The 55375-nt window shown below is 61.1% G+C and carries 61 protein-coding genes and 1 pseudogene (2 of these 62 only partly in view); 31 read left to right on the forward strand and 31 right to left on the reverse strand.

The genetic code is table 11. The features are described 5' to 3' along the window. From F8N96_RS01345 to F8N96_RS01355, 3 genes are all read right to left on the reverse strand, one after another. On the reverse strand, positions 1–150 hold the 5' portion of the coding sequence (locus F8N96_RS01345; RefSeq protein WP_150796242.1) for a DUF2789 domain-containing protein. Its footprint begins 90 nt before the window's first position; 150 of the gene's 240 nt are visible here — the first part of the coding sequence; its start codon is at positions 148–150; its stop codon lies off the left edge, out of view. Positions 151–280: 130 nt separating this feature from the next. Next, on the reverse strand, positions 281–511 hold the full coding sequence (locus F8N96_RS01350; protein ID WP_149630429.1) for a hypothetical protein: 231 nt from the start codon (positions 509–511) through the stop codon (positions 281–283). A 148-nt stretch (positions 512–659) separates the two neighbouring features. Continuing rightward, positions 660–908, reverse strand: coding sequence for a hypothetical protein (locus F8N96_RS01355; RefSeq protein ID WP_150796243.1), 249 nt, complete (start codon positions 906–908; stop codon positions 660–662). Between the two features lie 411 nt (positions 909–1319). Here F8N96_RS01355 and F8N96_RS01360 point away from each other — a divergent pair, with 411 nt between their 5' ends. Next, entirely contained in the window at positions 1320–1790 is a 471-nt protein-coding gene (locus F8N96_RS01360) for a hypothetical protein (RefSeq protein WP_150762613.1), read from the forward strand. Between the two features lie 113 nt (positions 1791–1903). After that, on the forward strand, positions 1904–2920 hold the full coding sequence (locus F8N96_RS01365) for an ABC transporter substrate-binding protein (RefSeq protein WP_150796244.1): 1017 nt from the start codon (positions 1904–1906) through the stop codon (positions 2918–2920). 123 nt (positions 2921–3043) lie between these two features. Here F8N96_RS01365 and F8N96_RS01370 read toward each other — a convergent pair whose 3' ends face one another. Together F8N96_RS01370 and F8N96_RS01375 are read right to left on the reverse strand one after the other, a co-directional pair. Continuing rightward, a complete protein-coding gene (locus F8N96_RS01370) occupies positions 3044–5176 on the reverse strand; it encodes a TonB-dependent receptor (protein ID WP_150796245.1) in 2133 nt (710 codons plus the stop codon). 89 nt (positions 5177–5265) lie between these two features. Continuing rightward, positions 5266–5652: a DUF2946 domain-containing protein gene (locus F8N96_RS01375; RefSeq protein WP_150796246.1), complete on the reverse strand. Its 387-nt coding sequence runs from the start codon at positions 5650–5652 to the stop codon at positions 5266–5268. Between the two features lie 94 nt (positions 5653–5746). Here F8N96_RS01375 and F8N96_RS01380 point away from each other — a divergent pair, with 94 nt between their 5' ends. Next, positions 5747–6184, forward strand: a complete 438-nt coding sequence (locus tag F8N96_RS01380) for a DUF3995 domain-containing protein (protein WP_150796247.1) — start codon at positions 5747–5749, stop codon at positions 6182–6184. A 105-nt stretch (positions 6185–6289) separates the two neighbouring features. Here F8N96_RS01380 and F8N96_RS01385 read toward each other — a convergent pair whose 3' ends face one another. From F8N96_RS01385 to F8N96_RS01415, 7 genes are all read right to left on the reverse strand, one after another. Beyond that, positions 6290–6658: a Na+/H+ antiporter subunit G gene (locus tag F8N96_RS01385; RefSeq protein ID WP_150796248.1), complete on the reverse strand. Its 369-nt coding sequence runs from the start codon at positions 6656–6658 to the stop codon at positions 6290–6292. Then, positions 6655–6933, reverse strand: a complete 279-nt coding sequence (locus F8N96_RS01390; RefSeq protein WP_150796249.1) for a K+/H+ antiporter subunit F — start codon at positions 6931–6933, stop codon at positions 6655–6657. The genes F8N96_RS01385 and F8N96_RS01390 overlap by 4 nt, the downstream gene beginning before the upstream one ends. Beyond that, complete coding sequence (locus F8N96_RS01395) at positions 6930–7418, reverse strand: Na+/H+ antiporter subunit E (protein ID WP_150796250.1); 489 nt, start codon at positions 7416–7418, stop codon at positions 6930–6932. Before F8N96_RS01395 ends, F8N96_RS01390 begins: the two co-directional genes overlap by 4 nt. Continuing rightward, a complete protein-coding gene (locus F8N96_RS01400; protein ID WP_150796251.1) occupies positions 7415–9100 on the reverse strand; it encodes a monovalent cation/H+ antiporter subunit D in 1686 nt (561 codons plus the stop codon). Before F8N96_RS01400 ends, F8N96_RS01395 begins: the two co-directional genes overlap by 4 nt. Next, positions 9097–9441 (reverse strand): Na+/H+ antiporter subunit C, encoded by a 345-nt coding sequence (locus F8N96_RS01405; RefSeq protein ID WP_150796252.1) that lies wholly within the window; start codon positions 9439–9441, stop codon positions 9097–9099. Before F8N96_RS01405 ends, F8N96_RS01400 begins: the two co-directional genes overlap by 4 nt. Then, entirely contained in the window at positions 9441–12359 is a 2919-nt protein-coding gene (locus F8N96_RS01410) for a monovalent cation/H+ antiporter subunit A (protein WP_150796253.1), read from the reverse strand. The genes F8N96_RS01405 and F8N96_RS01410 overlap by 1 nt, the downstream gene beginning before the upstream one ends. Positions 12360–12605: 246 nt before the next feature. After that, positions 12606–13637, reverse strand: coding sequence for a DMT family transporter (locus tag F8N96_RS01415; RefSeq protein WP_150796254.1), 1032 nt, complete (start codon positions 13635–13637; stop codon positions 12606–12608). Between F8N96_RS01415 and F8N96_RS01420 the strand changes: the two genes are divergently transcribed. From F8N96_RS01420 to F8N96_RS01425, 3 genes and pseudogenes are all read left to right on the forward strand, one after another. Beyond that, positions 13632–14195 (forward strand): helix-turn-helix domain-containing protein, encoded by a 564-nt coding sequence (locus F8N96_RS01420; protein ID WP_150762602.1) that lies wholly within the window; start codon positions 13632–13634, stop codon positions 14193–14195. The genes F8N96_RS01415 and F8N96_RS01420 overlap by 6 nt on opposite strands. 182 nt (positions 14196–14377) lie before the next feature. Then, positions 14378–14506, forward strand: a pseudogene (locus F8N96_RS35225) (ABC transporter ATP-binding protein); the annotation flags it as partial. Positions 14507–14531: 25 nt separating this feature from the next. After that, positions 14532–15965: an FAD/NAD(P)-binding protein gene (locus F8N96_RS01425; RefSeq protein WP_150796255.1), complete on the forward strand. Its 1434-nt coding sequence runs from the start codon at positions 14532–14534 to the stop codon at positions 15963–15965. A 207-nt stretch (positions 15966–16172) separates the two neighbouring features. Here F8N96_RS01425 and F8N96_RS01430 read toward each other — a convergent pair whose 3' ends face one another. From F8N96_RS01430 to ppnN, 3 genes are all read right to left on the reverse strand, one after another. After that, a complete protein-coding gene (locus tag F8N96_RS01430; RefSeq protein ID WP_150796256.1) occupies positions 16173–16397 on the reverse strand; it encodes a hypothetical protein in 225 nt (74 codons plus the stop codon). Positions 16398–16515: 118 nt separating this feature from the next. Beyond that, positions 16516–17256 (reverse strand): response regulator, encoded by a 741-nt coding sequence (locus F8N96_RS01435; protein WP_150796257.1) that lies wholly within the window; start codon positions 17254–17256, stop codon positions 16516–16518. Positions 17257–17352: 96 nt separating this feature from the next. Beyond that, positions 17353–18726: a nucleotide 5'-monophosphate nucleosidase PpnN gene (gene ppnN / locus F8N96_RS01440; protein ID WP_150796258.1), complete on the reverse strand. Its 1374-nt coding sequence runs from the start codon at positions 18724–18726 to the stop codon at positions 17353–17355. Between the two features lie 215 nt (positions 18727–18941). On the opposite strand from ppnN, the gene F8N96_RS01445 reads away from it, so the two are divergent. Beyond that, the gene (locus tag F8N96_RS01445; protein ID WP_150796259.1) at positions 18942–19469 is read left to right on the forward strand and encodes a DUF3087 domain-containing protein; all 528 of its coding nucleotides are present in this window, start codon (positions 18942–18944) and stop codon (positions 19467–19469) included. 141 nt (positions 19470–19610) lie between these two features. Next, positions 19611–21188, forward strand: coding sequence for a sensor domain-containing diguanylate cyclase (locus F8N96_RS01450; protein ID WP_150796260.1), 1578 nt, complete (start codon positions 19611–19613; stop codon positions 21186–21188). 29 nt (positions 21189–21217) lie between these two features. On the opposite strand, the gene F8N96_RS01455 is transcribed toward F8N96_RS01450, so the two are convergent. After that, positions 21218–21589, reverse strand: coding sequence for a DUF2784 domain-containing protein (locus tag F8N96_RS01455; RefSeq protein WP_150796261.1), 372 nt, complete (start codon positions 21587–21589; stop codon positions 21218–21220). Between the two features lie 159 nt (positions 21590–21748). Between F8N96_RS01455 and F8N96_RS01460 the strand changes: the two genes are divergently transcribed. The 4 genes from F8N96_RS01460 to F8N96_RS01470 all read left to right on the forward strand — a co-directional run bounded on the left by F8N96_RS01460 (position 21749) and on the right by F8N96_RS01470 (position 24155). Then, positions 21749–22447, forward strand: coding sequence for an AzlC family ABC transporter permease (locus F8N96_RS01460; RefSeq protein WP_150796262.1), 699 nt, complete (start codon positions 21749–21751; stop codon positions 22445–22447). Then, entirely contained in the window at positions 22447–22758 is a 312-nt protein-coding gene (locus F8N96_RS01465; protein WP_167355130.1) for an AzlD domain-containing protein, read from the forward strand. The genes F8N96_RS01460 and F8N96_RS01465 overlap by 1 nt, the downstream gene beginning before the upstream one ends. A gap of 66 nt (positions 22759–22824) precedes the next feature. Next, complete coding sequence (locus tag F8N96_RS34965; protein WP_191635321.1) at positions 22825–22983, forward strand: hypothetical protein; 159 nt, start codon at positions 22825–22827, stop codon at positions 22981–22983. Between the two features lie 272 nt (positions 22984–23255). After that, complete coding sequence (locus F8N96_RS01470; RefSeq protein ID WP_150796263.1) at positions 23256–24155, forward strand: polysaccharide deacetylase family protein; 900 nt, start codon at positions 23256–23258, stop codon at positions 24153–24155. A gap of 222 nt (positions 24156–24377) precedes the next feature. Here F8N96_RS01470 and F8N96_RS01475 read toward each other — a convergent pair whose 3' ends face one another. Further along, positions 24378–25262, reverse strand: coding sequence for a LysR family transcriptional regulator (locus F8N96_RS01475; protein ID WP_150796264.1), 885 nt, complete (start codon positions 25260–25262; stop codon positions 24378–24380). A gap of 127 nt (positions 25263–25389) precedes the next feature. Between F8N96_RS01475 and F8N96_RS01480 the strand changes: the two genes are divergently transcribed. The 8 genes from F8N96_RS01480 (at position 25390) to F8N96_RS01520 (ending at position 32810) form a co-directional block, all read left to right on the forward strand. Next, positions 25390–26538: a muconate cycloisomerase family protein gene (locus F8N96_RS01480; protein ID WP_191635322.1), complete on the forward strand. Its 1149-nt coding sequence runs from the start codon at positions 25390–25392 to the stop codon at positions 26536–26538. Between the two features lie 10 nt (positions 26539–26548). After that, a complete protein-coding gene (gene catC / locus F8N96_RS01485; RefSeq protein WP_064677162.1) occupies positions 26549–26839 on the forward strand; it encodes a muconolactone Delta-isomerase in 291 nt (96 codons plus the stop codon). A gap of 55 nt (positions 26840–26894) precedes the next feature. Further along, complete coding sequence (gene catA / locus F8N96_RS01490; protein WP_150796265.1) at positions 26895–27824, forward strand: catechol 1,2-dioxygenase; 930 nt, start codon at positions 26895–26897, stop codon at positions 27822–27824. Positions 27825–27943: 119 nt separating this feature from the next. After that, on the forward strand, positions 27944–28903 hold the full coding sequence (locus tag F8N96_RS01495; protein ID WP_150796266.1) for an AraC family transcriptional regulator: 960 nt from the start codon (positions 27944–27946) through the stop codon (positions 28901–28903). Between the two features lie 252 nt (positions 28904–29155). After that, positions 29156–30520, forward strand: a complete 1365-nt coding sequence (benA, locus tag F8N96_RS01505; RefSeq protein ID WP_064677166.1) for a benzoate 1,2-dioxygenase large subunit — start codon at positions 29156–29158, stop codon at positions 30518–30520. Continuing rightward, on the forward strand, positions 30517–31005 hold the full coding sequence (gene benB, locus F8N96_RS01510; protein WP_128872102.1) for a benzoate 1,2-dioxygenase small subunit: 489 nt from the start codon (positions 30517–30519) through the stop codon (positions 31003–31005). Before benA ends, benB begins: the two co-directional genes overlap by 4 nt. A gap of 10 nt (positions 31006–31015) precedes the next feature. Continuing rightward, positions 31016–32029 (forward strand): benzoate 1,2-dioxygenase electron transfer component BenC, encoded by a 1014-nt coding sequence (gene benC, locus F8N96_RS01515; RefSeq protein ID WP_150796267.1) that lies wholly within the window; start codon positions 31016–31018, stop codon positions 32027–32029. A 7-nt stretch (positions 32030–32036) separates the two neighbouring features. Then, positions 32037–32810, forward strand: coding sequence for a 1,6-dihydroxycyclohexa-2,4-diene-1-carboxylate dehydrogenase (locus F8N96_RS01520; protein ID WP_150796268.1), 774 nt, complete (start codon positions 32037–32039; stop codon positions 32808–32810). 13 nt (positions 32811–32823) lie between these two features. On the opposite strand, the gene F8N96_RS01525 is transcribed toward F8N96_RS01520, so the two are convergent. Then, a complete protein-coding gene (locus tag F8N96_RS01525) occupies positions 32824–33186 on the reverse strand; it encodes an NUDIX hydrolase (RefSeq protein WP_150796269.1) in 363 nt (120 codons plus the stop codon). Between the two features lie 211 nt (positions 33187–33397). On the opposite strand from F8N96_RS01525, the gene F8N96_RS01530 reads away from it, so the two are divergent. Continuing rightward, positions 33398–33601, forward strand: coding sequence for an SPOR domain-containing protein (locus tag F8N96_RS01530; RefSeq protein ID WP_150796270.1), 204 nt, complete (start codon positions 33398–33400; stop codon positions 33599–33601). A gap of 6 nt (positions 33602–33607) precedes the next feature. Here the strand turns inward: F8N96_RS01530 and F8N96_RS01535 are convergent, their stop codons facing one another. Next, on the reverse strand, positions 33608–33883 hold the full coding sequence (locus tag F8N96_RS01535; protein ID WP_150796271.1) for a hypothetical protein: 276 nt from the start codon (positions 33881–33883) through the stop codon (positions 33608–33610). A 91-nt stretch (positions 33884–33974) separates the two neighbouring features. Between F8N96_RS01535 and F8N96_RS01540 the strand changes: the two genes are divergently transcribed. The 3 genes from F8N96_RS01540 to F8N96_RS01550 all read left to right on the forward strand — a co-directional run bounded on the left by F8N96_RS01540 (position 33975) and on the right by F8N96_RS01550 (position 35927). Beyond that, positions 33975–35201, forward strand: a complete 1227-nt coding sequence (locus F8N96_RS01540; protein ID WP_150796272.1) for an RtcB family protein — start codon at positions 33975–33977, stop codon at positions 35199–35201. A 100-nt stretch (positions 35202–35301) separates the two neighbouring features. Then, positions 35302–35520, forward strand: a complete 219-nt coding sequence (locus F8N96_RS01545; RefSeq protein ID WP_150796273.1) for a hypothetical protein — start codon at positions 35302–35304, stop codon at positions 35518–35520. A 71-nt stretch (positions 35521–35591) separates the two neighbouring features. Beyond that, positions 35592–35927, forward strand: coding sequence for a hypothetical protein (locus F8N96_RS01550; RefSeq protein ID WP_150796274.1), 336 nt, complete (start codon positions 35592–35594; stop codon positions 35925–35927). A gap of 3 nt (positions 35928–35930) precedes the next feature. Here the strand turns inward: F8N96_RS01550 and F8N96_RS01555 are convergent, their stop codons facing one another. Then, positions 35931–36500, reverse strand: a complete 570-nt coding sequence (locus F8N96_RS01555; protein WP_150796275.1) for an RrF2 family transcriptional regulator — start codon at positions 36498–36500, stop codon at positions 35931–35933. A gap of 255 nt (positions 36501–36755) precedes the next feature. On the opposite strand from F8N96_RS01555, the gene F8N96_RS01560 reads away from it, so the two are divergent. From F8N96_RS01560 to F8N96_RS01575, 5 genes are all read left to right on the forward strand, one after another. After that, positions 36756–37958 (forward strand): NAD(P)/FAD-dependent oxidoreductase, encoded by a 1203-nt coding sequence (locus tag F8N96_RS01560; protein ID WP_150796276.1) that lies wholly within the window; start codon positions 36756–36758, stop codon positions 37956–37958. A 426-nt stretch (positions 37959–38384) separates the two neighbouring features. Next, a complete protein-coding gene (locus tag F8N96_RS34970; RefSeq protein ID WP_191630693.1) occupies positions 38385–38534 on the forward strand; it encodes a hypothetical protein in 150 nt (49 codons plus the stop codon). 55 nt (positions 38535–38589) lie between these two features. Then, positions 38590–39879, forward strand: coding sequence for an NAD(P)/FAD-dependent oxidoreductase (locus F8N96_RS01565; RefSeq protein ID WP_150796277.1), 1290 nt, complete (start codon positions 38590–38592; stop codon positions 39877–39879). Positions 39880–39905: 26 nt separating this feature from the next. Then, a complete protein-coding gene (locus F8N96_RS01570) occupies positions 39906–40460 on the forward strand; it encodes a helix-turn-helix domain-containing protein (protein WP_150796278.1) in 555 nt (184 codons plus the stop codon). A 23-nt stretch (positions 40461–40483) separates the two neighbouring features. Next, positions 40484–41830, forward strand: coding sequence for a glutamine synthetase family protein (locus tag F8N96_RS01575; protein WP_150796279.1), 1347 nt, complete (start codon positions 40484–40486; stop codon positions 41828–41830). A 353-nt stretch (positions 41831–42183) separates the two neighbouring features. Here F8N96_RS01575 and F8N96_RS01580 read toward each other — a convergent pair whose 3' ends face one another. From F8N96_RS01580 to F8N96_RS01600, 6 genes are all read right to left on the reverse strand, one after another. Next, complete coding sequence (locus tag F8N96_RS01580; RefSeq protein WP_150796280.1) at positions 42184–43116, reverse strand: bifunctional 5,10-methylenetetrahydrofolate dehydrogenase/5,10-methenyltetrahydrofolate cyclohydrolase; 933 nt, start codon at positions 43114–43116, stop codon at positions 42184–42186. Between the two features lie 199 nt (positions 43117–43315). Continuing rightward, positions 43316–44677: a purine-cytosine permease family protein gene (locus F8N96_RS01585; RefSeq protein ID WP_150796281.1), complete on the reverse strand. Its 1362-nt coding sequence runs from the start codon at positions 44675–44677 to the stop codon at positions 43316–43318. A gap of 5 nt (positions 44678–44682) precedes the next feature. Further along, the gene (locus tag F8N96_RS01590) at positions 44683–45360 is read right to left on the reverse strand and encodes an isochorismatase family cysteine hydrolase (protein ID WP_150796282.1); all 678 of its coding nucleotides are present in this window, start codon (positions 45358–45360) and stop codon (positions 44683–44685) included. A 91-nt stretch (positions 45361–45451) separates the two neighbouring features. Continuing rightward, positions 45452–45604 (reverse strand): hypothetical protein, encoded by a 153-nt coding sequence (locus F8N96_RS34975; protein WP_167355118.1) that lies wholly within the window; start codon positions 45602–45604, stop codon positions 45452–45454. 63 nt (positions 45605–45667) lie between these two features. Further along, positions 45668–46711: an LLM class flavin-dependent oxidoreductase gene (locus F8N96_RS01595; protein ID WP_150796283.1), complete on the reverse strand. Its 1044-nt coding sequence runs from the start codon at positions 46709–46711 to the stop codon at positions 45668–45670. A 244-nt stretch (positions 46712–46955) separates the two neighbouring features. Beyond that, positions 46956–47441: a flavin reductase family protein gene (locus tag F8N96_RS01600; RefSeq protein ID WP_128872071.1), complete on the reverse strand. Its 486-nt coding sequence runs from the start codon at positions 47439–47441 to the stop codon at positions 46956–46958. A 325-nt stretch (positions 47442–47766) separates the two neighbouring features. Here F8N96_RS01600 and F8N96_RS01605 point away from each other — a divergent pair, with 325 nt between their 5' ends. Both F8N96_RS01605 and F8N96_RS01610 read left to right on the forward strand, forming a co-directional pair. Then, positions 47767–49173: a purine-cytosine permease family protein gene (locus F8N96_RS01605; protein WP_150796284.1), complete on the forward strand. Its 1407-nt coding sequence runs from the start codon at positions 47767–47769 to the stop codon at positions 49171–49173. Between the two features lie 430 nt (positions 49174–49603). Further along, entirely contained in the window at positions 49604–50521 is a 918-nt protein-coding gene (locus tag F8N96_RS01610) for a hypothetical protein (RefSeq protein ID WP_150796285.1), read from the forward strand. Between the two features lie 565 nt (positions 50522–51086). Here F8N96_RS01610 and F8N96_RS01615 read toward each other — a convergent pair. The 5 genes from F8N96_RS01615 to ribBA all read right to left on the reverse strand — a co-directional run. Then, positions 51087–52241: an ABC transporter ATP-binding protein gene (locus F8N96_RS01615; RefSeq protein WP_150796286.1), complete on the reverse strand. Its 1155-nt coding sequence runs from the start codon at positions 52239–52241 to the stop codon at positions 51087–51089. Between the two features lie 17 nt (positions 52242–52258). Continuing rightward, positions 52259–53068 carry an ABC transporter permease gene (locus tag F8N96_RS01620; protein WP_150796287.1) on the reverse strand — a complete coding sequence of 270 codons (810 nt, stop codon included), beginning with the start codon at positions 53066–53068 and terminating at the stop codon, positions 52259–52261. A 6-nt stretch (positions 53069–53074) separates the two neighbouring features. After that, on the reverse strand, positions 53075–54019 hold the full coding sequence (locus tag F8N96_RS01625; protein WP_191630705.1) for an ABC transporter permease: 945 nt from the start codon (positions 54017–54019) through the stop codon (positions 53075–53077). Beyond that, positions 54016–55041, reverse strand: coding sequence for an ABC transporter substrate-binding protein (locus tag F8N96_RS01630; RefSeq protein ID WP_150796289.1), 1026 nt, complete (start codon positions 55039–55041; stop codon positions 54016–54018). Before F8N96_RS01630 ends, F8N96_RS01625 begins: the two co-directional genes overlap by 4 nt. Positions 55042–55340: 299 nt before the next feature. Beyond that, positions 55341–55375, reverse strand: the 3' end of a protein-coding gene (gene ribBA / locus F8N96_RS01635; protein ID WP_150796290.1) for a bifunctional 3,4-dihydroxy-2-butanone-4-phosphate synthase/GTP cyclohydrolase II. 1105 nt of this gene lie beyond the right edge of the window; 35 of the gene's 1140 nt are visible here — the last part of the coding sequence; its start codon lies off the right edge, out of view — the gene reads right to left on this strand; it ends in the stop codon at positions 55341–55343.

A 55375-nucleotide genomic window follows, 5' to 3' on the forward strand; every position in this document is an offset into this window, starting at 1 on the left:
TTGCTGCGGCGTCCAGAACTCGGCATCGATGAGTTTCTTGTCATCGGGCAGCGGGGAATGGCTGGCGATGAAATCGTCGATGGCTTTCTCTTCGGAATCCAGGCCGAGCTGGTCGAACAAGCCTTTCAAGTCGTGTGTAGGTGAATCCATCTTCATCTCCTTGCTGGTCACGCGGATGCGAGATCTGAGGTGCGGCTTCATTGCATCTGAGGGAGTCGCGCTTCAGGAGTTCGATAGCGATGTTCTAAAGCAGGAATGAGCATAGACTGCAAACCGGTGATCAGGCTTTCAATGCGCCTTCATCGACAGCAACCTTCAGGGCCTTGGCGGCCTCCTGGGCGGCGATGGCGGCGACGTCGGAAGTCTTGAACCAGCGATCCTTCTCGACCTGGTGATAGGTCACGGTGGTCAGCGGGGGTTTGGCACGCATGATAATGACTGCCTGGAATTCGCCTTCGACCTCTCTGGCTTCGCCCCGGATAAAAAATTCACCGATATCAAATTCCGTCACGTAGCCGCCTTCCCTTGGAAATATTATGGTGTGTCGAACGCCGCCCGCCCTGGGGATGCGGTTCGTTTGGTCGGCCAGTATGGCAGCAGTTGCCTGCCGGCGGCTGAGTTAAGTCGCCGGCATGACGAAACGTCTATGGGGATGAAGGTCAAATACGCGACTCGAGGGAGCGGGCGAGGGCGCAGGCTTCGTTATGGTCGCCGCGGAAACCTCTTACATGGCCCGTGGAGATTTCCTTGATATGGAAGAAGGCATTGCCCGCCAGGACCACCTGGAACCGCGGTGCGGCAAGGCCTGGCGCGTGAAAGTCATGGGGCTGCAACACCGTCGGGTGCCGGGGCGCCAGGCCGCTGGTGCGCGATGGCTGAGGTTGAGCGAAGTGGGTCAGTGTGCACATGGGAAGTCCTTTTCGTAGTTTTGCCGACGCGTGTACTTCGTTTTGGCTAGTCTCGGTGAGCATCGCTGCTCTAGAATCACCACCACTGGTTGGCGATTGATGTTTATCTAAAGCAATTTTTTGCTGGCGATATGTCAGAAAAGTGCTTTTTTTTTAGCGTTTTTTCCCTAAAGTTAGTAATCCGTTTTTTCTGGCCGTTAGCAGGGCGTTTTCCTTCAACCTCTGACGAACACCAGGCAAGACGACGCGAGTGATCTTCCAGTAGTCTTTTCACGCCTCGCGGTGGATGAGCGCTCTGCTCGTCCTCAGGATTTCAACCGGGTCATTTGGCTAAACCCTCGGCATTGCCGCTTTTTTCTGCTGTGCGCTTTTTCTGTGTGCGGCATCATTTTCAGATGTGGGGATGTTTCCTTGGCAGTAAGTAATCTCGATATGCATGCCTTGTTCGTGTTGGGTGATTTGCGCGCAAAGCTGGTCAAACAGTTTCAGTCACGTTTCGTTTACATCACCGAACAGAACGCTGAAGGCATTTACATTGCCGAAATCGATACCGAGTCAGCGCTGGTGGTAGACGACAAGCCAGGGCTCAAGCTCAAGGTCGGCGATCATTTCAGCGCCTCCGTATTGCCCAGTCGCGAAGGCGGCAAGCTGGACATCAAGTTCCGCGAAATCAAGTTGACGGTCTACGGGCTGGGGGATTACGCGTTCGTGACCACTGCCGACGGCCACGCAATCCTGTTCAAGGAAGGGCATAGCGTGGTGATGGTATTTGCTGCTCACCAGCAGCTGCAGGAGGGCCTGACCAAAACCCTCAAGGCCGTTACCGCCAAGGCTGCCAAGTGGCGCAAGGGCGAACTGGTGACCTTCAAGGCCAGCGAGTAATGCCTTCGAAAGCAGGAACCTCTACTACAGTCAGTTGACTGAGTATTCAGAGGCTTTGCGGTCTTCTGCCAGGCCATCCTGCCATTGCTGTTTACAGCACGAGGTGCAAAACCATGAACGGATTTCGACGGCTGCTGGCCGCTACCCTGGCCACGTTCGGGTTGTTGGCTTCACCCGTTCCGGTATTCGCTGCCCAGGCGCCGATCCACTTTGCCGACCTGAACTGGGAAAGCGGCAGCCTGATCACCGACATCCTGCGGATCATTGTCGAGAAGGGCTACGATTTGCCGACCGATACCTTGCCGGGGACGACCATCACCCTGGAAACCGCCCTGGCCAATAACGATATCCAGGTCATTGGCGAGGAATGGGCCGGTCGCAGTCCCGTGTGGGTCAAGGCCGAGGCCGAAGGCAAAGTGGTGAGTCTGGGCGACACGGTCAAGGGCGCCACCGAAGGCTGGTGGGTTCCGGAGTATGTGATCAAGGGCGACCCGGCCAAGGGCATCAAACCGCTGGCACCGGACCTGCGCAGTGTCAGCGACCTGCCCCGATACAAGGGCGTGTTCAGCGACCCGGAAACCCCGGGCAAGGGGCGCTTCCTCAACAGCCCGATCGGCTGGACCTCGGAAGTGGTCAACAAGCAGAAGCTCAAGGCGTACGGCCTGGACGACAGCTATGTGAATTTTCGCAGCGGCTCGGGGGCGGCACTGGATGCGGAGATCAGTTCGTCGATTCGCCGCGGCAAGCCGGTGCTGTTCTATTACTGGTCGCCGACGCCATTGCTCGGCCGCTTCAAGCTGATTCAGCTGCAAGAGCCGCCGTTCGATGCCGAAGCCTGGAAAACCCTGACCGACGCCGATAACCCGAATCCGAAACCGACGCGCTCGCTGGCCTCGAAGCTGTCCATTGGCGTGTCCACGCCTTTCCAGAAACAGTACCCGCAGATTGCCGAGTTTTTCAGCAAGGTCGATTTTCCGATCGACCCGTTGAACAAGGCCCTGGCCGAGATGAGTGAAAAGCACACGCCGCCACGGCAGGCGGCGGAGGCGTTCATGAAGGCGCACCCGGAGGTGTGGCGGGCTTGGGTGCCCAAGGATGTGGCGGACAAAGTGGCTGCCGAACTGAAGTGATGCAGTGAGCTGATGCCGCCTTCGCGAGCAGGCTCGCTCCCACAAATGATCTCGATTGTTTGCAGAGTTTGCCTGCAAAACAGATCCAATGTGGGAGCGAGCCTGCTCGCGAAGCTGTTGCTTTTAAAACCGGGTCTGCACCGCCAACTCGAAGGTGCGCGGTGTCCCGAGGTAATACGCCGGCGACACATGGGCGAACTCGGCATACACCTCGTTGGTCAGGTTGCGCACCCGACCGGTGACGGTGGTGTGCTGATCGACCTTATAGCTGAGGAAGGTGCCAAACAGCGTGTACGACGGCACAGTCAGGGTATTGGCGCTGTCGGCAAACACCGAGGCCACGTACCGCGCATCGACGCCGCCTTGCCATTGCGGCGCGAAGTCATAGGTCAGCCACAGATTGCCGACCCGGTCCGGCACATTGGTCGGTGTATTGCCCTTGCGTGAAATCACCACGCCTGCAGCGTTCTTCTCGGTGAATTCGTCGTACCGGGCCTCGACCCAGGCGAAGTTGCCTTCGGCCAGCAACTTGTCGGTGATCCGCAACGAACTGGCCAGCTCGATGCCCCTGGAGGTCTGCTGTCCCACTGGAATGCTGAGGGTCGGGTCCAGCGGATCGGTCACCGCGAAATCTTTGCGCTCGATCGTATACGCCGCCACCGTCGCCGACCCGCGCCCGTCCAGATAATCGAACTTGCTGCCCACTTCCCATTGCTTGCCGGTGGATACGTCAAAGTCCTGGGTACCGTTGGGCTGTTCGGCGGCGGTGCTGTATTGCACGTAGACGTTGGCGGCGGGAATGAACTGGTAGGTCAGGCCGACCCGACCGGTCACCGGCTCCCAGCTGCGTTTCATATGCCGGGGATTGCTGGCGGTGACTGCCCGATGATTGGTCACGTCCAGGTCGATGTCGTCGTAACGCAGCCCGGTCAGCAATGCCAGCTTGTCGGTCAGCGCCAGGCGGTTTTCGACGAACAAGGCCCTGGTGGTGACTTGGTTGGTCTTGTCGCTGACGAAACCCGGTCGGGTGTCCGGTATGTCGTAGAAATGTCCCGGCTGCAAGTTGTCCGGATCGACAGTGCTTGCGCCTTTGACGTTCAGCGGCGAGTTGGTGGTCTGGTTGACCTTGTACTCGAAACCGCCGGACCAGGTGGTGTCCAGACCGAACAGGTGGTTGTCGTGGCGCAGCTCGAACTGGTTGCCGTTCTGTTCGCCCTGGTGTCGCACCTGATACGCCGTGGAGCGGTTCACCGCGCTGTTGTCGGCGTTGTACTGGTAGGTTTCCAGGTTGCGGTAGTCACGCTGGCTGTCGAGGTGATAGAGGGTATTGCGCAGGCTGGTGCTGTCGTTGATCCGGTAGTCGATGATCGAGCGGACCCAGATCGTCCGTTGTTCGTAGCGGCCGTCCTCGACGTTGTAGTTGTTGAATCGGTTGTGCTTGTCGATTTTCAGTTCGCCGGCCTTGGGATTGAGTACCGGTGTGCCCCAGTAAGGACTGTCTTCGTGCTCGTCCTGATATTCCAGGGCCAGGGTGTGGGACAGGTTCGGTGTCAGGTCGCTGAGCAAGGAGAACGCCACGCTCCACGCATCGCGCTCCTGCCGGTCGATGTAGCCGTTGCCGGTGTTATGGCTGACGTCGAGGCGGGCATAGTGCTGCACGTCCGAACGGGCATCGCTCAGGGCATGATTGAGGCCGAACGCGGTCTCGGTGGTGTCATAAGTGCCGTAGCTGGCCCGGCCTTCGATGGCTTGCTCTTCACGGGTGGCCAGTTTGGTCACGTAATTGAGCGAACCGCCCACGGAGCCGGCGCCATTGATCAATGACGATGGGCCACCGACCAGTTCCACCCGGTCATAGATCCAGGCATCCACCGGCCGGGCGAGACCGCCTGAGACGTTGATGCCGTTGAACATCTGGGTGATCTGGCTGCTGGTGAACCCCCGATACGAGACGAATCCGCCGAAGCCCGGCGGCGCACTGGCATTGACGCCGGGCAAAGTGTTGGCGGCGTCCTGAAAACTCTGCGCACCGTGACGCTCGATGTCGTTGCGGTTGGCGATCGCCACCGAAGCCGGGGTGTCACGCAGGCTCAGGCCCAGGCGCGAGGCCATGCCGCTGGATTGATCGAGGCTCAGGCCCGGCTCAGTGGTCGTTTCACCCTCGACAGTGATGGGCGCAAGGTCGAGCGTGTGTTGCGCCCAGGCATTAACGGACAGGCAGCCGAACAGGCTTGCCAGCAAAGGAATGGTTTTCATCGATGAATCCTGAATACTTGGCTAGGGGTCAGCGCACAGGCACACGCCACGCGTGGGCGCAGTGGGCTGATCGGAAAAGGCAAGGACACTCAGGCGAAAGGTGGGGCGCGAGGATTGGCCGAGGGCCAGGTGAGGCGGGCAGGGAGGTCGGCGCTGGCGATGACGGCCAGTGGCGGACTGTGCTGCTCGGGCAGGATCGCCAGGGTCAGGCTGGAATTGAACGCCGGCCCCATGCCGCCGGTGGAGCACAGCGGACAGCCGAAAGCCTTGGACAGGGTCGGCAGTTTGTCTTCGGCAGGGTTCGACGATGCCGGGGCTTGGGTGGCCGGGTCGACCGTACAGAACTGGCCTCCGATGCCGTTAAGCTGCGCCCCGACCATTTGCCCGTGACCGATGCTGCAGGCGAACACATTGAACAGGACGCAGCAATAAAGCATCCAGGCAATGAGTGAGCGGTCGGTTCGCGCAAGTTTCATGGGGCGGCACTTTACACCGTCGATCACCAATACCCTTACAAAAACGTTCAAGGAAGTTCATCCTGCTGCGACATTTTACGCTGGACGTCTGAACATGAGCCTGATTATTGCGCAATGGATGGCTGCCATCTTCCTGTTGATCAGCCTGATCCACTTGTACTGGGCGGCGGGTGGCAAGCTCGGGAGTGAGGCCGCAGTGCCGCGTGTGCCCGCAGAGAGCGGCGCGCAGTCCAGGCCGGCGTTCAAGCCTTCGGGCTTTGTGACCCTGCTGGTAGCGGTCGGCTTGCTGCTGATCGCGATGCTGGTGTGCCTGCGGGTCGGGCTGTATTTGCCCAGGGTGCATCACTGGTCGCTGCAATGGGTGATCAGCGCCATTGCGATGCTGATGTTTGCCCGGGCGATCGGCGATTCGAATCTGCTGGGGTTCTTCAAGCAGGTCAAGGATTCGCGGTTTGCCCGGTTGGATACCTGGGCTTATTCGCCGTTGTGCGTGGTGTTGGGGGCGGGGCTGTTGGCCGTTGCCTGGATCTGAAAAGCTTCGCCGGCAAGCCGGCTCCTACAAGGGATCCGTGCCCAACCCCAATCCCTGTAGGAGCTGGCTTGCCAGCGAAGAGGCCCTGTGAATCAATACACCTCTTTAAATCTGACTCTCGCTTTTCGTTCGCCGACTGCTCACCTCAGCCGGCACATCATCCCCCGCCATGCGCTTGCGGAACAACGCCGCCCGGGCCAGCAGCAAGGTGGTCACCGGCACGGTGATCGCCAGCAGAATCGGAATCAGCCAGGCATGCAGCACTGGCGCGAACTTGAGCGCGGAAAAGTAAATGATCGAGGCCAATGCCGCGCACCACGCGCCGAGTGTCGAGGCCAGGGCCGGCGGGTGCATGCGCTGGAAGTAATCCTTCATCCGCAGCAGCCCGACGGCGCCGATCAGCGCAAACAGGCTGGCGAGCACCAGCAGGATCGCCACCGGAATCTCCACCCACAGCGATAGCTCCATATTCATTCGATCACCTCGCCACGCAGCAGGAATTTGGCCAGGGCAAACGAGCCGACGAAGCCGAACAGGGCGATCAGCAGCGCCGCCTCGAAGTAGGTGTCGCTGGCATAACGAATGCCCAGGGCCAGCATCATCAGCATGGCGACGAGGTACAGATAATCCAGGGCCAGGACCCGGTCCTGGGCCGACGGCCCCTTGAACAGCCGGATCAGGGTCAGCACCATCGCCAGGGAAAAGATGAACAGGCTGAGCAGGATCGCGTTCGACAGCAGCGGGCTCATTCGAAGATCTCCATCAAGGGGCGCTCGTAGGTCGCCTTGAAGTGCTGGATGAACAGCGCTTCGTCGTCCAGATCGAACACGTGCAGCAACAGGATGCTGCGATCCAGCGCCAGTTCCGACCAGACGGTGCCGGGGACCACGGTGCAGATCATCGACAGGGCCGCCAGGCCGTTGGCATCGCGCAGGTCCAGCGGCACCTTGATGAAGCGCGAGCGCGGTGGGCGACGCCCGGCGTTGAGCACGCCCCAGGCCACCGTGAGGTTGGACACCAGCACATCGCGCCCGACCAGCAGGAACAAGCGCAGGATCACGCCGGGGCGGCGAATGCGGATCGGCAGCGGACGCAGTTTGCGCATCATCAACGGCGCGCAGAACCCCAGTACCGCGCCCAGCAGCAGATTGCCGGGACTCATCGACAGGTTCAGCACCAACCACAACACCCACAGGGCCAGGGACAACCACGGCGCGGGAAACAGTCGCTTCATGGTTGCACCTCGGCGAGCGCGGCCTTGGCGTCGGGGCCTGGAATCGCGCGGGTACCGAGCACGGCCATCACGTATTGCTGCGGGTTGTTCAAGGCGTCGGCGGCGGCCTGGGTATAGCGCAGCAGTGGCTCGGCCTTGAACGTGAGCGCGATGCTCAATCCCAGCAGGGCGATGATCGGCACACATTCGAAGCGACGCAGCAAGGGCGATGGCCGTTCCTCCGGGGTCCAGAACCGCTGGATGCCCAGGCGCGAGAAGGCAATCAAGGAGGCCAGCCCGGAAATAATCAGCAGCGCCAGCAAGCCCCACGCCGCGTTCGACACCGGTACATCGCCGGAATGACCGAGGCCCAGCGGGTTGAGCAGGGCGCTGAGCAGGCCGAGTTTGCCGATGAAACCGGAGAGCGGCGGCATGCCGATGATCAACAGCGAGCAGGCAATGAAACTCAAGCCCAGGAACGCCATGGTCCAGGGAATCACCTGGCCGACCACGGCTTTCTGTTCGTCGTCGAGGTTGATGCCTTTGGGCGGCTGCAGGGATTCCAGCGGCCGTGGCAGCAGGTCGCCGTCATCGAACAGCGGCATTTCATTGGCCGAACGCGAACGCTCGATCAACTCGGCCAGCAGGAACAGCGCGCTCAAGGCCAGGGTCGAGCTGACCAGATAGAACAGTGCCGCGCCGATCAGGTTGGGTTGGGCGAAACCGATGGCCGACAGCAGAATCCCCGCCGACGCCAGGATGCTCAGGCTCGCCAGGCGCTCCAGGCGTTGCGCGGCGAGGATCGCCACCGCCGCACAGACGATGGTCGCCATGCCGCCATAGATCAGCCAGTCGCCGCCAAAGTACGCCGACGCGCCGGCCTGGCCGGAGAACAGCAGGGTCCACAGGCGCAGCAGGGTATACACGCCGACCTTGGTCATGATCGCGAACATCGCCGCCACGGGGGCGCTGGCGGCGGAGTAGGCCGGCACCAGCCAGAAGTTCAGTGGCCACATCCCGGCCTTGGCCAGGAACGCCACGGCGAGAATCGCCGCGCCGGCGTGCAGCAGGCCGCGATCGGCTTCAGGCACCAGGGGGATCTTCAGCGCCAGGTCGGCCATGTTCAGGGTGCCGGTGACGCCGTAGATCAGGGCCGCGCCAATCAGGAACAGCGACGACGCCAGCAGGTTGATCGAGATGTAATGCAGCCCCGCCGATACCCGCGAGCGGCCCGAACCGTGGAGCATCAGGCCGTAGGAGGCGGCCAGCAGCACTTCGAAGAACACGAACAGGTTGAACAGGTCCGCCGTCAGGAACGCGCCATAGAGGCCCATCATCTGGATCTGGAACAGCGCGTGGAAACTCGAACCGGCGCCATCCCAGCGGGCCATCGCGAACAGCAGGGCGCTGACGCCGATGATCCCGGTCAGCACCAGCATCAGCGCCGACAGGCGATCGACCACCAGCACGATGCCGAACGGCGCTTGCCAGTTGCCCGGCAGGTACACGCCTATGGAGCCGGGCACACCGGTGTCCTGGGTCCATTGCAGCAACAGCACGGCGATGCCCAGGCCCACCAGGCTGGAGAGCAGGTTGATCTTGGCCTTCAGCGGCCGGTGTTTCTCGCCCAGCATCAGCATCACCGCGGCGGTCAGCAGCGGCAGCAGAATCGGGGCGGCGATCAGGTGCGGCATCAGGTTCATTCTTTAGGCTCCCGGCCATCCACATGGTCGGTACCGGTCAGGCCTCGGGACGCGAGCAGTACCACCAGGAACAGCGCGGTCATGGCGAAGCTGATGACGATCGCCGTCAGCACCAGCGCTTGCGGCAGCGGGTCGGTGTAGTGCAGCAAATCCTGCGGCACGCCGTCCTTGATGATCGGCTCCTTGCCGATGAACAAGCTGCCCATGCTGAAGATGAACAGGTTGACGCCGTAGGACAGCAGGCACAGGCCCATGACCACCTGGAACGTGCGCGGGCGCAGGATCAGCCAGACGCCGGACGCGGCCAGTACGCCGATGGCGGTTGCGATGACTTCTTCCATCAGACGGCTCCTTCGGTGGCGACGGCTCTGGGCAGGGCAGCGGTCTTGTGACCCCGTACCGATTGGTGGGCGAGGGCGGTGAGGATCAACAGGGTCGAACCGACCACCACGGCGTACACGCCAATATCGAAGAACAGCGCGCTGGCGATGTGAATGTCGCCGAACACCGGCAAAGCGAAATGCCAGGTGTGGGTGGTCAGGAACGGATAGCCGGCCGCCATCGCCCCGAGCCCGGTCACGGTGGCAAACAGCAGCCCGGTGCCCATCCAGCGCAGTGGACGCAGGCTCATTTGCGCCTCGACCCACTGGGTGCCGGCGACCATGTATTGCAGGATGAACGCCACCGACATCACCAGGCCCGCGACAAAGCCGCCGCCCGGTTGATTGTGCCCGCGCATGAACAGGTAGACCGACACCACGAAGGCAATCGGCAGCAGCAGGCGCACGAGCACCGCCGGCACCATCATGAAGCCTAGCGCGGTGTCGCTGGCGTGACGCGGGTTGACCAGGTCGGTGACGACGTCGGGCGCGAGCAGGCGCTGCTGGGCCGGCAACTGCAGGCTTTCTTTCGGTGGGCGGAAGCGGCGCAGCAGGGCGAACACGGTCAGGGCCACGGCCGCCAGCACGGTGATTTCGCCAAGGGTGTCGAAGCCGCGGAAGTCCACCAGCATCACGTTGACCACGTTGCTGCCGCCGCCTTCGGGCAGGGCGCGACTGAGGTAGAACGAAGAAATATCGTTCGGGGTCTGGCGCGTCAGCATGGCGTAGGACAGCAGCGCCATGCCGCCACCGACGGCGATCGACAGCAGCAAGTCGCGCAAACGGCGAATGCGTGCCTTGCGCAGCGTGCTCGGCAGCGGTGACACCTCTTCGATCCGCCGTGGCAGCCAGCGCAGGCCCAGCAGGATCAGCACTGTGGTCACCACTTCGACCACCAGTTGCGTCAGCGCCAGGTCCGGCGCCGAGAACCAGACGAACGTGATGCACGTCATCAGGCCGCAGACGCTGACCATGGTCAGGGCCGCGAGCCGGTGATACTTGGCCTGCCACGCCGCGCCGAGGGCGCAGGCAATCGCCAGCAGCCACAGGGTCACGAACACGATCGAACCCGCAATCTTCGGGCGGTCGCCCCAGCTCAGGCTGCTGTGGAGCATCGGGATCAACCCGGCCAGCACGGCGGCGAGCACCATCAGGAACAGTTGGGTTTGCAGGCGCTTGGTGCTGATCCGCCGCTCCAGACGCCGGGCCAGGCGCATCTTGATCACCAGGCTGCGCTCGAACAATCGCTTGCCGTTGAACCGGCCGATCAGTGGCGGGTACTTGAAGCGCCCGCGCTTGAGCTGGTTGCGCAGCAGCAGGTAGAGCACGATACCGCCGGACATGGCGACCAGGCTCATGATCATCGGCGCGTTCCAGCCGTGCCAGATCGCCAGGCTGTATTCCGGCAGGACGCCGCCCACGACGGGCTGTGCCGCGGCGGCCAGCAACGGGCCGACCACCTGCGCCGGGAAAATCCCCACGATCAGGCAGGCGAACACCAGCAACTCCACCGGCGCGCGCATCCAGCGTGGCGGTTCATGCGGGGTGTGCGGCAGGTCGGTGGCGGTCGGGCCGAAGAACACATCGACCGTGAAGCGCAGGGAGTAGGCGACGCTGAAAGTCCCGGCGATGGTCGCGACGATCGGCAGGGTCATCTCGATCCAGGCCGTGGCGTTGATGAACACGGTTTCGGCGAAGAACATCTCTTTGGAGAGGAAGCCGTTGAGCAACGGCACCCCGGCCATCGAGGCACTGGCGACCATGGCCAGGGTGGCGGTGTACGGAATCAGCTTGATCAGGCCGCTGAGCTTGCGGATGTCGCGGGTGCCGCTTTCGTGGTCGATGATCCCCGCGGCCATGAACAGCGAGGCCTTGAACGTGGCATGGTTGAAAATGTGGAACACCGCGGCCACGGCGGCCAGCGGACTGTTCAGCCCCAGCAGCAGGGTAATCAGGCCCAGGTGGCTGATGGTCGAATAGGCCAGCAGGCCCTTGAGGTCGTTCTGGAACATCGCGCAGTACGCGCCGAGCAGCAGGGTGCAGGCGCCGGCGCCGCTGACGATGTAGAACCATTCTTCGCTGCCGGACAGTGACGGCCATAGCCGTGCGAGCAGAAACACCCCGGCCTTGACCATGGTCGCCGAGTGCAGATAGGCCGAGACCGGTGTCGGCGCCGCCATGGCGTGGGGCAGCCAGAAGTGGAAGGGGAATTGTGCGCTTTTGCTTAAGGCGCCGATCAGGATCAGGGGTAGCAGGACAGGGTAGAGGGCATGTGCGCGAATCAGCTCGCCGGCGGCCAGGACCTTGTCCAGGTCATAGCTGCCGACCACATGGCCAAGCAGCATGACCCCCGCCAGCAGGCACAACCCGCCGGCACCGGTGACCATCAGCGCCATGTAGGCACCGCGCCGAGCATCGGCGCGGTGGTGCCAGTAACCGATCAACAGGAACGAGAAGAGGCTGGTCAGCTCCCAGAAAAACACGATCTGGATCAGGTTGCCGGAGATCACCAGGCCGAGCATGGCGCCCATGAACGCCAGGAAAAACGCGAAGAAGCGTGGCACCGGATCGTCCGGCGACATGTAATAGCGGGCGTACAGTGAAACCAGGGTGCCGATGCCCAGCACCAGCATCGAGAACAGCCAGGCGAAGCCGTCCATGCGCAGCACGAAGTTCAGGCCCAGGCTGGGCAGCCAGGAGAATTCTTCGCGAATCACACCGCCATCGGCGATTTGCGGGAACAGCAACGCCACCTGGATGGTGCCGATCAGGGCAACCAGGCCAGCCAGCAAGGATTCGGTGTTACGCGCGTTGTGTGGCAGCACGGCCGCCAAACAGCTGCCGACAAAGGGCAGAAGCAGTAGAACTATCAGGGACATAGGCTTCTAATCTGCGGAAGTTTGTGAAGCATCATACGTGCCAGTCGCCGGATCGCCAAACGCCAAGCTGTCGCAGAATCCTACAAGGTAGACGGAAAAAACCTGATTCACATTGTTTCCAGGACCGTATTCGGCAGGCCTTGATCGTTCCCACGCTCTGCGTGGGAATGCCTCATGGACGCTCTGCGTCCGCTCTTGAGACGCGGAGCGTCCCGGGCTGCATTCCCACGCAGAGCGTGGGAACGATCAATGCTCGGCTTCGCCTTCCGGGTCGCCCTCGGCCTCAGGCGCAACAACCTTCCCCTTGGTCTTCAACTCACTGACAATCACCGCCGCCACAATCAGCCCCGCCCCCAGCAAAGCAATCGCCGGCAACCGCTCCCCGGCAATCCGCCCGACAATCCCGGCCCACACCGGCTCACCGGCATAGATCAAGGTCGCCCGGGTCGGCGAAACGCTTTTCTGCGCCCAGTTCATCGCCACCTGGATCGCCGCACTGGCCGCACCCAAACCCAGCGCGCTGCACAACAGCAACCAGGAAAAATCCGGAATTGTTTCCTGCGTCGGCACCACCATCAGGAACGCCAGTACCGACGTCACCGCCAGTTGCACCACCGTCACCCTACGTACATCGACCTGGCCGGCATAGGTACTGATCAAGATGATCTCCGCCGCAATCGCCACGGCGCTGATCAGGGTGGCGATTTCACCGGGGCTGAAATTGAAGGCAGCCCCGGCAGGCCCGGACAGCAGCATCAACCCGGTAAACGCCAGCATGATCCCGATGCTCGGCATCAAGCCCGGACGCCGCCCCAGCACCAGCCATTGCAGTAACGGCACGAAGGGCACGTACAGCGCGGTAATGAAGGCCGACTGACTGCTGGGAATGCTCTGCAAACCCACGGTCTGCAAGCCGTAACCGAGCATGATCGCCACACCGATAAAGGCCCCGGCCTTGAGCTCGAACAAGGTCAGCTGCCGCAAGTGCCGCCAGGAGAACACCGCGACAATGATCGCCGCCGCGGCGAAGCGCAGGCCGACGAAAAACATCGGCCCGCTGACGGTCATCGCATGCTGGACCAGCAAAAAGGTACCGCCCCAGACCATGGTGATCAGCACCAGCACGCACTCGGCCTTGCTGAACCGTGAGAAACGGGAAGAAGCCTGGGAGGAATTCACCGACGTCATGACCTTGCGCGCTACCTGAGGGCGACGCACAATGCGTCGAATGTTGCGCAGTATACTGCCCAACCCTGCCGAGTGAGCAATATAGTGCACAAAGATTTAACGCAGCGGGCTTCGGTCCTTCAGCATGTCAGCCAGAATGTTCGGCGTCTGCGCCATGCCGCCGACATGAGCCAGACTGCGCTGGCCGAAAAATCCGGGGTCAGCCGGCGGATGCTGGTGGCCATCGAGGCTGGCGAGAAAAACGTCAGCCTGACCACCCTCGACCGCGTGGCCGAAGCCCTGGACGTTGCCTTCAGCGACCTGATCCAGGCCCCGGACGCCCGCGACCCCAGTCGCATCAACGAAGTGGCCTGGGCCGGGACGATTCCCGGCAGCAAAGCCGTTTTACTGTCCAAGGCCACCGCTACTCGCGAAGTAGAGCAATGGGAATGGTGCCTGCAACCGGGCGAAATCTATCCGTCGCAACCGGATGCCGAGGGCTGGAGCGAACAGATCTACGTGTTCGAAGGCTGCCTGACGCTGATGCTCGGCGACACGCCACACGAGATTGCCGCCGGTGAGTTCTATATGTTTGCCAGCAACCAGCCCCATGCCTATCGCAACGACGGGGCGGTGGCCGCGCGGTTCGTCAGAAACGTGGTGATCTGACTGTTTGCCGATCAACACCGGGTAGACACTTCGCCAACACAACACACATCCCCTGTAGGAGCTGGCTTGTCGGATCGCCGCACCGCAGCGAAGGCGTTGTGTCATTCAGCATTTGTGTCGACTGATGCACCGCCGTCGTCGGAACGCCGCCCGGAGCCAGCCCACAGGAAATCGGCGTCAAACGTCCTACTTTGGTATTGCTCGACGAACCTGCCACGGGTTTGGCGCCTATTATCGTCCAGGAGATCGTTGCCCGGTCCGGCAGCAGCAAGGCATTGTTGACTCAGGGCGACCTGCACTATTTCCATTAGGCAAACACTGACCAGCGAGAACGGCATGAGCGAAATCCCAAGCGGACCGGTTACCGACGCCCTGCGCAATGCAGACATCCTGATCGTCGGCGGCGGCCTCAGCGGCACTATGCTGGCGGCGCAGCTGTTGCGCCTGCCCGGCAAGCGTTCGGTGCTGGTGATCGAGCCCCGTTCCGAGCTGGGCCGGGGCGAGGCGTATAGCGCGGTTGAGTTGGGCCATACCCTCAACGGCAACGCGGCGCGCATGAGCGTCGACCCGGACAACGTCGACGACCTGACCCAATGGCTGACCGAGTTCATCGCGGCGGGTGGCTGGCCCGAGTCCGATGAGCAGCATGTGCCAGTCAGTGAATTGTTCCCGCCACGGGGGATTTTCGGGTTGTACGTGCAGCAGCGACTGGCCGAGGCGCAAGCCATTGGCGCGTTGAATGGTTCAACGGTCGAGCATGTGCGGGCCGAGGTGGTTGACTTGCAAACGCTGGACGATTCGGTGCGGCTGACCCTGAGTGACGGGCAGCGATTGCAGGGTGCTTATGCGGTGCTGGCGACCGGCATGTTCCCCGCCGCACGTACACCGCAGACCGAATCCAGCGGGTTGAACGCTGCGGCACTCGACCCGTGGGATGTCGTTGCCATGCGTCAGCTAGATCCGCAGTCGACCGTGCTGATCATCGGCTCGGGCCTGACCATGGTCGATGCCGTGGTGTCGCTGGAACAGGCCGGGCATCGCGGGCCGATCGAAGTGTTTTCGCGCCATGGGCTGCTGCCGCATGTGCGTCGACAGCCGCCGGCCTGGGCGGATTTTCTGGCCGAGGCCCCGAGCATTCGCACGCCGCGACAGCTGGTGCGCGAATTGCGCCGGCATTGCCGGGACGCCATCGCCCAGGGCATCGACTGGCAGGCGCCGCTGGATACGGTGCGGGCGCACATCGGCCGGCTGTGGAATCAGGCGACGGACGTGCAGCGTCGGCAGTTTGTGCGGCATGTGCGGCCGTGGTGGGAGAGCCATCACCATCGTTCGCCCCCCTTGAGTGCTGAACTGGTGGAACGGCTGCATGGGCAAGGGCGGTTACGGATTCAGGCGGCGTCGTTCAAGGGGCTGGAGCCGTCTTCGGGCGGTGAAGTGAGCATTCGTATTCGTCGACGCGGGGAAGCTGGAACCGTTGTTGTCAGTGGTGCGGCATTGATCAACTCCAGCGGGATCGAGTACGACTGGCGGCGGGTGGCGCTGCCGTTGCCCCAGCAGTTGCTGGCTCGCGGGCTGGTACGGCCGGGGCCGTTGGCGTTGGGGATTGCGGCCGAGGTTGATGGGGCGGTGGTGGGCGTTGATGGTCAGGTTGCCAGTCGACTGTTTGCCATGGGGCCGCCGTTGCGTGGGATGTGGTGGGAGAGTACGGCGGTGACGGATGTGGCGAGTCAGGCCAAGGCGCTTGCCGCTCGACTGGTTACTGGCGGATAGCGGGCCTGGTTTTTGGGCATGAACACCGATCAACGTTTTCGGGCATGACACCGATCTCCCTTTTCGGGCATGACACCGATCCCTTGTAGGAGCTGGCTTGCCAGCGAAAGCGGTGGGTCAATCGATACATTCATTGACTGAATGGACGCCTTCGCTGGCAAGCCAGCTCCTACAGGGGGGCTGTATCAGGCAGCACAACGCCGTTGATCAATAACGCTGATATTTCGAACCAAACTCGGGACGGTTTTCCGCGACGTAGAGTTTGCCCTGTTGGCTGTCTTTACGGTCAATACCAACGGTGTTCACATTCAACAATGCCGGCTGGCTGACTTTAGCCGCCGCAGCGACAGTTGAAGCGGCGTGCGGAGCCGCAATGGCGGATGTAGCACCCAGAACCGACAGGGCGAAACCAAGGCCGATGATGCTTTTCATGATGTGCTCCAGAAGTGTGGGAAGAAGATGTCGCCACTGTAGAGCTGGAGCATTGCGATGAAAAAACACCCTGACGCATAGTCTTTATCGAGCGCGTTGATCCATCGTCAGCCAGGCATCATGACTCTGCGCCGAGCAATTCCACCGGGTAAGAGAACACATAGCCTTCGCTGCGTACTGTCTTGATGTAGGTCGATTCCCGGGAGTCATCCTTGAGCCGCTGGCGCAAACGGCTGACCAGCAAATCGATGGAACGGTCGAACAGGTCGGCGTCGCGGCCCTGGGTCAGGTTGAGCAGTTGATCGCGGCTGAGGACCCGTTGCGGGTGATCGAGGAACACCCGCAACAGGCGGTATTCGGCACCGCTGAGGGCGACCATGGTGCCGTCTTCGTCCAGCAGGTGGCGGGCGGTGGTGTCCAGGCGCCAGCGGCCGAAGCCCAGCTGCCGGCCGCTTTCGGTGATCAGCAGGTTGGGTGGCAGCATCCACGTGCGGCGCAGCACGGCATTGATCCGCGCCAGCAGTTCGCGGGCGGCGAAGGGTTTGGTCAGGTAGTCGTCGGCGCCCATCTCCAGGCCGAGGATCCGGTCGGTTTCATCATTACGGGCGGTGAGCATCAGGATCGGCGTGGCCTTGTGCTTGCCCGAGCGCAACTCGCGACACAGCAGCAGGCCGTCATCGCCGGGCATCATGATGTCGAGCACGATCAGGTCCACGGTGTTGGCTTCGAGAAAGCTGCGCATCTGCCGGCCATCGGCGACCATGGTGGTGCGCAGGCCGTTTTTCTTCAGGTAATTGCCAACCAGTTCGCGGATCTCGCGATCGTCGTCGACGATCAGGATGTGGTTCACATGTTCCATCGCTCAACCCTCTTGTCATTCGCACGTTGCGCACTCCAAGGAGGTACTTGTGGCGGGGGGAAACAACCCTCACCACAAGTATTTACTTGAGCAATGTCACGCAACCACTTGATAACACGGAACATACGCCGCGCCACCGGGCAATTTCATCCGGTGCTGGGCGACAAAGGCCTTGAGCAGTTGATCCAGCGGCTGCATGACCGCCGCATCGCCACGGATCTGGTACGGCCCGTGATCTTCGATCAGGCGGATGCCCTTGTCCTTGACGTTGCCGGCGACGATGCCGGAGAACGCGCGGCGCAGGTTGGCGGCCAGTTCGTGGGCCGGCAGGTCGCGGCTCAGTTGCAGGTTGGCCATGTTTTCGTGGGTCGGATCGAACGGTCGCTGGAAGCCTTCGTCGATCTTCAGCAGCCAGTTGAAATGAAAGGCGTCGTTGCGTTCGCGGCGGAACTGCTTCACCGCCTTGAGGCCCTGGGTCATCTGGCGCGCCACTTCGGCCGGGTCGTCGATGATGATCTCGTAATGTTGCTTGGCGCCTTCACCCAGCGTAGCGCCAACAAACGCATCAAGCTGTTCCAGGTACGGCGCCGCGTGTTTCGGCCCGGTGAGGATGACCGGGAAGGGCAGGCCCGCGTTGTCCGGGTGCATCAGGATGCCCAGCAGGTACAGGAACTCTTCGGCGGTGCCCGCGCCGCCGGGGAAGATGATGATGCCGTGGCCGACACGGACGAAGGCTTCCAGGCGTTTTTCGATGTCCGGCAGGATCACCAGTTCGTTGACGATCGGGTTCGGTGCTTCCGCGGCGATGATGCCGGGTTCGGTCAGGCCGAGGTAACGTCCGCCATGGATGCGTTGCTTGGCGTGGGCGATGGTCGCGCCTTTCATCGGGCCTTTCATCACGCCGGGGCCGCAACCGGTGCAGATGTCCAGGCTGCGCAGGCCCAGTTCGTGGCCGACTTCCTTGGTGTATTTGTATTCTTCGGTATTGATCGAGTGGCCGCCCCAGCACACCACGATCTTCGGTTCGATGCCGGGGCGCAGGGTGCGGGCGTTGCGCAGCAGGTGGAATACGTAGTCGCTGATGCCCTGGGAGGTACTCAGGTCGATGCGCTGGGCGTCGAGTTCATTTTCGGTGTAGACGATGTCGCGTAGGGCGCTGAACAGCATTTCCCGGGTGCTGGCTATCATTTCGCCATCGACGAAGGCGTTGGCAGGTGCGTTCAGCAGTTCGAGGCGAACGCCCCGGTCCTGCTGGTGTATGCGGATTTCGAAGTCCTTGTAGGCTTCAAGGATGGTCTTGGCGTTATCAACATGGGCGCCGGTATTGAGGATGGCCAGGGCGCACTGGCGGAAGAGGGTGTAGGTGCTGCCGGATCCGGCTTCGCTCAGTTGCTGTACTTCACGTTGAGAGAGGGTTTCCAGGCTGCCTTTGGGGCTGACCGAGGCGTTGATTACATGTCGTTGGGTCATTCAATGATCCTTAAAACGATGTCATTGCCCCGCAAAGGGCCGATGGCATCCGAATAGTATGCATCCATGAAAGAAGATGGCACGAACTGCGCTGGATCGCCATTTTCCCGTGTGACGATAAATAGATGAAAAGAAGCCCCAGCATAGCTAAATCCCCCGCAGAGGCGATAATGCCCCGCACACTTTTTGCCCCTGTCCGAAGGAAACCCGACGCAATGTTCGAAATCCAGCCGAAGAATGCCGCCACCTATCGACAGCAGACACGTCGCAGCACGGTGATCATCGCCCTGATTTTCCTGGCGCTGGCGATGGTGTTGTCCACCGCTGCGGTGACGCTGTTCGGCGAGCCTGGCGGGGACAATCTGCGTTTCAATGTCGGTGGCGTGTTTGTGGCGGTGCTGCTGATGGTCGCGTTGATGCGCAGCACCTTCTGGACCCAGGAATGGATGGCGCCGGCCGTCTATGGCTGGCAGCTCAAGCGCAGCCTGATGAGCATCACCAACGTCATGCACCAGGTCACGGCAGCCGTGGAACAGGGGGACCCGAGCGCGATGAAGCTGTTGCGCTTCTACCATCTCGGGCTGAGCCAGATGCATGAACTGGACGGCAATTCCAGTGATCACAGCCAGTTGACGCGCGAGATGGATCAACACAAGGCGCGGATGGAAGCCCTGGGCATCGACACCGAACAGACCCGGTTGAATCCGGCCTTGATCGAGGCGCTGAAGCAGACGTCGCGGTAGACGCCAGGGTGTGCAATGGCAGCCAGGGGTGCGGGCAGATGAGGACCAGGCTGAGCCGATCAGGCATAGTGAACGCTACAATGGGTAGACAACAACGGCGACCGGGATGGGTCGCCGGTTCATCGGGATTCAGGGAGCGTCATGGGGCATCCGTCCGTTAAAGATCGAATCGAACAATCGCGCCACGGCGTGGCGCTTATCGCCGAACAATCAGTGACCCGCCTCAAGGTTCGCTCGGTGGTGTTCCTGCTGCTCGCGGTGTGCCTGTCCATGACCGCGATCGTGATCTGGGAAACCTGGAACTCGCGCCAGTACCATCTGCATGACAAGGAAGTGGCGATGTCCAACCTTGCGCAGACCCTGGCCTCCCAGGCACAGGCGTCGATCAAGCAGGCCGATACCCTGTTGTTCACGCTGGTCGACCGCCTTGAAAACGACGGCATCACCCAGGGCCAGGTGCCAAGGCTTGAGCGTTTGCTCGCGGCCCAGCGCAGTGAGTTGAGCCAGATTCATGGTTTGTTCGTTTATGACGAGCAAGGGCGCTGGATTGCCAACTCCAACGGCGCCGTCATGCCCGGCGCGAACAATGCCGACCGCGAGTATTTCATCTTCCATCGTGATCATCCCGACCGTGGACCGCACATTGGCCCCTCGATCAAGAGTCGTTCCACCCGTGAATGGATCATGACGGTGTCGCGCCGCGTCAATCATCCCGATGGCAGCTTCGCCGGCGTGGCGCTGGCAACCCTCTACCTCAGTCATTTCCTTACGCTCTACGACAGTATCGACATGGGCAATAACGGCGTGATCAACCTGATCGCCGACGACGCCAGCATCGTCGTTCGCCGGCCGTTCAAGGAGGCTGAAGTCGGCACCAGCGTCGCCAAGGGGCCGCTGTTCACGCAATTGCTGCCCAAGGGCGATTCAGGCACTGCAACGGTCACCTCCTATGTGGATGGCACCGAGCGGGTAGTCGGATTTCGCAGGATCGACGGTTATCCGCTGATCATCTTTGCCGCGCTGGATAAACAGGAAGTGTTGGCCGGCTGGCGTGAGCAGGCGCTGCTGAGCGCGGGCATCGTTTCGTTGTTTCTCGGGTTTCTGGCGGTTTTCGGTTATCGCCTCATTCGCCTCATGAAGCAGCAGAATCACGTACAGAACGTGTTGCTCGATGCCCAGGAAAAGCTGATCGAGGTCAACCGCAGCCTGGAGTTGCTGGCGCTGGAGGATGCATTGACCGGGTTGTCCAACCGGCGTGAATTCGATTTGTTCATTCTGGCCGAAATGGGCCGGGCCCGGCGCAGCCAGACCCACCTCGCACTGCTGATGATAGATGTCGACCACTTCAAGAGCTTCAATGACCTTTACGGTCATGTGGCGGGCGATGAGAGTTTGCGCAGCATCAGCACGATCATCAGCGATCACATCAAGCGCCCCGGTGACCTGGCCGCGCGTTATGGCGGTGAAGAGTTCACGGTGGTGTTGCCCGGCACCGACTATGTGGGCGCGTTCCTGGTGGCGGAAAAAATCCGGCGCGCGGTGCAGCAGGCCGGCATCGCCCACAGCGAGGGCGTTGAGGGCACGGTCACCGTCAGCCTGGGGGTTTGCGCCTACAACCCGGCCTCTCAGGATCAGCCCAACGATCTGGTCAGCGCGGCGGACAAGGCGCTCTATGTCGCCAAGGCCAGTGGCCGGAACATGAGCGTGATTGCCAATTGAGTGTCATCACGCCGGGCGATCTTTTGATCTTAGCGGCAGGATGCCCGACGTAACCTGATCAGCCGAACATAGACCAGCCCATTGATCACCAGCACCACGCTACCCAGCCCCAGCTGAATGTCCGGCGTCAGGCCGGCCGGGTAAATGACCGGCAACAGGTAATGTTCGATGAAGCCGCCACCGTAGCCGGTTTGCCCGGCCCCGTGGCGCATGAGGTTTTCCCAGTCAGTCAGCGGGCAGGGCAAGTGGAAGACTTCCACCGAAACACCCCACACGGCCGCAGGCAGATGCCACCAGATCAAAAGGCGCCATTTGAGCACCAGCAGGCCGCCGAACAACACGAACAGAATGAACAGCAGGTGAAACAGCACCAGCCCGTCGGCGGCGATTCGGTACAGCATGTCGACACCCAGAAGTGTTATGCCAATGGCTCCATGGTACTCGGGCGGGTGACGGAGGCGAACAATCGACGCCGGTTGCGTGCAAGTGCGCAAGATTGTTCAAGCCATCAGGGGCGGGTGCTGGCACAGTCTGGAGACTTTCCCTGGTTGTAGAGCGTTATGTCCAACTCACTCATGCCGCGCAGCGCCTTTCTTCGCGGCGCCGTGGCGATCATGCCGTTGTCACTGGCGACCGCGCCTTGGGGGCTGCTGGCCGGTTCCATGGCCATCGAAGCCAATCTCACGCCCTTGCAAGGCCAGGGCTTGTCGAGCATCGTGTTTGCCGGAGCGGCGCAACTGGTGGCCATCGGCATGCTCAAGGGCGGTGCCGGGATCTTTTCGATTCTGCTGACCACTGTGCTATTGACGTCCCAGCATCTGCTGTACGGGATGAGTCTGCGTTCGGTGATTTCGCCGCTGCCGGGTCGCTGGCGGGCGGGGCTGGGCTTTTTGCTCACCGACGAACTGTTCGCCCTGACCAGTGCCCATGACAAACAGCAGTTCAACCGCTGGTACGCCCTGGGCGTCGGCCTGACGTTTTACATCGCCTGGAACCTCTTCACCCTGGCCGGCATCGTGCTGGGCAGCAGCATTCCGGGCCTGGAGCATCTGGGACTGGACTTCTCCATCGCGGCGACCTTTATCGCCCTGATTACCCCGGTGGTGCGCAACGTGCCGACCGTGGTGTGCGTGGCGGTTTCGCTGTTCTGCTCGGTGCTGTTCAGCTATTGGCAATGGGGTTCGGCGCTGGTGCTGGCGGGGTTGGCGGGCATGGCGGCCGGCTTTGTCTGCAACAAAATTTATGGTGGTCGCACATGATGGTCTGGGCGGTGATTGTCGGGATGGGGATTCTGGTATTCCTCAATCGCTACGTGTTTCTCGAACCCCGGTTGCCGCTGCGCCTGAGCAGCAATGCCCGGCAATTCCTCGGTTTTGCGGTACCGGGCATGCTGACTGCGATCTGCGGGCCGATCGTGTTCATGCCGGACAAACAGTTGAACCTGCAGTGGGACAATCCCTACCTGATCAGCTCGCTGGTGGCGGTGGGGCTGGTGCTCTACACCCGCAACACCTTGCTCAGCATGCTGTTGAGCATGGGCTTTTTCTTTTTGCTGCGCGGGTGGCTCTGAGTCGGGTACTCGAAACTGTTCTACGCTTAAAGTTGATGACCGATCCCTTCAGGTAGAGAGGTGAGCATGGCAACTGACCAAAAGCGTCCGGAACCGGATGATGAAGAGATGGATGAACCGACGGAAGAAGAACTCGAACAGCAGCGGCGTTCGTCCCAGACCTGGAAGCATGATGACAGCAGAGAGTTGTCAGATCGCGATGTGGAGATTCCGTTGAAACCCTGATCGATTTGCACTGATGCCATTGCAGGAGCAAGCTTGCTTCGGGCGGCGTTCCGACGATGGACCCGGGAGCGCCGCGTTTCGCCAGGAAGCACGCGTTATCGTTGTCGACCTTCGCTAGCAAGCTAGCTCCTACAATGAATGCTGCCTTAGCCCTTCATGCATTTGCGGTTGAGCGTCAGGTTCTATAAGCCTCGGAACCAAACCCGGTGTACCTTGTTCCAACCTGCGCCCGCACACATGTCTGGGCGCAACAGTCTGGCCCAAGGCAAAACATGAAACAGCTGGTCAAGGTTTTATCGGCGTTCGCCATCGCAGTCGGTCTGCTGGGGTGCATCGCTTCTCCCATCGACATGACGCCGCAGACCGAGCAACGTCTGCGTGCGCAAGCTCCGATCCGTTTTCTGCTGACCTTCGATGACGGCCCCAGTGCATCCAGCTTCTGGAACCCGACCGTGACCGTGCTCGACAGCCTGGCGCGCAATCCGCTGCAAGCGGACATCAAGGCGGTGTTCTTCGTCCAGACCCGGGCCTCACGGGCCGGGGGCAGCGAGTTGGGGCGTGAAATCATGCATCGCGAACAAGCCGAAGGTCACGTTCTGGGCTTTCACACCGCCACGCCGGGGCACAGCAATCATCGCGCCCTGGACACGGAAAAACTGGAGCAGTCGCTGAGCAACGGCAGCGCCGATATTGCAGCGATCACCGGCGTACCACCGACCTTGTTACGTCCGCCATTCTGGAGCTACGACACACGCACCTTTGCCGCATATCAGCGACACGGTCTGCATCTGCTGCTCACCGACCTGAGCGCCAATGACGGCAAGATCTGGGGTTTCAACGCCAGCCCCCGTCGAAGAGCGCATATGCTGCGGCAACTTTCCGAAATCCGCGAACGTATCGCGCGGGGCGAGCTGCCGTCGGTGGATGGCGTGATTCCGGTGGTGGTGACCTTTCACGATCTCAATCGTTACACGGCGCGACATACCCGGGAGTACCTGCAGATCCTTGTCGACAGCGCCCGTGCGACCGGAGTGAAAGTGGCGCAAAAGCCGTTTTATGACGATACGGCAGCGCTGCAACGCGCCGCCATGGCACGCACCGTTCAAGACAGTTCACAGGCGGTCAAACTGCCGGGTATCTGGAACTGGCTCTGGAACGGCAACCCCCGTTGAAGCACGCTGCGCGCTTCCAATGTAGGAGCTGGCTTGCCAGCGAAGCACTCAAGGACCCCGCGTAGATTCAGGAAGACACGCGTTATCGTTGACGTCCTTCGCTGCGGTGCGGCGATCCGACAAGCCAGCTCCTACATGGGCGATGGCGACCTGACGACCGAACCATCCATTTCGACCCTACTGGATTCCTCTTAAGACGCATGCGCCTGTCGCATCGCCGCTTCATGCCGTCGGCAACAGCTCATCGATCATCCGCAAGCAATGATTCAACCCCGGCGATACATCACCCACTCGCCGGCTGAGAATAATCGGCGAGGTGGCGTTGTCTTCCAGCAGCGGGGTGAAGCCGATGTCGTCGCGGTGCAGCAATTGCACCGAAGCCGGCACCAGCGTGACCCCGATGCCTGCGCCCACCAGGCCGATGGCGGTTTGCAGTTCATTGGTCCATTGCGCCACATGGATGCTCACGCCATAGGATTCGAACAAGGCAATCACATGGTCGGCATAGCTCGGCCGCGGGTTGCCGGGGTACAGCACAAAGGGTTCCTTCGCCAGTTCGCGCAAGCTGATCGGCCCGGCCAGCAACGGGTGACCGGCGGGCAGGGCGGCGACCAGCCGGTCTTCGGTCAACACGGTCTGGATAATGGCCGGGTCGTCGATACGGATCCGCCCGAAGCCGATATCGATGCGCCCGGCCTTGAGCGCCTGCACCTGTTGCAGCGTGGTCATTTCCGACAGTCCCAGTTCAAGTTCCAGGGGCTCACCGCTGCGCAAGCGGCGAATCAGCTCGGGCAGGACGCCGTAGAGGGTCGATGGCGCAAAGCCGATGCCCAGCCAGGTCTTTTCGCCCAGACCGATGCGCCGCGTGTTGTCGCACACCTTGGCCAGCTGTTCGAGCAGGGCGCTGGAGTGCTCATGGAAAAACCGCCCGGCGTCGGTCAGCTTCAGCGGCCGCCCGCGCTCCAGCAACATGACCCCCAGCTCGTCTTCCAGTTGCTGGATCTGTCGACTCAGCGGTGGCTGGGCGATGTGCAGCAGCTCGGCGGCACGGGTGAAATTGAGGGTTTTGGCCAATACCTGAAAGTAACGCAGGTGACGCAGTTCCATGGAGCCTCCCGATGGGCAGTGGTTGAATACCTTTAAGGTATCAAGCCAGACCAATTCTATATTGGCCGCCCGGAAAAAGCCGTACGAGAATCCATATCAGAACTTCAAGAACCTGACGGGTATCGACATGCTTGCAACAGCCATTGAATCGATCGAGACGATCATCGTCGATCTGCCGACCATCCGCCCGCACAAGCTGGCGATGCACACCATGCAGAACCAGACCCTGGTGATCATTCGTGTGCGTTGCGCCGACGGCATGGAAGGCATCGGCGAATCCACCACCATCGGCGGCCTGGCCTACGGCAACGAAAGCCCTGAAAGCATCAAGACCAATATCGATAAACATTTCGCGCCGCTGCTGCTGGGCCAGGACGCCAGCAACGTGAACGCCGCGATGTTGCGTCTGGAGCGCAGCATCCGTGGCAACACGTTCGCCAAATCCGGCATCGAGACCGCGTTGCTCGACGCCCAGGGCAAGCGCCTCGGCTTGCCGGTCAGCGAATTGCTCGGCGGCCGCGTGCGTGATGCCCTGCCAGTGGCCTGGACCCTGGCCAGTGGCGACACCGCCAAGGACATCGCCGAAGCCGAACAAATGCTCGACCTGCGCCGTCACCGGATCTTCAAGCTGAAAATCGGCGCCGGTGAAGTCAACCGCGACCTGGCCCACGTCATTGCGATCAAGAAAGCCCTGGGTGATCGCGCCAGCGTGCGGGTCGATGTCAATCAGGCCTGGGATGAGGCAGTCGCCTTGCGTGCCTGCCGGATCCTGGGCACCAACGGCATCGATCTGATCGAACAACCGATCTCGCGCAACAACCGCTCCGGCATGGCGCGTCTGAACGCCATGAGCCCGGCGCCGATCATGGCCGATGAGTCCATCGAATGCGTGGAGGATGCCTTCAACCTGGCGCGGGAAGGCGCGGCGTCGGTGTTTGCGTTGAAAATCGCCAAGAATGGCGGCCCTCGTGCCGTGTTGCGCACTGCGGCCATCGCCGAAGCGGCCGGTATTGCCCTGTACGGCGGCACGATGCTTGAAGGTGGCGTCGGCACCCTGGCCTCGGCCCATGCCTTTGTCACCCTGAACAAACTGGCCTGGGACACCGAGCTGTTCGGTCCTTTGCTGCTGACCGAGGACATTCTCGGCGAGCCGCTGGTCTATCGCGACTTCGAACTGCACGTGCCGAAAACACCGGGCCTGGGCCTGAGCCTGGATGAAGAGCGCCTGGCGTTTTTCCGTCGCGACAAATCTTCCACTGTCCTTCATCACGCCTGAGGAGTGCATCATGCTGTTCCACGTAAAAATGACCGTGAACCTGCCGGTCGACATGAATCCCGAAGTCGCCGCCAGGCTCAAGGCTGACGAAAAAGCCCTGGCCCAGCGCCTGCAAGAGCAGGGCAAGTGGCGTCATCTGTGGCGCATCGCCGGGCTGTATGCCAATTACAGCGTATTCGATGTCGATAGCGTCCAGGAATTGCACGATCTGCTGATGCAGCTGCCGTTGTACCCGTATATGGCGATCGAAGTCACCGCGATGTGCCGGCATCCTTCGTCGATTCGCGAAGATGACCGCTGAACCCAGCCTGTTCAGTTCGCTACGCTAATAATTACAAGATGAGGAACCCACCAAAATGAACGTCAAGATTTCCCATACTGCCGAAGTACAAAAGTTTCTCGAAGAGGCCAGCGGCCTGCTCAACGATGCAGGCAACCCGCGCACCAAGGCCCTGGTCTACCGCATCCTGCGTGACTCGGTGAATATCATCGAAGACCTGGCCGTGACTCCGGAAGAGTTCTGGAAAGCCGTCAACTACCTCAACGTGCTGGGTGCGCGCCAGGAGGCAGGGTTGCTGGTGGCCGGTATTGGTCTGGAGCATTATCTCGACCTGTTGATGGACGCCGAAGACGAGCAGGCCGGCAAGGCTGGCGGCACGCCGCGGACCATCGAAGGCCCGCTGTACGTGGCCGGGGCGCCGCTGTCGGAAGGCCAGGCACGTCTGGACGACGGCGTCGATCCGGGTGTGGTGCTGTTTATGCAAGGCCAGGTCAAGAACACCGACGGCGAACCCCTGGCCGGTGCGGTGGTGGATGTCTGGCACGCCAACACCGGCGGCACCTACTCCTACTTCGATACCACACAATCGGAATTCAACCTGCGTCGGCGCATCGTCACCGATGCCGAAGGTCGCTATCGCTTGCGCAGCATCGTGCCGTCCGGCTACGGTTGCCCGCCGGACGGTCCGACCCAGCAGCTGCTCGATCAACTGGGCCGTCATGGCCAGCGTCCGGCGCATATCCACTTCTTCATCTCGGCGCCGGATCATCGCCACCTGACCACCCAGATCAACCTCGATGGCGATCAATACCTGCACGACGATTTTGCCTATGCCACCCGTGACGAGCTGATCGCCAAGATCACCTTCAGCGACGATCAGGCGCGGGCAGCGGCCCATGGGGTGAGCGGTCGTTTTGCCGAAATCGACTTCGATTTCACCTTGCAGGCCTCTGCACAACCCGATGAACAGCAGCGTCACGAGCGGGTTCGCGCGCTCGAGGACTGATATCCTCAAGCAATGGTCCCGGGCCACGAGATAACCAACCGTTTATCTCGTGGCTTTGCTTGTTACGAGCTCTGCCCCGCAAGACCGCAGCACCCTACAACAACAACGAGAGTGACCCGATGATGCAAGCGCAATTGTTGAGTCAGCGCAGCACCGTATTCGACCACGCCGATCCTTACGCGGTGTCGGGCTACGTCAATCAGCATGTCGGTAACCATTGCATCCTGATGCCTCGGGCCGGGCGACCGTTGGCCAGTCTCAATCACCGCAAGTTTGCCAGCCTCGACCTCTGTCGCATCAGCTATGGCGGTAGCGTACGGGTCACCTCCGGTGCCCTGGAAAGCATCTATCACCTGCAAGTGTTGCTGCAAGGCAACTGCCTGTGGCGTGGCCACGGCCAGGAACACTACTTTGCCCCCGGCGAATTGCTGTTGATCAACCCCGACGATCCGGTGGACCTGACTTACTCCGACGATTGCGAGAAATTCATCCTCAAGGTCCCCACGCCGTTGCTCCAGTCCGTGTGCGATGAACAGCGCTGGCGGTACCCGGGGCAGGGCGTGCGGTTCCTGGAGAACCGCTATCAGCTCGACGAGCTTGAAGGTTTCGTCGGACTGCTGGCCATGATTTGCCAGGAAGCCGAGGCCACCGAGCACAATCCCAAGGTGCAGGAGTACTACGCGCAGATCATCGTCAACAAGATGCTCAGCCTGATGAAGACCAATGTCAGCCGCATCAGTCTCGGCTCACAGACCGCCACCTTCGAGGTGATCGCCGACTACATCGAGCGTAACCTCAAGCAGGACATCGACAGCGAAGAGCTGGCCCGCCAGGCGCGGATGAGCCTGCGCTCGCTCTATGGCTTGTTCGAACGCAACGCCGGCACCACGCCGAAGAACTACATCCGGCACAAGCGCCTCGAGCGCATCAATGCCTGCCTGAGCGACCCGACCTGCAACGTGCGCAATGTCACGGAGGTGGCGATGGATTACGGCTTCCTGCACCTGGGGCGGTTTTCGGACAACTACCGCAAGCAGTTCGGTGAGTTGCCCTCCGATACCCTCAAGCGCCGGCATTGATCTCGTAAACGCCACTTCCTGTGTTGATCATTCCCACGCTCCCGCGTGGGAATGCCTCAACGGACGCTCCGCGTCCGCTCTTGGGACGCAGAGCGTCCCGGGCTGCATTCCCACGCAGAGCGTGGGAACGATCCAACAGCCACCAGACTCCCTTTGCACAAAACGGATACAGGTCTGCACCCAGCGGATAGTCCGCCCCATCCCCCCGTCCTAGCATGGCCCTGCCTGACAATAACAATGGAGGCGGTGGCCATGACCCTGCGACCCGAATACCTGCATTCCCTGCTTGAAGACGATCCAGAGCAGGGCATCTATCGCTGCAAACGCGAGATGTTCACCGATCCACGGCTGTTCGACCTGGAGATGAAACACATCTTCGAAGGCAACTGGCTGTACCTCGCCCACGAAAGCCAGATCCCCAACAAAAACGATTTCTACACCACCACCATGGGGCGCCAGTCGATCTTCATCGCGCGCAACAAGGACGGTGTGCTCAATGCATTCCTCAACGCCTGCAGTCACCGCGGCGCGACGCTGTGCCGCCATAAGTCCGGCAACAAGAGCTCCTACACCTGCCCGTTCCACGGCTGGACCTTCAACAACTCCGGCAAGCTGCTCAAGGTCAAGGATCCGGCCGAAGCGGGTTACCCGGCCAGCTTCAACTGCGAAGGCTCCCACGACCTGACCAAGGTGGCGCGCTTCGAATCCTATCGCGGCTTCCTGTTCGGCAGCCTCAACGCTGATGTGCTGCCGCTGGTCGAGCACCTGGGTGAGTCGGCGAAGATCATCGACATGATCGTCGATCAGTCCGCCGATGGCCTGGAAGTGCTGCGCGGATCCTCCAGCTACATCTACGAAGGCAACTGGAAACTCACCGCCGAAAACGGCGCCGACGGCTATCACGTCAGCTCCGTGCACTGGAACTACGCCGCGACCCAGAACCAGCGCAAGCAACGCGAAGCCGGCGATGACAATCCGACCATGAGCGCCGGCAGCTGGGCCAAGCAGGGCGGGGGATTCTACTCCTTCGACAAGGGCCACATGCTGCTCTGGACCCGCTGGGCCAACCCCGAGGACCGCCCGCTGTACGAGCGCCGCGACGAGCTGGCCCAGGACTTTGGCAAGGCCCGGGCTGACTGGATGATCGAGAACTCGCGCAACCTGTGCCTGTACCCGAACGTGTACCTGATGGACCAGTTCAGCTCGCAGATCCGCATCGCCCGGCCGATCTCGGTCAACCGTACGGAAATCACCATTTACTGCATCGCCCCCAAAGGCGAAAGCGACCACGCCCGTTCGAGCCGGATTCGCCAGTACGAGGATTTCTTCAACGTCAGCGGCATGGCCACCCCGGACGACCTGGAAGAGTTCCGCTCCTGCCAGACCAGTTACGAAGGCAGCGCGACGGCCTGGAACGACATGTCCCGTGGTGCCGAGCACTGGGTCGAAGGCGCCGATGAGGCCGCGAAGGAAATCGATCTGCATCCGCTGCTCAGCGGCGTACGCACCGAAGACGAAGGCCTGTTCGTGCTGCAGCACAAATATTGGCAGCAGACCATGCTCAAGGCCTTGGCCGCCGAGCAGTCCGACCTGATTGCAGTGGAGGCCGTGCAATGACTATCACCTATGAAGCCGTGCGCGACTTTCTCTATCGCGAAGCCCGCTACCTCGACGACCGGCAATGGGATGAGTGGCTGGAATTGTATGCAGCGGACGCCACGTACTGGATGCCCTCCTGGGACGACAACGACGAGCTGACCGAAGACCCGCAGCGGGAAATCTCGTTGATCTGGTACGGCAACCGCACCGGCCTGGAAGACCGCGTGTTCCGGATCAAGACCGAGCGCTCCAGCGCCACCATGCCGGACACCCGTACCTCCCACAACATCAGCAACATCGAGCTGCTCGAACAAGCCGACGGATTGTGCAAGGTGCGCTTCAACTGGCACACCCTGAGCTTTCGCTACAAGACCGTCGACAGCTATTTCGGCAGCAGTTTCTACACCCTCGATGTGCGCGGGGAAAACCCGCTGATCAAGGCCAAGAAAGTGATCCTGAAGAACGACTACGTTCGCCAGGTCATCGATGTTTACCATTTGTGAGGCTGCCGTCATGACCCATTCCATTGCGTTCAACTTCGAAGACGGCGTCACCCGCTTTATCGACGCCAATGCCGGTGAAACCGTGGCCGATGCCGCGTACCGCCAGGGTATCAACATTCCGCTGGACTGCCGTGACGGCGCCTGCGGCACTTGTAAATGTTTTGCCGAAGCCGGTCGCTATGACCTGGGCGAGGAATACATCGAAGACGCCCTCAGCAGCGATGAGGCCGAGCAAGGTTTTGTCCTCACCTGCCAGATGCGCGCCCTGAGCGATTGCGTGGTCCGCGTGCCAACCTCCTCGGAAGTCTGCCGCACCCGCCAGTCCAGCTACGACGCCACCATCAGCGCCGTGCGCCAGTTGTCCGACAGCACCATCGCGCTGTCGATCAAGGGCGAGGCCCTGAGCAAACTGGCGTTCCTGCCGGGGCAGTACGTGAACCTGGGGATTCCCGGCAGCGAGCAGACCCGCGCTTACTCGTTCAGCTCGTTGCAGCGTGACGGCGAGGTCAGCTTCCTGATTCGCAACGTGCCTGGCGGCCTGATGAGCAGCTTCCTCACCGGCATGGCAAAGGCGGGCGACAGCATGAGCCTGGCCGGGCCGTTGGGCAGTTTTTACCTGCGCGACATCCGCCGTCCGTTGTTGCTGCTGGCGGGCGGCACCGGCCTGGCGCCGTTTACCGCGATGCTGGAGAAAATCGCCGAGCAGGGCAGTGAGCATCCGTTGCACCTGATCTACGGCGTAACGAACGATTTCGACTTGGTGGAAATGGATCGACTGGAAGCCTTCGCCGCCCGCATCCCGAACTTCAGCTTCAGCGCCTGCGTGGCCAGCCCCGACAGCCGGCACCCGCTCAAGGGCTACGTGACCCAGCACATCGAGCCCAAGCATTTGAACGATGGCGACGTCGACGTCTACCTGTGCGGCCCGCCGCCGATGGTCGAGGCCGTCAGCCAGTTCATTCGCGAACAAGGCATCGCCCCGGCGAATTTCTACTACGAAAAATTTGCCGCCAGCGCAGCGTGAGGTACACATGAACAGATTTCACGAAAAAGTCGCGTTGATTACCGGTGCCGCCCAGGGGATCGGTCGCCGGGTGGCCGAACGAATGGCGGCGGAAGGGGCGCAGTTGATCCTGGTCGACCGCTCGGAGCTGGTGTTCGAGGTGCAGAAGGAATTGGCGCAGGGTAGCCAGGTGCTCGCCCTGACCGCCGATCTTGAGCAATACGACGAATGCAGCCGGGTGATGCAAGCCGCCGTGGAGCGCTTCGGTCGCCTGGATATACTGATCAACAACGTCGGCGGCACGATCTGGACCAAACCTTTCGAACACTACGAAGCACAGCAGATTGAAGCCGAAGTGCGTCGTTCGCTGTTCCCGACCCTGTGGTGCTGCCATGCCGCGCTGCCGTTCATGCTGGAACAGGGCAGTGGCGCCATCGTCAACGTGTCGTCCATCGCCACCCGCAGTGTCAATCGCGTGCCCTACGGTGCGGCAAAAGGTGGGGTCAATGCGCTGACCGCGTGCCTGGCGTTCGAAACCGCCGGTCGTGGCATTCGGGTCAACGCCACCGCACCCGGCGGTACCGAAGCGCCGCCGCGGGCCATCCCGCGCAACGCCGCGCAGCAAAGTGCCGAGGAGAAGGTGTGGTATCAGCAGATCGTCGACCAGACCCTCGACAGCAGTTTGATGAAACGCTACGGCACACTGGATGAACAGGCCGCGGCTATCCTGTTTCTGGCCAGCGACGAAGCGTCCTACATCACCGGCATGACCCTGCCGGTCGGCGGTGGCGACCAGGGCTGACAGCTCTGGACAGCTAAAAGCGACGCTGAAACGCTTGGACGATTCTGAGCGTAGCGTCGCTTGTGTTCAGGTTTTGTATAGCGTCCAGCGGATACCAGATGCAATCGAAGATTTCATTTTGCGGCCGAGCCTCACCCGGGTTCAGTACCGAGGCCTCGTAGACGTGGTGTCGCGTATTGCCGGTTTGCAGCTCCATCAGATACAGCAGGCCGTCGACCCCAAGCCCGGTTTCTTCCCGAAGTTCGCGCATGGCCGCGTCGGCGATGGTTTCACCTCGCTCGACTTTGCCGCCCGGCAGCATCCAGCGACTCCTTGGCTTGCGCACCAGCAAAATATGCCGATCCTGCTCGCAAATGACGGTTGCACGTACTTTCATGTGTCACTTGATCGCCTGTTATCGTGAATCAGATGCAATATTCCGGCCTGAACCAGCCAGATCGCTGCTTGAGAGGTTGGAGTGGCGGGACGCAGGGAAAGTGCAATCCAACTGCAACCACCGGCGCGACGTCTGGTCTGCATTTAAGTAAGGGGCAGGTGTAAGGTAATCAAGTCAATGGCGGCTGATCACTGCCGAACAGGAGGTAACCATGAGTGCTCCCATGCTCAACAAGATGCACATGAACGGTTATGACGTACTCAGCGTAAACAACGGCCCGTGGCGGGTCTGCACCGAGGGTGACCGGCTCGGCGCGTTCGCCAGCAGGGAAGAGGCACTGGCCTTTGCGGCCTCTCTCCCCGGTTACAAGCCTCGGGCAAAAAAGCCCGCCAGCAGCCAGAAGACCGATAAATAGCGCGCCTCAAGCCCCGGTTTGCCGGGGCTTGTCGTGTTCAGGCGGATTGTGCTGTTTTCGACTGATGGCCTTGGCTTTCACCTCTTCGGCATAGCCTGCCAAACGCTGTTCGTCGCCCTGGAACAGGTCGCACAAGCGCAGGGCTGCCTGTGCATCCACATCATTGCCCGCCAGGCGCAACTGCTCCGCTATGCGCAACAGCTCGACCGCCGACCATCGCAAGTCCGAGGCAACGCTTTGCAGGTCACGTCGAAGTTCGTTTTCCGATTCGTTAAGCCACATAATGACCTCCTGATAAGCTCCGCTACGAAATTTTAGTCCCATTTCGGCGGGGGAGCGTCATGTTCGTCCGATCCCGAATAGAACCGCAATCATGCAAGCATCTACCTGGCAACTGTTGGAAGTGCGCGACGGCAAGCCGATCAAACTCTGGACCGAGGGCGTCCCGGTCGAAAGCGAAGCCCGGCAGCAATTGATCAACACCGCGAAGATGCCGTTCATCTTCAAACACCTGGCGGTCATGCCCGATGTGCATTTGGGCAAAGGGTCGACCATTGGCAGCGTAATCCCCACCGTGGGCGCGATCATTCCGGCCGCCGTCGGGGTCGACATCGGTTGCGGCATGATCGCCGCGTGCACCACGCTGACAGCCGCCGACTTGCCCGACAACCTGCACGCGCTGCGCAGCGCCATCGAAAAGGCCGTACCCCACGGCCGTACACTGAGCCGAGGCCGCCGCGACGAAGGCGCGTGGCACAGCGTTCCAAAGCAGGCCGACCAGGCCTGGGCAGCGCTGGACCCGCGGTTCAAGGCGATCACCGCCAAGTACCCGAAACTGGCCAGCACCAACAACCGCCACCATTTGGGAACCCTGGGCAGCGGCAATCATTTCATCGAAGTCTGCCTGGACGAAGCCGACAAGGTCTGGTTCATGCTGCACAGCGGCTCGCGCGGCGTCGGTAACGCCATTGGCAATCTGTTCATTCAATTGGCCCAGGCGGACATGCGCCAGCACCTGGCCAATCTGCCGGACCGCGACCTGGCTTACTTCGAAGAAGGCAGTCGGCATTTCGCGGACTATGTCGAAGCGGTGGGCTGGGCCCAGGATTTCGCCCGGCAAAACCGGGCATTGATGATGCAGGCGGTAATCGGGGCCGCGCGGCAGGTGATCCGCAAACCATTCGAGGTGGCGCTGGAGGCGGTCAACTGTCATCACAACTATGTACAGAAAGAGCGGCATTTCGGCGAGGACGTGTGGGTCACCCGCAAGGGCGCGGTGTCGGCGAAAAAAGGCGAGCTGGGGATCATTCCCGGCTCCATGGGCGCGAAAAGCTTCATCGTCCGCGGCTTGGGCAATGAGCAATCGTTCTGCTCCTGCAGCCACGGCGCCGGGCGCACCATGAGCCGCACCAAAGCGAAAAACACCTTCACCGTCGACGATCAGATCCGCGCCACGGCCCATGTAGAGTGCCGCAAGGATGCCTCGGTGATTGATGAAATACCGATGGCTTACAAGGATATCGACAAGGTCATGCAGGCTCAGCGCGAGCTGGTGGAAGTGGTGCACACCCTGCGCCAGGTGGTCTGCGTAAAAGGCTAGGGATGAAAGGCGTGTCCTTCTGTCGGGAAAATAACGCGAAGTTGCCAAGTGAGTGTCGTATTGAAGTAGCCACTTTTTTGCTGTGACGAGGCCCTTTCAAATGACGACTACCGATGATTTCAGAGTTCATGCCCAGGAGCTGATAGTCGATCTCGACGCGGCCACCACGGAAATGATGAAGCTCATTTCTGCTCATCAGATGAGCGGCCCGGAATGGGAGCGGGTCAGTCAATGGCAGCATGATGCCTACGAACGGTGGATGACCTATCTGAACGCCAGGTCTTATCCGGAATCGGGCGATACAAATGCCCCGCACTGAGTTCTGCTCAATGGATGGATGTCTGGTCAGCGACGCGCTACATTGCCCCCTTTTCAGTAAAGGGAAGCGTCATGCGAATGTTGATCGGGGGCTTGGGGGTGGCATTGCTGGCGGGCTGTTCGTTGCCCGCGTCAGTGGTGCCAGGTGAACCGAATGTCAGCAAGTACAGTGAAAAAGCGCCAAAAGAATACGCTGCCTGCGTCCTGCCGGCCTGGCAGCAAGTGGTACCCAATTCGACTCAGGCGGGGATTTCCAATGGCTACCGGATCACGGCGCCGAGCATCATCACGGCCGACGAGATTCTCGATATCGTGAAATCGAAAGACGGCAGCCGGGTATCGCTTTATCAGGGACCGCCCTGGGCCAAATCCGGGGCGCTGCGCCAGGCCGTTCGAGACTGTTTGTAGGATTCAATCGCGGATCTCGCTCACCTGGATGAGGGTGTCGTCGCTTGCCTGAGCGTTTGCAGCGCTTTTCTTTTCCCGACGATCGTTCATCCAGTGCTCCACTTGCACGCCGAATTCCGGCGGGGCTTTGCGCCCGACCCTGCGCGCCAGATCCAGGATGGTCTGCTGGGCGAGGGCTTCTTCCATGCGTTTCTGCGCCGTCATCATCACCGCATGGACCGCGCAGGGACCGGCCACCGCCCAGTCGGGCGTGGTGCCTTCGAACAACGCGCACCGCCCGCGAATCTCGCGGCAATCAAAGATGAGCTTCTGGCCGTCGATGGCATTGACGATATCGAGCACGCTGATTTCGTCCGCAGGCCTGGCCAGCTTGAACCCGCCGCGCACGCCCTCGGTGGCCACCACCAGTTTTGACTTGGCCAGTCGGGTGAAGATTTTTGCCAGGTAGTCCAGAGGCACGCCTTGCAGCTCGGCGAGGTCGCGCACGCTCGCCTCACGGGTGTCCCCGTGGTTCCCCACCAGAAAAATCAGGCAATGAATGCCGTACTCGACGCCAGCGCTGTAAAGAGACATTGGTATCTCCGACTAATGTTGTCGTAAATATTAACAGCTGAATCAGCGTCAGGCAACGCGCCGCATACCCGTCCCATGGCACAGCGCTTTATGGGGGTTAGGGTTATTGAGCAATCAAGCGTGTCGATAGCAATCATCAAAAAAAACTGATTGCGCAAATTAACTCGGATCAATACAGTCGTAGTTGTTCGGTCGGCACTGGCAAGCGTGCGACCGCCGGCGAATTAATCATTTGGTCTTCCCCCGGAGTTGAAAATGAAACAGCACATTCTGGTAATCGGCGCAGGTTTCGGTGGCATGTGGACGGCGTTGAGCGCGACCCGCCTGTTCGATATCCATGCTCACAACGACGTTGAAGTCACCGTGCTGGCCCCGCAGGCCGAGCTGCGTGTTCGTCCGCGCTTCTATGAACCGAATACGCACCAACTGGCGGCACCGATCGGCGAGCTGTTCGAGGCGGTCGGCGTCAAGTTCATCAAGGGCGCGGCAGACACTATCGATGTGCAGCAAAAGCGTGTGGGCTACATCGATGCTTCGGGCACTCGACAAGTGTGCAGCTACGACAAACTCGTTCTGGCCACCGGCAGCCGCCTGGCACCGTCCAGCACCCCGGGCGTGAGTGAACATGCGTTCGACGTCGACCAGATCGAACAGGCCATGCGCCTGGAAAATCACCTCAAATCCCTGGCCAACCTTCCGCACAGCAAAGCCCGCAACACAGTGGTCGTCGCCGGCGGCGGCTTCACCGGGATTGAAACGGCGACTGAAATGCCGGCGCGCCTGCGGGCGATCCTCGGTGACGAGGCCGAGATCGAAGTGATCATCGTCGATAGGGGCGAGAAAATCGGTGGGTCCATGGGGCCCGAGATCGCCAGGTCGATCGAAGAAGCCAGCCTCGAGACGGGGGTGAAATGGCACTTGCGAGCCTCGGTGGTTGCCATCGACGCCAACGGTGTCAACCTGAGCGACGGCCAGCGTATCGACGCCAGCACCGTGATCTGGACCACCGGCGTGCGCGCCAGCTCGCTGACCGAGCAAATCCCCGGCGAACGCGATCACCTGGGCCGGCTTCACGTGGACAGCCACCTGCAAGTCATCGGCCAGGACGACATCTTCGCCACCGGCGATGTCGCCTACGCCGCCACTGATGACATCGGCAACTACGCCTTGATGACGTGCCAGCATGCCATCGTGTTGGGCCGCCATGCCGGCAATAACGTCGCCGCGCAGATTCTGGGCGTGGACCCGACGCCATACCGCCAGCCCAAATATGTGACCTGTCTGGACCTGGGGGCCTGGGGCGCGGTGTACACCGAAGGCTGGGATCGCCAGGTCAAGCTGGTCAGGCAGGAAGGCAAGGCGCTCAAGACCCAGATCAACACCCAGTGGATCTACCCGCCGGTGGCCAATCGCGAAACGGCATGGGCCGCTGCGGATCCGCTGATCCCGATCGCATAACAGCCTGTAGGAGCAAGCTTGCTCGCGATGGACGTCAACGATAACGCGTTCGGCCTGGCTAAACGCGGTGCCCTGTAGGAGCAAGCTTGCTCGCGATGGACGTCAACGATAACGCGTTCGGCCTGGCTAAACGCGGTGCCCTGTAGGAGCAAGCTTGCTCGCGATGGACGTCAACGATAACGCGTTCGGCCTGGCTAAACGCGGCGCCCTGTAGGAGCAAGCTTGCTCGCGATGATCGTTAACGATAACGCGTTCGATCTGGCTGAACGCGGCGCCCTGTAGGAGCAAGCTTGCTCGCGATGGACGTCAACGATAACGCGTTCGGCCTGGCTAAACGCGGCGCCCTGTAGGAGCAAGCTTGCTCGCGATAATCGTTAACGATAACGCGTTCGATCTGGCTGAACGCGGCGCCCTGTAGGAGCAAGCTTGCTCGCGATGATCGTTAACGATAACGCGTTCGATCTGGCTGAACGCGGCGCGCTTGAGTCCATCGCCAGCAAGCTGGCTCCTACAGTTATCGGTATTTCCCGGAATGGCGTGAATAGCCTTTTTCCAGCTGAAAGGTTGCGGCTGTGAAATTTAACCTGTATTTTTTCATGAAATTATAAATATAAAATTTCATGAGGCCCGCATGTTTCAACAATCCACCCGGCACGTCGACAGTTACTACGCCCACAGCTGTGCGGATCTTTTAGTCGATCGAGCGGCCCTGGAAGGGGAGCAGGACACCGAAGTGTTGGTCATCGGCGCCGGCTTCAGTGGCCTGCATACCGCGTTGCGACTGGCCCTGGCCGGCAAGCGCGTGACCGTGCTGGAAGCCAGCCGGGTGGCGTGGGCGGCGTCAGGACGTAATGGCGGCCAGGCCATTCTCGGTTGGTCGTGCGACATGCCGCCGCTGGAGGCGGCGCTGGGTCATGAACGGGCGCGACGTCTGTGGGACGGCATGCGCTGGGCTGCGCGGGAGTTGCGCGCATTACCGGCACGGCACGAATTCGATTGTGACTATCGGGCCGGCCATCTCTGGACGTCGGTGATGCCACGACGGGTCAATCTGCTCACCGAGTGGCAGCATGAGGCCAGCCACAAATGGGGTCACGACGGGTTGCAGTTCATCCCGCGTGCGCAATTGCCGCAATGGGTCGCCAGTGAGCGCTATCAGGCGGGCCTGTTCGATCCTGAAGGCGGGCACCTGAACCCACTGAAGCTGGCACTCGGCCTGGCCGCCGCGATCGAGCGTGCCGGTGGAAAGATTCATGAGCAAAGTAAAGCCTTGAGTTATCGCGAAACGGGCAATCAGTACGTAGTCACCACTGAGCGCGGTCGCGTTCGGGCCGATGTGTTGGTGCTGGCGTGCAACGCTTATCTCGATCGGCTTGATCCGAAGCTGTCCAGTTGCGTGTTGCCGGTCGGTACCTATCAGGTGGCTACGGCACCACTCACGGAACAGCAGGCGAGCGCGCTGTTACCGAGCAATGTGTGCGTCACCGACAATCAGTTCGTACTCGATTATTTCCGCCGCACCCCGGACAACCGGCTGCTGTTCGGCGGTGGCTGCACCTACCTGGGAAGAATGCCCCGGGACATCGCCGCCGCGACCCGGCTCTGCCTGGAGCGTGTGTTCCCTCAGCTCAAGGGCGTCGAGCTGGAATTCGCCTGGGGCGGCCACATCGACCTGACCCTCAAACGCACACCGGACATCGGTCGACGGGGTGACCTTTACTGGCTGCAGGGGTATTCCGGGCACGGTGTACTGCCGACGCTGGCCGGGGCCCGTGCAGTGTCGGACGCGATACTGGGGCAGCCAGATGAGCTGGCGCTGTATCAGGGATTGGTCAACGGCAGTTTTCCCGGGGGCAAATACATGGCGGCGCCACTGGAAGCCATGGGCAAGGCCTGGTATCGACTGCGCGACAGCCTTTGAATTGCACCCTTTCTGGAAGCCTTTGGATGGACATGCAAGAAGAAATCTCGGCGCTGGCGATCCTGATCCAGGACCTGCGCAAACACAAAAAATACACACTCAAGGATTTGGCGGACAAGATCGGTCGCTCCGTGGGCTTTCTCTCCCAAGTCGAGCGCGGACTGTCACGGCCGACGGTGGCGGACTTGACTGCCATCAGCGAAACCCTCGGCGTGCCGACCACTTATTTCTACAGTCTGCCCAAGCCCATGGCCTTGCCGTGGGTGACCCGTCCGGACGAGCGCCGCACCCTGTATTACGCCGACGGCATCACCGACATACTGGTTTCGCCAAAAATGCGCGCCTCGTTTTCGATGCTGGAAAGCCAGCTGGAGCCCGGCGCCAGCAGCGGCGACCGGCACATGAATGACAGCTCGGAGCAGGGCGGTTATGTCCTGGAGGGCGAGCTGACATTGTGGCTGGCTGACGACGAGCCGGTCACTTTGCATGCCGGCGACAGCTTTCAACTGGCCAGTCATGCCCACTGCCGCTACGGCAACCTTTCGGATCGACTCACCCGAGTGCTGTGGGTCTACACCTGATGACACAACAAGGACTATCAACGATGGATGCTGTCTGCTCCGATCTGCTCGCCGAGGTTCGTACCTTCCGTCAGCGTTACCCGGATGTACGTTATGTGGACTTGATCTCCCTGGACATTCCCGGGCATTTCTACGGTAAGCGTTACCCGATCGAGATGCTGGAAAAGGTCGCTGCCGGCAGCGCTCTCAAGCTGCCGCAGAACTGTGTGTTGCTGGGGACGCAAGGGGGGCTGTTCAAGATCGGCGACTACTGTTTCAACGACGGCGATCCAGATGCCCCCCGGCGCCTGGTGCCTGGCACATTGAAACTCGTAGGCTGGGAACAGCAGGCGCTGGGACAGATGCTGATCACCTCGAGCGGCACCGAACAACCGATCGTCTTCGAACCCCGGGAAGTATTGGCGCAGGTGCTGGAGCGGCTCGGCCGCAAGGGCATTTTCCCGGTGGTCGCGTTCGAACTGGAGTTCTATCTGTTCGATCGGCAACTGCAGGATGGCTTGCCGCAGTTCCCGCGCGATCCGCTGACCGGCGATGCGGACGACCAGCCGAACATGCATATCGAGCGGCTGTCGCGATTTTCAGCGGTGCTCGATGACATGGTCGAGACCGCGCAGGCGCAAGGCATCGATGCCACGGTGATCACTGCAGAGCTGGGCCCTGGCCAGTTCGAAATCAACTTCGGTCACCTCGATGACGGCCTGCGCGCCGCTGACTGGGCCGCCCTGTTCTGCCGCAGCACGCGGGGCGTGGCGCTCAAACATGACTATCGCGCCAGCTTCATGGCCAAACCCTACCTGCACCATCCGGGTAACGGCATGCATGTCCATGTCAGCCTCTACGACGAGGCGGGGAATAACCTGTTGGCCGCCGACGGACAGCAGGCGCTGCGCCATGCAGTGGCCGGCTGCCTGGAAGTGCTGCCCCATTGCATGCCGATCTTTGCCCCGAATCACAATGCCATGCGACGCCTGAGCGGCACGGTGAACGTCGCGACCCGCGCGAGCTGGGGTTTCGAGGACCGCGACGCCTGTCTGCGGGTGCCCGAATCGGATGACCGGAATCTGCGGATCGAACATCGCCTGGCGGGCGCCGATGCCAATCCTTATTTGGTGCTGGCGGCGATTCTGGTGGGTCTGGAGCAGGGGCTGCAAGCCGGACGCGAACCGATCGCATCACTCAACGAAGACCGCGGCAGCGGTATCGATTTCCCGCTGGAGATGCTGGCAGCGGTGCAATCGATGCAAAGCCATGCGCCATTGCGCGAGGGGTTGGGCGCGGAATTCGTGGATGTCTACTGCGAGAACAAACGTCAGGATCACCTGGCGTTCATGCAGGAAATCAGTGCACGGGAATACCGCTGGTTTTTATAGGTCGCCTTAAAAATAGTGTGGATATTTAAGGGCTTGGAGATATTAGTAACTGGATGGTGAGTCAAAATATCTTGTTACAGGGCGAAATATTCCGTAATATTCGCCCCGCGTTCACCACCACGGTTTATGCATTTTTAAGTCCCGGGCGTCCATCAGCTGCCCGGGATTTTTTTTTGCCCTGGATTTTGTGCCGAAGGCGCCCTGACAGCCAACCCATTCCTCCAGACGTACCCGATCACCGTAGGAGCTGGCTTGCCAGCGAAGGTCGTCAACGATAACGCGTGTTTTTCTGCTTAAACGCGGTGGCCTGACGTTTTTCGCTGGCAAGCCAGCTCCTACAGGTTGAATTGCACTCAGTTCGACAAGGGCACACAGACCGACAACAACCCGCCAAGGCCTGCCGTACGCTGCAACTGGCTGGCAATCAGGGTGTTCTTCAGCAAATACGCAATGGTCATCGGCCCAACGCCCCCGGGAACCGGCGTGATCGCGCTGGCAACGGTGCGCGCGCTGGCGTAATCGACATCGCCCACCAGACGGGGGCCGGATTCGCCGGCAATCCGATTGATCCCGACATCGATCACCACGGCCCCGGGCTTGAGCCAACTGGCATCGATCAAATGCGGCCGACCTACCGCGGCAACAACGATGTCCGCCATACGGCACAGCGTCGGCGCATCGACACTGCGCGAGTGCACCACACTGACCGAGCAGTCGGCCTGCAGCAGCAGGGTGGCCATCGGCTTGCCAACGATGTTCGAACGGCCGATGACCACCGCGTGCAAGCCGCTCAAGTCACCGCAGGTTTCACGCAGCAGCCGCATGCAGCCGCTGGGCGTGCAGGGGGTCAGCACTTCGATGCCTTGCACCAGGCCGCCGACGTTTTCCCGATGAAAACCGTCGACGTCCTTGATCGGGTGAATGGCATGGATCACCGCCTGCTCGTCGATATGCGACGGCAAGGGCAACTGCACCAGGATGCCGTTCACCGAGGCGTCGGCGTTCAACTGCGCAATCAGTTCCAGCACATCGTCCTGGCTGGCATTGTCCGCCAGGCGATGCTCAAGGGAGCGGATGCCGACCTCCCTGGCCCGCAGCAGTTTGTTGCGCACATAGACTTCGCTGGCGGGGTCTTCACCGACGAGCAACACGGCAAGGGCAGGGTAGATCTGCTGGCTGGCCAGGGCCAGGACTTCTTCCCGAACCTCGTCGAGAACCCGGGCAGAGATGGCTTTGCCGTCGATATCGCGGGCAAGTGCAGGGGTGTTGCTGACCAAAAGAGTCACCGTCGTCTTGATTGAGAAAAGGGGCGAAGTGATCATCGAGGCGTGTTGCGCCCCGATGATCCCTCACAGACCCGCAGGCAAGGGGGCTCAGGCTACCAGTTGCTGGCCGTGCACCACCAGTACCCCTGCAATCAGTGAGACATAAGGCGGCCGGTCGGTGCGTTTGCGACCCGGCCGCCTGACTTTTTTCAGCCGTTGATCAAGACAGTTCCCCGACCCCCTGGGCGCGCTTGCCGAGTTTCATCAGCCCGTAATAGCTGAACGCTGGCACCAGCAGCCCGACGAGCCAGGCCAGGTCCACGCCGTCCAGCGCAGTAGCGACGGGACCTACATAGAACGTGGTGTTCATGAACGGGATTTCCACGGCGATCGCCAGCAGGAAACTGCCGCAGGCAATCCAGTTGACGCGCCCGTAGATCCCGTCCAGGTCGAAGATATCGGCGATCCGGTACTGGCCTTTGCGCAGGCAGTAGTAGTCCACCAGATTGATCGCCGTCCAGGGGATCAGGAAGTAGCTCATGAAGAAAATGAAGTTGAGAAAGAAGTTGATGAAGTCGTCCTGGCTGATGGTGCACAGCGCTGTGGCCACCAGGCTGATCACCAGCATGAACAGGCCGCGCACCCGCGGCGTCACCTTGAGCCGGGCAAAGGGTTCGATCACGGTGATGGTCGACATGAAGGCGCCATACAGGTTGAAGACGTTGATCGACACCTGGCCATAAAGGATGAAGACGAACAGCAACAGCGCGCCGCTGCCAAACAATCCGGCGACATGACTGCCGACGTTACTGGAGAAATCGGCAATGCCGACGCTGAGCATCGCCCCCAGAATCATCATCCATGCACCGCCGCTGACCGTGCCGGCATAGCTGTACCAGAACACCCTGGCGGTCGGCGTGCTGCTCGGCAGGTAGCGCGAATAGTCGGCCACATAAGGCGCATAGGACAGTTGCCAGGTCACGGCAATGCTCACCGCCACCAGGAACTTCGACAACGAGAAGCCCGTTGGCAGCCATTGTTCGGCGGGGATCGGCAGTTGCAACGCGAGCAGCGTGGCAGCGACGAACACCAACAGTGAAAGCAGCGACAACAGCTTCTGCAGGCGATGGATCAGGCGATAACCGAAGAGCGCGACGACGAAGCACAGCGCACCGATCAGGTAGATATTACCGGTGGCCGGCAGCGGGCTGACGGACTCCAGGGCCTGGGCGGCGAGCAAGGTGTTGCTGACGAAGAAGCCCAGGTAGATGAGCATGACGAACAGCAGCGGCAACACCGCCCCCAGCACACCGAATTGCGCCCGGCTCTGGATCATTTGCGGAATGCCGAGCTTCGGTCCCTGGGCGGAGTGGGAGGCCATGAAAATGGCGCCCACGAGCGAGCCGACAATTATCGCCAGCGCACTCCAGAACAGGTTCAGCCCCATGACCACTGGCAATACACCGGAAGCGATGGTGGTGATGTTCATGTTGGCGCCGAACCAGATGAAGAACAGCGAACCGGGTTGCCCGTGGCGCTCGGCCTCGGGAATGAAATCGATGCTGCGTTTTTCGACTTGCATGGCGATCACTCCTGAGTCCGGACGAGACGGGTTTGCAAACGGGCGATGGTGCTTTCCAGTTCGTGGGGCTGGTAGGCGAATTCATCCGGCTGCCCGGGGACCAGGCTCAAGTAGTCTTCACCTTCGAGGGCGCGCAGGCATTGCGCACCGGTGAGGATTTCCAGAGCGTAGACCCAGTTGGCCATGATCAACAGTGCCGAATAGTGTCCGGCCAGCGTGGTCGTGGTGCAGGCGTCGCTGACCAGGCGAATGTGATAACCCAGGGCAAAAGCATCGAACACCGTGCCGAGTACACAGACATCGGTCAACACACCGCAGACGATCAGGGTGTCGACCCCGAGCGCCTTGAGTCGGTTATCCAGGTCAGTGCGGTGGAAGGCGCTGTAACGGCCCTTGTCGACCACGAGCTCATCGGGTTGCGGTGCCAGGCGCTCGATGATTTCCACTTGCCGGGTGCCGGCGCGATAGCTGCTCGGGCCGCCGTCGGCCCCTCGTGGTTCGCCGCGGGGCAAATCACTGCCGTCGGCCTGATTGATGTGGCGGGTATAGACGACAGGGACCTGCCGGAGGCGGGCGGACTCGAGCAGGGCGGCGGTATGGGTCACCACCGTGTCGAGATTTTCCAGGACGAAGCCGTCCTCTTGCTGCATGTCGATGATCAACAGCGCGTTGTTATTGTTCATTGAGCAAACCTGATCATGGGTCGAAGCACAATGCACCGGGCACGCCTCGTGATGACGAGGCGTGGGTGCGTCAATTCCAGTTCGGGTGAGCTCAGTGAACTATTTGCCAGAAACCGTTCTGTTTGGCGGAGACGCTGGCGCGCAGGCGCTTGAGGTGGATATGCGAAGCGGTCCATTCGCCACGCAGGTAAGCCTGCTCGGCGCCGGGGGAAAGGGTGAGTGATGGGAGACGACCATTGAGCATCGGAATCGACCCTGCACGTCAATCAACCCCCTGGCTTCGCGTCCAGGGGGCCGGTGGCTGGACTCAGCGGAACGCCGGGACCACGTGTTTGATGAACAGCTCCAGGGATTTTTTCTTTTCCGCGTGGGGCAGGCTGTTATCGCACCAGAAGCTGAACTCGTCGACCCCCAGTTCCTGGTAGTACTTGATGCGAGGGATGATTTCTTCCGGGGTGCCGATCATCGCGGTCCTGTGCAGGCTGTCCAGCTGGAACTCCGGACGCTCGGCGAACTTCTCTTCCGGGCTCGGTTCCAGGAAGCCGTTGACCGGCGTCGTCTTGTTGCCGAACCAGGCGTCGAAGGTGCGGTAGAAACGGGAGATGGCCTTGGCCCCGACTTTCCAGCCCTCGGGATCGTCGACCGCGTGGACGTGGGTGTGACGCAGCACCATCAATTGCGGGCGCGGCACGGCCGGGTTGTTGTCCAGGGCCGCCTGGAACTTGTTCTTCAGGTCGAGGACTTCTTCGTCGCCCTTCATCAGCGGCGTGACCATGACGTTGCAGCCGTTGGCTACCGCGAAGTTGTGCGAATCCGGGTCGCGGGCGGCGATCCACATCGGCGGGTTGGGCTGCTGGATCGGCTTGGGCACGCTGGTGGACGTCGGGAATTTCCAGATATCGCCATCATGGGCGTAATCGCCTTGCCACAACGCGCGAACCACCGGAACCATTTCCCGCAGGGCCTGACCACCGGAGGACGCCGGCATGCCGCCGGCCATGCGGTCGAACTCCACCTGGTAGGCGCCGCGGGCCAGGCCGACTTCCATGCGCCCGTTACTGATCACGTCGAGCAGGGCGCATTCGCCGGCGACCCGCAGCGGGTGCCAGAACGGCGCGATGATAGTGCCGGCGCCCAGGTGAATGGTGGTGGTCTTGGCGGCCAGGTAGGCCAGCAACGGCATCGGGCTCGGCGAGATGGTGTATTCCATGGCGTGGTGTTCGCCGATCCAGACGGTGCTGAAACCACCGGCCTCGGCCATCAGGGTCAGTTCGGTCAAGTCTTCGAACAGCTGACGGTGGCTGACGCTTTCGTCCCAACGTTCCATGTGCACGAACAGGGAAAACTTCATGACGCTTACCTCGGATCTTTTGTTGTCGGCCGGTCGACTGCGGGCCTGTTGGTTATTGGTATACCATAATACGAGATGCTCGCAAAATATTTCTGTTTGCGACGGCCCTGTGGGAGCGGGCTTGCTCGCGAAGGCGGTATGCCTGCGGACATTGATGCCGAATATGCAGGCCTCTTCGCGAGCAAGTCGGACCGCCGCACCGCCGCTCCCACAAGGTATGCGCTTATTTCACGGACATCGCAGATCAGGCCAGAACGGGCAGGGCGCCCATCTTGCCGTGGCAATACACCAGTGGCCCGGCGTTGTGCTGCGGCACTATCAGGTTCTTCACCGCGCCGACCATGATCGCGTGGTCGCCGCCTTCATATTCGCGCCACAGTTCGCACTCGATGACCGCCGTGGCGTTAGCCAGAATCGGGTTGCCCAGCTCGCTCAAGGTCCATTCGATGCCCTGGGCCTTGTCCTTGCCTTTGCGCGCGAAGGCATAGGCTTCGCTCTGCTGGCCGCCGGACAGGACGTGAATGGCAAAGCGTTTGTTCTTGATCAGCACGGGGTAGGAATCGGAACTGTAGTTGGGGCAGAACAGCACCAGGGCCGGGTCCATGGACAGCGAACTGAAGGCGCTGGCGGTCAGGCCGACGATCTGGCCGTCGTCATCGAGCGTGGTGATCACGGTCACGCCGGACGGAAACGAACCCATCACTTGTTTGTAGATGGCGGCATCGATCATGGGACGGTCCTCAGGCGGTGTGGTGCGGGTTTTTATGTGTTTGTAGGTCTGATGGTATACCGTAATACATAGTTTGCAAGGGCTTTTTCCATGAGCCGATAAACGTGAACGTCAGGTGCTAAAGCCAGCAAATACGGGCCTTTTCGCCAGACAGCGCTTGCGGTCATCCATCAGAATTGCACATCAGATGCCCGATAAAAGTGCGGATCAGCCTTGTACAAAGTTTGGAATACCATAATATGGTCGGCATCTGAGGGGTGGCCGTAGAGCTCCCCCGGTTTGGCTTCGTACAACTATAAGATCAGACAAACTCGAGTTCATTCATATGTCCCAGACGTCCCGGCAAGACCCCCTGATCGAGAATCACACGGTCGATTACGTCCCACTCGCTGAGCGCCACGGGAAGGCCCGCGATCTATTCACGCTATGGTTCAGCACCAACATTGCACCGCTGCCCATTGTCACCGGCGCCATGGTGGTTCAGGTGTTTCACCTTGATCTGTTGTGGGGGCTGCTGGCGATTGCGCTGGGCCATATGATCGGCGGCCTGGTGATCGCCCTGGCGTCGGCCCAAGGCCCGCGCATGGGGATTCCGCAGATGGTGCAGAGCCGCGGCCAGTTCGGTCGTTATGGCGCACTGCTGATCGTGTTCTTCGCGGCGCTGATCTACATCGGGTTTTTCATCTCCAACATCGTGCTGGCCGGCAAGTCGATCGTCGGCATCGCGCCGTCGGTCCCGGTACCGGCGAGCATCCTTATCGGCGCCTTGAGCGCCACGGCGATCGGGGTGATCGGCTACCGCTTCATCCACATCCTCAACCGCATCGGCACCTGGGTCATGGGCAGCGCCTTGCTGGCCGGGTTCCTCTACATCTTCGCCCATGACCTGCCGGCGGACTTCTTCAGTCGCGGCGGTTTCAACCTGTCCGGCTGGCTGGCGACGGTGTCGCTGGGGATCATCTGGCAGATCAGCTTCTCGCCTTATGTGTCGGACTACTCGCGTTACCTGCCGGCGGATATCGGCATTGCCAAACCGTTCTGGGCCACTTACCTGGGCGCGACCCTGGGCACCATTCTGTCGTTTACCTTTGGTGCGGTGGCGGTGCTGGCGACTCCGGAGGGCACCGAGGCGATGGCGGCGGTCAAGCAGTCCACCGGCTGGTTGGGGCCGATTCTGATGGTGCTGTTTTTGCTCAATATCATCAGCCACAACGCCTTGAATCTGTATGGCGCGGTGCTGTCGATCATCACGTCGATCCAGACCTTCGCCAGCCAGTGGACGCCGAGCATCAAGGTGCGGGTGGTGTTGTCGAGCGTGGTGCTGGCGGGCTGCTGCGTGGTGGCGCTGGGCGCTTCGGCGGACTTCATTTCGCAGTTCATCGGTTTGATTCTGGCGCTGCTGTTGGTGCTGGTGCCTTGGGCTTCGATCAACCTGATCGATTTCTACCTGATCAAGCGCGGCAGCTACGATATCGCCTCGATCTTCCGGGCGGATGGCGGGATTTACGGGCGGTTCAATCTGCATGCGATTGTCGCGTATTTCATCGGGATTATCGTGCAATTGCCGTTTGCCAATACCTCGTTGTATGTCGGGCCCTATGCCAATTTGATCGAAGGGGCTGACTTGTCGTGGCTGGTGGGGTTGGTGGTGACTTGTCCGCTGTACTACTGCCTGGCGACGCGTGGGCAGGCGCAAGATCTCAAGGCCGCCAGACTCGGTTATACCGACTGATCGAAGCGTGCCCCGGACCTATTTTGGGTGCGAGACCGGCTTGCCGGCGACGGCAGTCTGGTGGCCGACCTATGATTTTTTTGACCGAGTACATATCCGTTTCTTCGGTCACGGCGACTTAGGGTTCCGCCCTTACGGCGGGTCACTTGGAAAAGCCCCAAGTAACCAAGGGCTCTTGCCCCTTTCGTTCGGTGCCTCGCTAATGCTCGGCATGCCCTCGCTTCGGTCCTGCTCCGTGGGCCCGCCGCCATCGGCCATCCATGGCCGGGGGCGGCTAACCCGGCATCCATGCCGGGTTGCCCACTGCGCAGAACCTCCACTCGGCCTCTCGATGGCGCGGTGCGTCAAGATCAAGAGCTGCAGGCGAGCTAACGCTCGACCTGTTGAGTGGTGAGAAGCGGGCGCACACCAATCCCCGGTAGGCGCTGGCTTGCCAGCGAAGGCGTTCTTCCAGACGAAAAAAATGTTGCCTGACCCACCGATTTCGCTGGCAAGCCAGCTCCTACAGGTCTTGCACCAGCCTACAATCCCGATCTTGGCACCGATCTCTGGTAGGCGCTGGCTTGCCAGCGAAGGCGTTCTTCCAGACGAAAAAATGTTGCCTGACCCACCGCATTCGCTGGCAAGCCAGCTCCTACAGGTCTTGGGCCAGCCTTCAATCCCGAGCCTGGCACCGATCCTTGGTAGGAGCTGGCTTGCCAGCGAAGGCGTCCTTCCAGACGAAAAAATGTTGCCTGATCCACCGCTTTCGCTGGCAAGCCAGCTCCTACAGGTCTTGCACCAGCCTACAATCCCGATCTTGGCACCGATCTCTGGTAGGAGCTGGCTTGCCAGCGAAGGCGTTCTTCCAGACGAAAAAATGTTGCCTGACCCACCGCATTCGCTGGCAAGCCAGCTCCTACAGGTCTTGGGCCAGCCTTCAATCCCGAGCCTGGCACCGATCCTTGGTAGGAGCTGGCTTGCCAGCGAAGGCGTCCTTCCAGACGAAAAAATGTTGCCTGATCCACCGCTTTCGCTGGCAAGCCAGCTCCTACAGGTCTTGCACCAGCCTACAATCCCGATCTTGGCACCGATCTCTGGTAGGAGCTGGCTTGCCAGCGAAGGCGTTCTTCCAGACGAAAAAATGTTGCCTGACCCACCGCATTCGCTGGCAAGCCAGCTCCTACAGGTCTTGGGCCAGCCTTCAATCCCGAGCCTGGCACCGATCCTTGGTAGGAGCTGGCTTGCCAGCGAAGGCGTCCTTCCAGACGAAAAAATGTTGCCTGATCCACCGCTTTCGCTGGCAAGCCAGCTCCTACAGGGTCTTGCGCCAGCCTTAAATCCTGAGCCAGGCACCGATCCCTTGTAGGAGCTGGCTTGCCAGCGAAGGCGTCCTTCCAGACGAAAAAAAGTTTCCTGACCCACCGCATTCGCTGCGGTGCGGCGATCCGACAACCCAGCTCCTACAGGTCTTGCGGCCAGCCTTCAAACCCACACAAATCCCGAATCCGGCGTATCGCTTCGCTCTTCACCACTCAACAGGCCGAGCGTTAGCTCGCCTGCAGCTTTTGATCTTGATGCACCGCGCCATCGAGAGGCCGAGTGGAGGTTCTGCGCAGTGGGCAACCCGGCATGGATGCCGGGTTAGCCGCGCACGGCCATGGATGGCCGATCGCGGCGGACCCACGGAGCAGGACCGGAGCGAGGGCATGCCGAGCATTAGCGAGGCACCGAACGAAAGGGGCAGGAGCGTTTGGTTACTTTGCGCTTTTCAAAGTGACCCGCCGTAAGGGCGGAACCGCCAGTGGCCGTAACCGAACAAACGGATATGCCCCCTAATCAAAAAGCAAAAAAAAAGGCCGCCGCAACCCGACGTTGCGGCGACCCGAGGGTGACACGTAACTGCTGGCCCACCGGCATGGGCCAGCAACCAATCAATGAGCCCCGGCAGCCTTGTTCAAATCGCTCTCAGCCCACTCGGTATACACACAAGCATCCGCAGTAGCCCAACGCACACGCACCGGATCACCCGCCTTGAGCGGCATGCCCGCCGCCGACAGCGCCTTGACCGTCATCGAAGTCCCGCCCGACGTCACCACGCTGCACGTCTGGCTCTCACCCAGGAACAACACCTCCACAACCTTGGCCGAGACTTCATTCCAGCCGGCCGCCAAGGGTTCGACAGCCGCTTGCTCGACACTCAATGCCAGGGCCTTCTCCGGACGCACCATCAACAGCACATCCTGATCGGTTTGCAGCCCGGCGGTCAGGCGAATCGACAACGACTGACCTTCAAACGTCGCCACCGCATTGCCCTGGGCCTTGAGCTTGAGGAAGTTCGAATTCCCCAGGAACGAAGCCACAAACGCATTCGGCGGATTCTGGTACAGGTCGAAACCGCTGCCCAAACCGACGATCTTGCCATGGCTGAAAATCGCAATGCGCTGGGACAGGCGCATGGCTTCTTCCTGGTCGTGGGTCACGTAGACGATAGTGATGCCAAGGCGCCGATGCAGTTGGCGCAGTTCGTCCTGCAAGTCTTCGCGCAGTTTTTTGTCGAGGGCACCGAGGGGTTCGTCCATCAGCAGAATGCGTGGCTCATAGACCAGCGCCCGGGCGATGGCGACGCGCTGTTGCTGGCCGCCGGAGAGTTGCGAAGGGCGGCGATGGGCAAATTGTTCCAGCTGCACCAGCTTGAGCATGGCATCGACCCGACGTTCGCGCTCGGCAGTGGCCAGTTTGCGAATCGCCAGGGGGAACGCAATGTTGTCGCGTACCGACAGGTGCGGGAACAGCGAGTAACGCTGGAACACCATGCCGATGTCGCGCTTGTGCGGCGGCACGTTGACCAGCGACTGGCCGTTGACCAGGATCTCGCCGCTGCTCGGGGTTTCGAAGCCGGCGAGCATCGACAGGGTGGTGCTTTTGCCGGAGCCGCTGGAGCCCAGGAACGTGAGGAATTCACCGTCCTTGATGTCCAGCGAGATGTCGTCCACGGCGGCAAAGTCGCCGTAGTATTTGTTCAGGTTACGCAGGCTGACCAGGGGCGTGTCATTTTGCTGCGCGGAATCTTTGATCACTGCACTCATGTCGTACTCCTGGGCGCTCAGGCGCTGATTGGGTTGCGCCGGCGAACGGCGGTGGCGATGACCATGACCAATATCGAGAGGCCGATCAGCAGCGTCGAAGCGACGGCGATCACAGGCGTCAGGTCCTGGCGCAGGGTGGTCCACATTTTCACGGGAAGGGTTTGCAGGGTCGGGCTGGCCATCATCACGCTCAGCACCACTTCATCCCAGGACACGAGGAAGGCGAACAGGGCGCCGGCGACCATGCCCGGGCGAATCGCCGGGAAGGTCACCTTGAACACCGCTTGCAGGCGCGAGGCTCCGCAGATCACCGCGGCATCCTCGATCGACTGATCGAACAGCTTCAGCGAATTGATGATCGAGATGATGGTGAACGGCAGCGCGACGATCACGTGGCTGACCACGAAGGCGAACATGGTCCCGGTGTAACCCAGTTTCAGGAACAGCGCGTACACCGCCACGGCGATGATCACCAGCGGCACGATCATCGGCAAGGTGAACAGGCCGTAGAGCATTTCCCGCCCGGGGAAGCGCCCGCGCACCAGGGCGAAAGCGGTCGGCAAGCCCAGGGCGACGGCGCAGATCGTGGTCAGTACCGCGACATTGAGGCTGGCCACCGCTGCGTTCATCCAGTCGGGGTTGGAGAAGAACTGGCCGTACCATTTCAGGGTCCAGCCCGGTGGCGGGAACACCAGCCACTGGGAAGAGCCGAAGGACAGCAGCACGATGAACACGATCGGCAACAGCAGGAACAGCGCGATCAGCCCGGTGGTGAAGTACAGGCCGAAGCGCATGCGCCGGCTCATGGCATTGGGGGTCAGGAGCATGACGGCTTACCTCGCGTTGCTGGCGCCGACCGGGGATTCCGGCTGGAGCTTCAGGTAGAAGTAGAACAGCACCAGCGTAATGACGATCAGCAACGCGGCGCCGGCGCTGGCCAGGCCCCAGTTGAGGAACGACTGCACCTGCTGAATGATGAACTCGGGCAGCATCATGTTCTGCGCGCCGCCCAGCAGGGCCGGGGTGACGTAGTAACCGAGGGACATCACGAACACCATCAGGCCGCCGGAAAACAGCCCCGGCCGGCACAGTGGCAGGAACACCCGGAAGAAGTTGGTCCAGGGGCTGGCGCCGCAGATCGAACCGGCCTGCAGGATCATCGGGTCGATGGCCTGCATGGTCGCCTGCAACGGCAGCACGATGAACGGGATCATGATGTAGCTCATGCCGATCACTACGCCGGTGAGGTTATGCACCATCTCCAGCGGCTGATCGATGATGCCCATTGCCATCAACGCCTTGTTGATCACCCCGGACGCCTGCAACAGCACCAGCCAGGAGTAGGTGCGGGCGAGGAGGCTGGTCCACATCGACAGCAGCACGATGTTGAGGATCCAGCGACCCCAGCCATTGGGTACCAGCGTGATGGCCCAGGCCAGTGGAAAGCCGAGCAGCAGGCTGAACAAGGTCACCAGTCCGGCCACCGAAAAGGTGTTGAACAGCACTCGGGCATATGCCGAGTTGGCGAACAGTTGCTCGTAGTTGCCCAACCCCGGTACGGGTTCCAGCACGCCCCGCAGCAGCAGGCCGATCAGCGGTGCGAGAAAGAACAGGCCGAGGAACAGCAGGGCGGGGATCAGGTTGCTCGAACCGCGCCAGCGCTGTGCCAGGGAAGGGGATTGGTTCATCACAGCCGCCTTGCCGGACGCCGGGCCGGCAGCGCCCAGGGCGCCCCCGGTCTGGGTGGATGGACGGGACGTGGTTGCCGTCATTTTCATTTGACCAGCCATTCGTTCCACCGTGTCGCGATGGCCGGACCGTTCTTGGCCCAGTACGCGAAGTCAAGAGTGATCTGATCCTTGGCGTAGGCAGTCGGCAGGTTAGGGGCCAGCACCGAATCCAGGCGCGCCACGCTGTCGACGTTGACCGGCGCATAGGCGGTCAGGTTGGAGAAGTCGGCCTGCCCCTTGGCGCTGCTGGCGTTGGCCAGGAACTTCATTGCCGCGTCCTTGTTCTTCGTGCCCTTGGGGATGACCAGGATGTCGGCCATGACCAGGTTCTGCTTCCAGCTCACGCCTACCGGCGCGCCGTCTTCCTGCAGGGCGTGGATCCGGCCGTTCCAGAACTGGCCCATGCTCGCTTCACCCGAGGCCAGCAACTGCTGCGACTGCGCGCCGCCGCCCCACCAGACGATGTCTTTCTTGATGGTGTCGAGTTTCTTGAAGGCGCGATCCAGGTCCAGGGGGTAGAGCTTATCGGCGGCTACGCCATCGGCCAGCAGCGCCAGTTCGAGCACGCCAGGGCTTGGCCATTTGTAGAGGGCGCGTTTGCCGGGGTAGGTCTTGGTGTCGAACAGCGCAGACCAGTCCTGGGGTTTTTTGGCGCCGAGCTTGCCCTCGTTGTAGCCGAGGACGAAGGAGAAGAAGAACGAGCCGACGCCGTGATCGGAGACAAAACGCGGGTCGATCTTGTCGCGCTGGATGACAGAGAAATCGAGGGGTTCGAGCAGGCCTTCGGCAGCAGCGCGCAGGGCGAAGTCGGCTTCGACATCGACCACGTCCCACTGCACGTTACCGCTCTCGACCATGGCCTTGAGTTTGCCGTAGTCGGTGGGGCCGTCCTGGACCACGGTGATGCCGCTGGCCTTGCTGAACGGATCGGCCCAGGCCTGCTTCTGCGCATCCTGGGTGCTGCCGCCCCAACTGACGAAGTTGATGCTTTGAGCCGCCAATAACGCCTGGCTGGTCACGCTCAGCAGTCCCGCAAAAAGGATTGCGGTCGCACGTTTGTTCAACACCATTTTCACGCCCTCATTGTTGTGTTTATGAGCGGGGCTTTCAGTGCCCGCCTATCGGGAGCAGTAGGTCCATCTGGCCAGTAAGGTCGTCCGGTCTATGGAATATCATATTATGGTATTCCAAACTTTGTGCAAGCACTTTGCCTTACCGGCTATCAGCCAAAATGGGTTTTCTTGCGGTGAAACGCTTGCCTTGATGCAGGACTTGTAGGAGCCAGGCTTGCCGGCGAAGGCGTTCTTGCGGATGCCTTCGCCGGCAAGCCTTGCTCCTACAGGGGCGTCTTTGCCGGCAAGCCTGGCTCCTACAGGGGCGTCTTCGCCGGCAAGCCTGGCTCCT

This window comes from Pseudomonas fluorescens (assembly GCF_902497855.1).
In the GTDB taxonomy this organism is placed as follows: domain Bacteria; phylum Pseudomonadota; class Gammaproteobacteria; order Pseudomonadales; family Pseudomonadaceae; genus Aquipseudomonas; species Aquipseudomonas fluorescens_BI.

Bases quoted from the DNA above. Each gene is read 5' to 3' on its own strand.
- F8N96_RS01355 (WP_150796243.1), bottom strand. From the start codon at position 908: ATGTGCACACTGACCCACTTCGCTCAACCTCAGCCATCGCGCACCAGC.
- F8N96_RS01365 (WP_150796244.1), top strand. From the start codon at position 1,904: ATGAACGGATTTCGACGGCTGCTGGCCGCTACCCTGGCCACGTTCGGG.
- F8N96_RS01370 (WP_150796245.1), bottom strand. From the start codon at position 5,176: ATGAAAACCATTCCTTTGCTGGCAAGCCTGTTCGGCTGCCTGTCCGTT.
- F8N96_RS01375 (WP_150796246.1), bottom strand. From the start codon at position 5,652: ATGAAACTTGCGCGAACCGACCGCTCACTCATTGCCTGGATGCTTTAT.
- F8N96_RS01380 (WP_150796247.1), top strand. From the start codon at position 5,747: ATGAGCCTGATTATTGCGCAATGGATGGCTGCCATCTTCCTGTTGATC.
- F8N96_RS01385 (WP_150796248.1), bottom strand. From the start codon at position 6,658: ATGAATATGGAGCTATCGCTGTGGGTGGAGATTCCGGTGGCGATCCTG.
- F8N96_RS01390 (WP_150796249.1), bottom strand. From the start codon at position 6,933: ATGAGCCCGCTGCTGTCGAACGCGATCCTGCTCAGCCTGTTCATCTTT.
- F8N96_RS01395 (WP_150796250.1), bottom strand. From the start codon at position 7,418: ATGAAGCGACTGTTTCCCGCGCCGTGGTTGTCCCTGGCCCTGTGGGTG.
- F8N96_RS01400 (WP_150796251.1), bottom strand. From the start codon at position 9,100: ATGAACCTGATGCCGCACCTGATCGCCGCCCCGATTCTGCTGCCGCTG.
- F8N96_RS01405 (WP_150796252.1), bottom strand. From the start codon at position 9,441: ATGGAAGAAGTCATCGCAACCGCCATCGGCGTACTGGCCGCGTCCGGC.
- F8N96_RS01410 (WP_150796253.1), bottom strand. From the start codon at position 12,359: ATGTCCCTGATAGTTCTACTGCTTCTGCCCTTTGTCGGCAGCTGTTTG.
- F8N96_RS01425 (WP_150796255.1), top strand. From the start codon at position 14,532: ATGAGCGAAATCCCAAGCGGACCGGTTACCGACGCCCTGCGCAATGCA.
- F8N96_RS01430 (WP_150796256.1), bottom strand. From the start codon at position 16,397: ATGAAAAGCATCATCGGCCTTGGTTTCGCCCTGTCGGTTCTGGGTGCT.
- F8N96_RS01435 (WP_150796257.1), bottom strand. From the start codon at position 17,256: ATGGAACATGTGAACCACATCCTGATCGTCGACGACGATCGCGAGATC.
- ppnN (WP_150796258.1), bottom strand. From the start codon at position 18,726: ATGACCCAACGACATGTAATCAACGCCTCGGTCAGCCCCAAAGGCAGC.
- F8N96_RS01445 (WP_150796259.1), top strand. From the start codon at position 18,942: ATGTTCGAAATCCAGCCGAAGAATGCCGCCACCTATCGACAGCAGACA.
- F8N96_RS01450 (WP_150796260.1), top strand. From the start codon at position 19,611: ATGGGGCATCCGTCCGTTAAAGATCGAATCGAACAATCGCGCCACGGC.
- F8N96_RS01455 (WP_150796261.1), bottom strand. From the start codon at position 21,589: ATGCTGTACCGAATCGCCGCCGACGGGCTGGTGCTGTTTCACCTGCTG.
- F8N96_RS01460 (WP_150796262.1), top strand. From the start codon at position 21,749: ATGTCCAACTCACTCATGCCGCGCAGCGCCTTTCTTCGCGGCGCCGTG.
- F8N96_RS01465 (WP_167355130.1), top strand. From the start codon at position 22,447: ATGGTCTGGGCGGTGATTGTCGGGATGGGGATTCTGGTATTCCTCAAT.
- F8N96_RS34965 (WP_191635321.1), top strand. From the start codon at position 22,825: ATGGCAACTGACCAAAAGCGTCCGGAACCGGATGATGAAGAGATGGAT.
- F8N96_RS01470 (WP_150796263.1), top strand. From the start codon at position 23,256: ATGAAACAGCTGGTCAAGGTTTTATCGGCGTTCGCCATCGCAGTCGGT.
- F8N96_RS01475 (WP_150796264.1), bottom strand. From the start codon at position 25,262: ATGGAACTGCGTCACCTGCGTTACTTTCAGGTATTGGCCAAAACCCTC.
- F8N96_RS01480 (WP_191635322.1), top strand. From the start codon at position 25,390: ATGCTTGCAACAGCCATTGAATCGATCGAGACGATCATCGTCGATCTG.
- catC (WP_064677162.1), top strand. From the start codon at position 26,549: ATGCTGTTCCACGTAAAAATGACCGTGAACCTGCCGGTCGACATGAAT.
- catA (WP_150796265.1), top strand. From the start codon at position 26,895: ATGAACGTCAAGATTTCCCATACTGCCGAAGTACAAAAGTTTCTCGAA.
- F8N96_RS01495 (WP_150796266.1), top strand. From the start codon at position 27,944: ATGATGCAAGCGCAATTGTTGAGTCAGCGCAGCACCGTATTCGACCAC.
- benA (WP_064677166.1), top strand. From the start codon at position 29,156: ATGACCCTGCGACCCGAATACCTGCATTCCCTGCTTGAAGACGATCCA.
- benB (WP_128872102.1), top strand. From the start codon at position 30,517: ATGACTATCACCTATGAAGCCGTGCGCGACTTTCTCTATCGCGAAGCC.
- benC (WP_150796267.1), top strand. From the start codon at position 31,016: ATGACCCATTCCATTGCGTTCAACTTCGAAGACGGCGTCACCCGCTTT.
- F8N96_RS01520 (WP_150796268.1), top strand. From the start codon at position 32,037: ATGAACAGATTTCACGAAAAAGTCGCGTTGATTACCGGTGCCGCCCAG.
- F8N96_RS01525 (WP_150796269.1), bottom strand. From the start codon at position 33,186: ATGAAAGTACGTGCAACCGTCATTTGCGAGCAGGATCGGCATATTTTG.
- F8N96_RS01530 (WP_150796270.1), top strand. From the start codon at position 33,398: ATGAGTGCTCCCATGCTCAACAAGATGCACATGAACGGTTATGACGTA.
- F8N96_RS01535 (WP_150796271.1), bottom strand. From the start codon at position 33,883: ATGTGGCTTAACGAATCGGAAAACGAACTTCGACGTGACCTGCAAAGC.
- F8N96_RS01540 (WP_150796272.1), top strand. From the start codon at position 33,975: ATGCAAGCATCTACCTGGCAACTGTTGGAAGTGCGCGACGGCAAGCCG.
- F8N96_RS01545 (WP_150796273.1), top strand. From the start codon at position 35,302: ATGACGACTACCGATGATTTCAGAGTTCATGCCCAGGAGCTGATAGTC.
- F8N96_RS01550 (WP_150796274.1), top strand. From the start codon at position 35,592: ATGCGAATGTTGATCGGGGGCTTGGGGGTGGCATTGCTGGCGGGCTGT.
- F8N96_RS01555 (WP_150796275.1), bottom strand. From the start codon at position 36,500: ATGTCTCTTTACAGCGCTGGCGTCGAGTACGGCATTCATTGCCTGATT.
- F8N96_RS01560 (WP_150796276.1), top strand. From the start codon at position 36,756: ATGAAACAGCACATTCTGGTAATCGGCGCAGGTTTCGGTGGCATGTGG.
- F8N96_RS01565 (WP_150796277.1), top strand. From the start codon at position 38,590: ATGTTTCAACAATCCACCCGGCACGTCGACAGTTACTACGCCCACAGC.
- F8N96_RS01570 (WP_150796278.1), top strand. From the start codon at position 39,906: ATGGACATGCAAGAAGAAATCTCGGCGCTGGCGATCCTGATCCAGGAC.
- F8N96_RS01575 (WP_150796279.1), top strand. From the start codon at position 40,484: ATGGATGCTGTCTGCTCCGATCTGCTCGCCGAGGTTCGTACCTTCCGT.
- F8N96_RS01585 (WP_150796281.1), bottom strand. From the start codon at position 44,677: ATGCAAGTCGAAAAACGCAGCATCGATTTCATTCCCGAGGCCGAGCGC.
- F8N96_RS01590 (WP_150796282.1), bottom strand. From the start codon at position 45,360: ATGAACAATAACAACGCGCTGTTGATCATCGACATGCAGCAAGAGGAC.
- F8N96_RS34975 (WP_167355118.1), bottom strand. From the start codon at position 45,604: ATGCTCAATGGTCGTCTCCCATCACTCACCCTTTCCCCCGGCGCCGAG.
- F8N96_RS01595 (WP_150796283.1), bottom strand. From the start codon at position 46,711: ATGAAGTTTTCCCTGTTCGTGCACATGGAACGTTGGGACGAAAGCGTC.
- F8N96_RS01600 (WP_128872071.1), bottom strand. From the start codon at position 47,441: ATGATCGATGCCGCCATCTACAAACAAGTGATGGGTTCGTTTCCGTCC.
- F8N96_RS01605 (WP_150796284.1), top strand. From the start codon at position 47,767: ATGTCCCAGACGTCCCGGCAAGACCCCCTGATCGAGAATCACACGGTC.
- F8N96_RS01615 (WP_150796286.1), bottom strand. From the start codon at position 52,241: ATGAGTGCAGTGATCAAAGATTCCGCGCAGCAAAATGACACGCCCCTG.
- F8N96_RS01620 (WP_150796287.1), bottom strand. From the start codon at position 53,068: ATGCTCCTGACCCCCAATGCCATGAGCCGGCGCATGCGCTTCGGCCTG.
- F8N96_RS01625 (WP_191630705.1), bottom strand. From the start codon at position 54,019: ATGAAAATGACGGCAACCACGTCCCGTCCATCCACCCAGACCGGGGGC.
- F8N96_RS01630 (WP_150796289.1), bottom strand. From the start codon at position 55,041: ATGGTGTTGAACAAACGTGCGACCGCAATCCTTTTTGCGGGACTGCTG.